At 73.2% G+C, this 57,671-nt stretch carries 48 protein-coding genes and 1 riboswitch (1 of these 49 cut by a window edge); of the genes, 26 read left to right on the top strand and 22 right to left on the bottom strand.

All coding sequences use genetic code 11. The features are described 5' to 3' along the window. The first annotated feature begins 104 nt into the window (after positions 1-104). Positions 105-1,394, top strand: a complete 1,290-nt coding sequence (locus LZ495_RS29075) for an HAD family hydrolase (RefSeq protein WP_235055909.1) — start codon at positions 105-107, stop codon at positions 1,392-1,394. 69 nt (positions 1,395-1,463) lie between these two features. Here the strand turns inward: LZ495_RS29075 and LZ495_RS29080 are convergent, their stop codons facing one another. Further along, complete coding sequence (locus LZ495_RS29080; protein WP_235055910.1) at positions 1,464-2,417, bottom strand: hypothetical protein; 954 nt, start codon at positions 2,415-2,417, stop codon at positions 1,464-1,466. 2 nt (positions 2,418-2,419) lie between these two features. Continuing rightward, positions 2,420-3,289, bottom strand: coding sequence for an alpha/beta hydrolase (locus LZ495_RS29085; RefSeq protein WP_235055911.1), 870 nt, complete (start codon positions 3,287-3,289; stop codon positions 2,420-2,422). 269 nt (positions 3,290-3,558) lie between these two features. On the opposite strand from LZ495_RS29085, the gene LZ495_RS29090 reads away from it, so the two are divergent. Together LZ495_RS29090 and macS are read left to right on the top strand one after the other, a co-directional pair. Then, positions 3,559-4,386, top strand: a complete 828-nt coding sequence (locus LZ495_RS29090) for a lysophospholipid acyltransferase family protein (RefSeq protein ID WP_235055912.1) — start codon at positions 3,559-3,561, stop codon at positions 4,384-4,386. A 68-nt stretch (positions 4,387-4,454) separates the two neighbouring features. Then, positions 4,455-5,609, top strand: coding sequence for a MacS family sensor histidine kinase (gene macS, locus LZ495_RS29095; RefSeq protein ID WP_235055913.1), 1,155 nt, complete (start codon positions 4,455-4,457; stop codon positions 5,607-5,609). 5 nt (positions 5,610-5,614) lie between these two features. Here macS and LZ495_RS29100 read toward each other — a convergent pair whose 3' ends face one another. Continuing rightward, positions 5,615-6,475 carry a hypothetical protein gene (locus LZ495_RS29100; protein WP_235055914.1) on the bottom strand — a complete coding sequence of 287 codons (861 nt, stop codon included), beginning with the start codon at positions 6,473-6,475 and terminating at the stop codon, positions 5,615-5,617. A 204-nt stretch (positions 6,476-6,679) separates the two neighbouring features. Between LZ495_RS29100 and LZ495_RS29105 the strand changes: the two genes are divergently transcribed. Beyond that, a complete protein-coding gene (locus LZ495_RS29105; RefSeq protein ID WP_235055915.1) occupies positions 6,680-7,360 on the top strand; it encodes a response regulator in 681 nt (226 codons plus the stop codon). A gap of 13 nt (positions 7,361-7,373) precedes the next feature. Here LZ495_RS29105 and glpK read toward each other — a convergent pair whose 3' ends face one another. Next, positions 7,374-8,846, bottom strand: coding sequence for a glycerol kinase GlpK (gene glpK / locus LZ495_RS29110; protein WP_235055916.1), 1,473 nt, complete (start codon positions 8,844-8,846; stop codon positions 7,374-7,376). Positions 8,847-9,097: 251 nt separating this feature from the next. Here glpK and LZ495_RS29115 point away from each other — a divergent pair, with 251 nt between their 5' ends. Then, a complete protein-coding gene (locus tag LZ495_RS29115) occupies positions 9,098-10,123 on the top strand; it encodes a 6-phosphofructokinase (RefSeq protein ID WP_235055917.1) in 1,026 nt (341 codons plus the stop codon). 87 nt (positions 10,124-10,210) lie between these two features. On the opposite strand, the gene LZ495_RS29120 is transcribed toward LZ495_RS29115, so the two are convergent. Then, a complete protein-coding gene (locus tag LZ495_RS29120) occupies positions 10,211-10,729 on the bottom strand; it encodes an SRPBCC family protein (RefSeq protein ID WP_235055918.1) in 519 nt (172 codons plus the stop codon). A 64-nt stretch (positions 10,730-10,793) separates the two neighbouring features. Here LZ495_RS29120 and LZ495_RS29125 point away from each other — a divergent pair, with 64 nt between their 5' ends. Beyond that, entirely contained in the window at positions 10,794-11,390 is a 597-nt protein-coding gene (locus LZ495_RS29125) for a TetR/AcrR family transcriptional regulator (RefSeq protein ID WP_235055919.1), read from the top strand. Between the two features lie 57 nt (positions 11,391-11,447). On the opposite strand, the gene LZ495_RS29130 is transcribed toward LZ495_RS29125, so the two are convergent. Continuing rightward, positions 11,448-13,448 (bottom strand): anthranilate synthase family protein, encoded by a 2,001-nt coding sequence (locus LZ495_RS29130; protein ID WP_372498659.1) that lies wholly within the window; start codon positions 13,446-13,448, stop codon positions 11,448-11,450. A gap of 546 nt (positions 13,449-13,994) precedes the next feature. Here LZ495_RS29130 and LZ495_RS29135 point away from each other — a divergent pair. From LZ495_RS29135 to LZ495_RS29145, 3 genes are all read left to right on the top strand, one after another. Beyond that, positions 13,995-15,329: a class II 3-deoxy-7-phosphoheptulonate synthase gene (locus tag LZ495_RS29135; protein WP_235055920.1), complete on the top strand. Its 1,335-nt coding sequence runs from the start codon at positions 13,995-13,997 to the stop codon at positions 15,327-15,329. An 86-nt stretch (positions 15,330-15,415) separates the two neighbouring features. Further along, positions 15,416-16,435, top strand: a complete 1,020-nt coding sequence (locus LZ495_RS29140) for a threonine aldolase family protein (RefSeq protein WP_235055921.1) — start codon at positions 15,416-15,418, stop codon at positions 16,433-16,435. Further along, positions 16,432-17,529 (top strand): polysaccharide deacetylase family protein, encoded by a 1,098-nt coding sequence (locus LZ495_RS29145; protein ID WP_235055922.1) that lies wholly within the window; start codon positions 16,432-16,434, stop codon positions 17,527-17,529. The genes LZ495_RS29140 and LZ495_RS29145 overlap by 4 nt, the downstream gene beginning before the upstream one ends. 50 nt (positions 17,530-17,579) lie before the next feature. On the opposite strand, the gene LZ495_RS29150 is transcribed toward LZ495_RS29145, so the two are convergent. Then, on the bottom strand, positions 17,580-17,873 hold the full coding sequence (locus LZ495_RS29150) for a (2Fe-2S)-binding protein (protein ID WP_235055923.1): 294 nt from the start codon (positions 17,871-17,873) through the stop codon (positions 17,580-17,582). A 254-nt stretch (positions 17,874-18,127) separates the two neighbouring features. Next, positions 18,128-18,607: a bacterioferritin gene (bfr, locus tag LZ495_RS29155; RefSeq protein ID WP_235055924.1), complete on the bottom strand. Its 480-nt coding sequence runs from the start codon at positions 18,605-18,607 to the stop codon at positions 18,128-18,130. 258 nt (positions 18,608-18,865) lie between these two features. On the opposite strand from bfr, the gene LZ495_RS29160 reads away from it, so the two are divergent. Beyond that, positions 18,866-19,540, top strand: coding sequence for a sulfite oxidase-like oxidoreductase (locus tag LZ495_RS29160; RefSeq protein ID WP_235055925.1), 675 nt, complete (start codon positions 18,866-18,868; stop codon positions 19,538-19,540). Between the two features lie 101 nt (positions 19,541-19,641). Here LZ495_RS29160 and pknB read toward each other — a convergent pair whose 3' ends face one another. The 4 genes from pknB to thiO all read right to left on the bottom strand — a co-directional run bounded on the left by pknB (position 19,642) and on the right by thiO (position 24,230). Beyond that, the gene (gene pknB, locus LZ495_RS29165; protein WP_443732553.1) at positions 19,642-21,666 is read right to left on the bottom strand and encodes a Stk1 family PASTA domain-containing Ser/Thr kinase; all 2,025 of its coding nucleotides are present in this window, start codon (positions 21,664-21,666) and stop codon (positions 19,642-19,644) included. A gap of 158 nt (positions 21,667-21,824) precedes the next feature. Next, positions 21,825-22,586 (bottom strand): thiazole synthase, encoded by a 762-nt coding sequence (locus LZ495_RS29170; RefSeq protein WP_235055977.1) that lies wholly within the window; start codon positions 22,584-22,586, stop codon positions 21,825-21,827. 100 nt (positions 22,587-22,686) lie between these two features. After that, the gene (gene thiS, locus LZ495_RS29175) at positions 22,687-22,941 is read right to left on the bottom strand and encodes a sulfur carrier protein ThiS (RefSeq protein ID WP_235055926.1); all 255 of its coding nucleotides are present in this window, start codon (positions 22,939-22,941) and stop codon (positions 22,687-22,689) included. After that, on the bottom strand, positions 22,938-24,230 hold the full coding sequence (gene thiO, locus LZ495_RS29180) for a glycine oxidase ThiO (protein ID WP_235055927.1): 1,293 nt from the start codon (positions 24,228-24,230) through the stop codon (positions 22,938-22,940). The genes thiS and thiO overlap by 4 nt, the downstream gene beginning before the upstream one ends. After that, positions 24,227-24,339, bottom strand: a riboswitch (TPP riboswitch). Its footprint overlaps the gene before it by 4 nt. Positions 24,340-24,466: 127 nt before the next feature. Between thiO and LZ495_RS29185 the strand changes: the two genes are divergently transcribed. The 6 genes from LZ495_RS29185 (at position 24,467) to LZ495_RS29210 (ending at position 28,287) form a co-directional block, all read left to right on the top strand. Next, on the top strand, positions 24,467-25,669 hold the full coding sequence (locus tag LZ495_RS29185) for an NAD(P)/FAD-dependent oxidoreductase (RefSeq protein WP_235055928.1): 1,203 nt from the start codon (positions 24,467-24,469) through the stop codon (positions 25,667-25,669). An 83-nt stretch (positions 25,670-25,752) separates the two neighbouring features. Beyond that, positions 25,753-26,130, top strand: coding sequence for an Rv2175c family DNA-binding protein (locus LZ495_RS29190; protein WP_235055929.1), 378 nt, complete (start codon positions 25,753-25,755; stop codon positions 26,128-26,130). After that, the gene (thiE, locus tag LZ495_RS29195) at positions 26,127-26,792 is read left to right on the top strand and encodes a thiamine phosphate synthase (RefSeq protein WP_235055930.1); all 666 of its coding nucleotides are present in this window, start codon (positions 26,127-26,129) and stop codon (positions 26,790-26,792) included. The genes LZ495_RS29190 and thiE overlap by 4 nt, the downstream gene beginning before the upstream one ends. A gap of 148 nt (positions 26,793-26,940) precedes the next feature. Continuing rightward, positions 26,941-27,459, top strand: a complete 519-nt coding sequence (locus LZ495_RS29200) for a guanyl-specific ribonuclease (RefSeq protein ID WP_372498660.1) — start codon at positions 26,941-26,943, stop codon at positions 27,457-27,459. Beyond that, a complete protein-coding gene (locus tag LZ495_RS29205; RefSeq protein ID WP_235055932.1) occupies positions 27,456-27,881 on the top strand; it encodes a barstar family protein in 426 nt (141 codons plus the stop codon). The genes LZ495_RS29200 and LZ495_RS29205 overlap by 4 nt, the downstream gene beginning before the upstream one ends. A gap of 160 nt (positions 27,882-28,041) precedes the next feature. Further along, positions 28,042-28,287 (top strand): hypothetical protein, encoded by a 246-nt coding sequence (locus tag LZ495_RS29210; RefSeq protein WP_235055933.1) that lies wholly within the window; start codon positions 28,042-28,044, stop codon positions 28,285-28,287. Positions 28,288-29,008: 721 nt separating this feature from the next. On the opposite strand, the gene LZ495_RS29215 is transcribed toward LZ495_RS29210, so the two are convergent. Further along, entirely contained in the window at positions 29,009-30,118 is a 1,110-nt protein-coding gene (locus LZ495_RS29215) for a polyprenyl synthetase family protein (protein WP_235055934.1), read from the bottom strand. Positions 30,119-30,383: 265 nt separating this feature from the next. Here LZ495_RS29215 and metF point away from each other — a divergent pair, with 265 nt between their 5' ends. After that, positions 30,384-31,304: a methylenetetrahydrofolate reductase [NAD(P)H] gene (metF, locus tag LZ495_RS29220; RefSeq protein WP_235055935.1), complete on the top strand. Its 921-nt coding sequence runs from the start codon at positions 30,384-30,386 to the stop codon at positions 31,302-31,304. A 949-nt stretch (positions 31,305-32,253) separates the two neighbouring features. Here metF and LZ495_RS45005 read toward each other — a convergent pair. Together LZ495_RS45005 and LZ495_RS29230 are read right to left on the bottom strand one after the other, a co-directional pair. Continuing rightward, on the bottom strand, positions 32,254-33,681 hold the full coding sequence (locus LZ495_RS45005) for a phytoene desaturase family protein (RefSeq protein ID WP_235055936.1): 1,428 nt from the start codon (positions 33,679-33,681) through the stop codon (positions 32,254-32,256). Positions 33,682-33,740: 59 nt separating this feature from the next. After that, the gene (locus LZ495_RS29230; protein WP_235055937.1) at positions 33,741-35,189 is read right to left on the bottom strand and encodes a M1 family metallopeptidase; all 1,449 of its coding nucleotides are present in this window, start codon (positions 35,187-35,189) and stop codon (positions 33,741-33,743) included. Positions 35,190-35,354: 165 nt separating this feature from the next. On the opposite strand from LZ495_RS29230, the gene LZ495_RS29235 reads away from it, so the two are divergent. Further along, positions 35,355-36,353, top strand: a complete 999-nt coding sequence (locus LZ495_RS29235; RefSeq protein WP_235055938.1) for a hypothetical protein — start codon at positions 35,355-35,357, stop codon at positions 36,351-36,353. Positions 36,354-36,398: 45 nt separating this feature from the next. Here LZ495_RS29235 and LZ495_RS29240 read toward each other — a convergent pair whose 3' ends face one another. Continuing rightward, complete coding sequence (locus LZ495_RS29240) at positions 36,399-37,571, bottom strand: cytochrome P450 (RefSeq protein WP_235055939.1); 1,173 nt, start codon at positions 37,569-37,571, stop codon at positions 36,399-36,401. Between the two features lie 84 nt (positions 37,572-37,655). Between LZ495_RS29240 and LZ495_RS29245 the strand changes: the two genes are divergently transcribed. After that, positions 37,656-38,273, top strand: a complete 618-nt coding sequence (locus LZ495_RS29245; protein WP_235055940.1) for a TetR/AcrR family transcriptional regulator — start codon at positions 37,656-37,658, stop codon at positions 38,271-38,273. A 3-nt stretch (positions 38,274-38,276) separates the two neighbouring features. Here the strand turns inward: LZ495_RS29245 and LZ495_RS29250 are convergent, their stop codons facing one another. Continuing rightward, positions 38,277-39,371, bottom strand: coding sequence for an NAD(P)H-binding protein (locus tag LZ495_RS29250; protein WP_235055941.1), 1,095 nt, complete (start codon positions 39,369-39,371; stop codon positions 38,277-38,279). 216 nt (positions 39,372-39,587) lie between these two features. On the opposite strand from LZ495_RS29250, the gene LZ495_RS29255 reads away from it, so the two are divergent. Further along, on the top strand, positions 39,588-41,222 hold the full coding sequence (locus LZ495_RS29255; protein WP_235055942.1) for a purine-cytosine permease family protein: 1,635 nt from the start codon (positions 39,588-39,590) through the stop codon (positions 41,220-41,222). 691 nt (positions 41,223-41,913) lie between these two features. Here LZ495_RS29255 and LZ495_RS29260 read toward each other — a convergent pair. Continuing rightward, a complete protein-coding gene (locus LZ495_RS29260; protein ID WP_235055943.1) occupies positions 41,914-42,528 on the bottom strand; it encodes a DUF4126 domain-containing protein in 615 nt (204 codons plus the stop codon). 545 nt (positions 42,529-43,073) lie between these two features. Continuing rightward, positions 43,074-43,427, bottom strand: a complete 354-nt coding sequence (locus LZ495_RS29265) for an arsenate reductase family protein (RefSeq protein ID WP_235055944.1) — start codon at positions 43,425-43,427, stop codon at positions 43,074-43,076. Positions 43,428-43,747: 320 nt separating this feature from the next. Here LZ495_RS29265 and LZ495_RS29270 point away from each other — a divergent pair, with 320 nt between their 5' ends. The 6 genes from LZ495_RS29270 to LZ495_RS29295 all read left to right on the top strand — a co-directional run bounded on the left by LZ495_RS29270 (position 43,748) and on the right by LZ495_RS29295 (position 51,534). Beyond that, positions 43,748-44,122 carry a DUF6504 family protein gene (locus LZ495_RS29270; RefSeq protein WP_235055945.1) on the top strand — a complete coding sequence of 125 codons (375 nt, stop codon included), beginning with the start codon at positions 43,748-43,750 and terminating at the stop codon, positions 44,120-44,122. A 17-nt stretch (positions 44,123-44,139) separates the two neighbouring features. Then, complete coding sequence (locus LZ495_RS29275) at positions 44,140-44,664, top strand: SAV_6107 family HEPN domain-containing protein (protein WP_372498664.1); 525 nt, start codon at positions 44,140-44,142, stop codon at positions 44,662-44,664. A gap of 229 nt (positions 44,665-44,893) precedes the next feature. Further along, entirely contained in the window at positions 44,894-48,646 is a 3,753-nt protein-coding gene (locus LZ495_RS29280; RefSeq protein WP_235055946.1) for a DNA polymerase III subunit alpha, read from the top strand. Positions 48,647-48,734: 88 nt separating this feature from the next. Continuing rightward, positions 48,735-49,463, top strand: a complete 729-nt coding sequence (locus LZ495_RS29285; RefSeq protein WP_235055947.1) for a methyltransferase domain-containing protein — start codon at positions 48,735-48,737, stop codon at positions 49,461-49,463. Between the two features lie 21 nt (positions 49,464-49,484). Further along, a complete protein-coding gene (gene dinB / locus LZ495_RS29290) occupies positions 49,485-50,708 on the top strand; it encodes a DNA polymerase IV (protein WP_235055948.1) in 1,224 nt (407 codons plus the stop codon). 430 nt (positions 50,709-51,138) lie between these two features. Then, positions 51,139-51,534: an SCO2097 family morphological protein gene (locus tag LZ495_RS29295; protein ID WP_235055949.1), complete on the top strand. Its 396-nt coding sequence runs from the start codon at positions 51,139-51,141 to the stop codon at positions 51,532-51,534. Between the two features lie 79 nt (positions 51,535-51,613). Here LZ495_RS29295 and LZ495_RS29300 read toward each other — a convergent pair whose 3' ends face one another. The 3 genes from LZ495_RS29300 to LZ495_RS29310 form a co-directional block, all read right to left on the bottom strand. Beyond that, on the bottom strand, positions 51,614-54,127 hold the full coding sequence (locus LZ495_RS29300; RefSeq protein ID WP_235055950.1) for a hypothetical protein: 2,514 nt from the start codon (positions 54,125-54,127) through the stop codon (positions 51,614-51,616). Positions 54,128-54,271: 144 nt separating this feature from the next. Next, on the bottom strand, positions 54,272-56,605 hold the full coding sequence (locus tag LZ495_RS29305; protein ID WP_235055951.1) for a transglutaminase TgpA family protein: 2,334 nt from the start codon (positions 56,603-56,605) through the stop codon (positions 54,272-54,274). Continuing rightward, positions 56,602-57,671, bottom strand: the 3' portion of a protein-coding gene (locus tag LZ495_RS29310; protein ID WP_235055952.1) for a DUF58 domain-containing protein. It continues 244 nt past the right edge of the window; the window shows 1,070 of its 1,314 coding nt (coding positions 245-1,314); its start codon lies beyond the right edge, outside the window; it ends in the stop codon at positions 56,602-56,604. Before LZ495_RS29310 ends, LZ495_RS29305 begins: the two co-directional genes overlap by 4 nt.

Consider the following 57,671-nt stretch of genomic DNA (forward strand, 5'->3'; position numbering starts at 1 on the left):
GACCATTGTAAAGATCGTATTACGTTGCCGCCGACGTCTTGTGGGGCACGTGGGGCGCGCCGTACAACTGCGCCACACATCACCACAGGCGAAGGGGGCGGCCGATGCGGGCTCGACGATGGGCGGGAGCGGTCACGGGTCTGGGGCTGGCGGCATCGGTGCTGCTGCCGGTGTCCGGCGCGGACGCGGCGGAGCGGCACGGCGGAGGCGGCGCGCGGCCTTGCCCGACGCTCGACGCGAGCCTTCCGTGGTACGGCGAAAACCGGGCGGCGCTCCAGGAGTTCATCGACGAGGCGGGCCGCTGCGGCCGGAACGCCGGACGCCACGGACCGCGCCCGCTGGCGCTGTTCGACTGGGACAACACCGTGGTGAAGAACGACGTCGGCGACGCCACGACGTTCTGGTCCCTGCGCAACGGCAAGATCCGGCAGCCGCCCGGCAAGGACTGGTCGCGGACCAGCCCGTACCTGACCCCGGCCGCCTCCGCGGCGCTGTCCGCGGCCTGCGGCACCGCCACCCCGGCCGGGCGTCCGCTGCCCACCGGGACCGACGCGGACTGCGCCGACGAGATCCTGTCGGTGTACAGCAGCGGCACCTCCACGGCAGGTGCGGCCGCCTTCGCCGGGTACGACCACCGCCGCATGGAGCCCGCGTACGCATGGGCGAACCAGCTGCTCGCCGGCTACACCGAGCGCGAGGTGGCCGGCTTCGCGGCCGCCGCCCGCGCCGAGAACCTCGCCGCCCCGGTCGGCACCCTCCAGCAGGTCGGCACCAAGCAGGTCACCGGCTGGGTCCGCTACTACGACCAGCAGCGGGACCTGATCGCGGTGCTGAAGCGCGCAGGCTTCGACGTGCGGATCATCACCGCGTCGCCGCAGACCGTCGTCCAGGTCTGGGGCCGCTCGCTCGGCATCGCGCCGGACGAGGTCGTGGGCATCGACAGCCGCACCCGGAACGGCAAGCGCACGTACGACATCCGCGGCTGCGGCGGCGCCGCGGACAACACCGTGATCACCTACCTGGACGGGAAGCGCTGCTTCGTCAACCAGGACATCCTGGGGGTCCGCGGGGCCAAGGCCTACGAGCTGCAGCCCGCCGAACGGCGGCAGAAGTTCGGCGCGGGGGACTCGGACACCGACGCCACCTTCGTGCGCGACGCGACCGGCCTGCGGCTGGCGGTCAACCGGCAGAAGACCGAACTGATGTGCCGCGCCTACGCGAACGCCGACGGGCGCTGGCTCGTGCAGCCGATGTTCATCGAGCCGCGCGGGCAGAAGGCGACGCCGTACCCCTGCTCGACGGCCGGCTACGTCAACCCGGACGGCAGCAAGGCGCCGCTGCTGGACGACGCGGGGAACGTGGTGCCGGACCAGGTCGACCGGGTCCACGGCTGACCGGCCGACGCACTGCGGGGCCGGCCCCGGGATTCTCCCGGGCCGGCCCCGCAGCGGCATCCGCAGGTGCTAGACGACCGCGCCGTCGTCCGGGTCGTCCTCGTCGTGGTCGTGCCGCAGGCGCGACACCAGCGCGATGAAGCCGCCGCCGCACACCGCGATCGCCATGAACGTCGTCCACTCGCCGATCGGCCGGCCCAGCAGGACCACGCCGAGCAGGAACAGCGGCCCGCCGAGCAGGGCGATCCAGGCCATCTTGGTGGCCAGATCGGTCTTGGGCAGCGGGGGCGGGGGCGGCGGTACGAAGTGGTCGTCGGGGTCCTCGTCCAGCTCGTCCGGCTCGCCGTCCTCGGGGCGTCCGTCGGCGGGCGACCAGTCGCGCGGGCCGGGCGTGGTGGGCACGCCCACCCGGAACGATCCGTCGCCGGACCGCGTGACGTTGCTCTTGCGGTCGCCCGATCCGGAGGCGTCGACGTCCTCGGCCACCGGCCAGCGCGGCACCGGGTCGGTCACCTCGGTGTCGAACCCGGCGACGATCTGCGCCCAGAGCTCGTCCTCGTCGGGCACCTGGGCGGCGTCCGCGGACTTCGTGCCCGGCTTGGCGTCGGGCTTGGCCTCCGCCTTGGCCTCGGCCTTCGCCTCCGCGGTGGCCTCGGACATCGGCTCGGACATTGCCTCGGAGACCGGCTCGGAGACCGGCTCGGACACAGGGTCCGCCGGTGCGGACTCGGCGCGTGCGCTCTCGGCCGACCCGGCATCGGCGCCGGCTTCGGTGCCCGCCTCCTCGGCGAGCTCCCACTCCTCCCACTCCTCGCGGCGCTCGCGCAGCAGCGCGCGGGCACGCGAGGTCGCCGCCGCGTCCACCCACAGCCGCAGGAGGTCGGGCTCCTGGTCGAGGGGCGTCACGTAGGCGGCCACGCCCTCGGTCCGGAGCGTATCGAGCATGTCGTCGGCGTACTCGGGATCGAGGTCGGTGAGGGGCTTGTACGCCTCCGCGTCGAGCCCGTTGCCGCGTCCTGGCACTCTCAGTCCTTCGCGTCGTCCTTGCCGTCGCCCTCGGCGCCGTCCCCGGCGTCGGCCTGGCTGCCGGCCGCTTCGCCCGCCGCGGCCGGGAGGGCCTCGTCGGGCTTGTCGGTGCTGTCCGTGTCGAACGCAGTCAGGCGGCGGACGAATTCCAGGGTGCCCGAGAAGATCCGCTCCGCGTCGTTGTCCAACGTGGCCACGTGGTAGCTGTCGGGCAGCAGTTCCGCGGTCACATCCGTCGACGATATCCGGGCCAGGACGGTCTCGGAGTTCGCCGGCGCCACCACGTGGTCCTGCGGCGAGCGGAACAGCAGCACCGGCTGCGTGACCTGCGGCAGGTCCGCCTGCACCAGCGGCCACGCCTTCGCCAGCGAGTGCAGGGGCTTGAGCGGCATGCGGGAGTACGCCAGCTCGGCGACCCCCTCCTTGCGGATGTCCGAGCCGATGCCGGGCAGCGAGCGCACCAGGTGCTTGAGCACCGGCAGCGCCTTCAGCCGCGCGTCGTCGGCGTGCACCGCGGGATTGACCAGCACCAGCCCGGCGACCTGGTCGCCGCGCAGCTCGGCCAGCCGCAGCGCCAGCGTGCCGCCCATCGACAGGCCGCCGACGAAGACGAAGTCGCAGCGCGAGCGCAGCGCGTCGAATGCGCGCTCCAGTTCGGCGTACCAGTCCTGCCAAGTGGTCATCTGCATGTCCTGCCACCGCGTACCGTGACCGGGAAGCAGGGGCAGCGAGACCGTCAGACCGCCCGCGGCGAGGTGCTCGGCCCACGGGCGCATCGACTGCGGGGAGCCGGTGAAGCCGTGGCTCAGCAGGAAGCCGACCCGGCCTCCGTCATGGTGGTACGGCTCGGCACCAGGCAGGATCGACACCGGGCGGCTCCTCTCACTTCCTCGCGGGCTGGCGGTCCGTGCGGGCCCTGCGGGTCCCGTCGACGGTGCACCGGGCACTCTGCGGAGGCTCGGCGGAGGTGCTCCGGGCCTGGCCCACGGGAATGCTCCCACGGGTCCGCACACCCCGTACAGCCGCGTACGCCCGCCCAGGCGACGCACCACCGCGGCCTGCCGGCCAACCGTCGGTCCTGACCGACCCGCACGTAGCCATGCCTTAAGGTTCGAGTCGGTTCACGAGGAGGTCAGGGTTGTTCTACCGGCTGATGAAGGCCATCATCGCCCCGCTTCTGCGGCTGTTCTTCCGCCCCGAGGTCGAGGGGCGCGAGAACATCCCGGAGCGCGGTCCGGCGATCCTGGCGAGCAACCACCTCTCCTTCTCCGACTCGTTCTTCCTGCCCGCGATGGTGCCGCGGCGCGTGACGTTCCTGGCGAAGAGCGACTACTTCACCGGACGCGGCATCAAGGGCCGGCTCACCGCGGCGTTCTTCCGCGGCGCGGGCCAGGTGCCGGTGGACCGCACCGGCGGCACCGCGAGCGAGGCCGCGCTCAACGCCGGCCTCAAGGTGCTCGGCCACCAGGCGCTGCTCGGCATCTACCCCGAGGGCACCCGCTCGCCGGACGGCCGCCTGTACCGCGGCAAGACCGGCATCGCGCGCATGGCCCTGGAGTCCGGCGCCCCGGTCATCCCGGTCGTCATGATCGACACCGAGAAGATCCAGCCGCCCGGCAAGGTCATCCCCAAGGTCATGCGGGTCGGCATCAAGATCGGCGAGCCGCTCGACTTCTCCCGGTACGAGGGCATGGAGGACGACCGCTTCATCCTCCGCTCGATCACCGACGAGATCATGTACGCGCTGATGGAGCTGTCCGGCCAGGAGTACGTCGACGTGTACGCGGCGGACGCCAAGAAGGCCATCACCGAGGCGCGCAAGCTGGCCGCCGCGGCCGACAAGGCCGCCAAGGCGGAGGCCGCCGCCAAGGCCAAGGTCGAGGCGGAATCCGCTGCCAAGCCCGCCGCCAAGCCCGCCGAGGACACCACCGGCGGGACCCCGGAGAGCGGCACCAAGTCCGGCTGATCCGCTGATCCGCGCCCGCTGATCCGCGCCCGCGCGGACCCGCACACCCGTACCGGGGGAGGAAACGGATGTCGGTCGAACAACCGCTGTGGCGCGCACTTGCGGTCTTCCGGCTGCTGGCGCTCGGCTACGCGCTCGGGCAATACGTCACGGTGGCCGACGAGTACCGCTACCCGCTCGGCGGCTGGGCCGTCATGGGCGTCCTCACCGTATGGACCGCGTACACCATGTACGCCTTCGAGAAGCCCGAGCTGCGCCGCTGGCCGGCGCTCGGCATCGACCTCGCGCTCGCGATGGGCAGCGTGCTGGCCACCCGCTGGCTGGACGACCCGGCCCGGGTCGCCGAAGGCTCCATGACCCTGCCCACGGTGTGGTCGTCCTCGCCCGTGCTGGCCTGGGCGATCATGGGCGGCTGGCAGACCGGCGCGGTCGCCGCGCTGCTCACCGGTGCGGCCAACGTCGCCGAGCGCGGCGAGGTCGCGCAGAGCAACGTGCACAACATAGTGCTGATGATGCTGGCCGCGACCGCCATCGGCTACGTCGTCGAACTCGCCCGGGCCAGCGAGCGCGCCCTCGCCCGGGCCATCCAGCTGGAGGCCGCGACCCGCGAACGCGAGCGCCTGGCCCGGGACATCCACGACAGCGTCCTGCAAGTCCTGGCCCTCGTGCAGCGCCGCGGCGCGGAGATCGGCGGCGACGCGGCCGAACTCGGCCGGCTGGCCGGCGAGCAGGAAGCCGCGCTGCGCCAACTCGTCTCGGACGCCCCGGCCGAACTGGAGGCCGACGACCTGCCCGGCTCCGGCGTCGGCACCGACCCGGCCCGCCAGGACGTCCGCACCCTGCTCGGCCGCCTCGCGGGCGCCCGGGTCAGCATCGCCTCGCCCGGCACGCCCGTCCTGCTGCCCACCCCCGTCGCCCGCGAACTCGTCGCCGCCACCTCGGCGGCCCTCGACAACGTCTGGCGGCACGCGGGCGACGGCGCCCGCGCGTGGATCCTCCTCGAGGACGAACCCGACGAGATCATCGTCAGCGTCCGCGACGACGGCCCCGGCATCCCGCCCGGCCGCCTCGAAGAAGCCCGCGCGGCCGGGCGCCTCGGCGTCTCGCAGTCCATCGAAGGCCGCCTGCGCGACGTCGGCGGCACCGCACTGCTCACCTCGATCCCCGGCCAGGGCACCGAGGTCGAACTCCGCCTGCCGCGCCCGTCCGTCGCGGAGAGCTGACGCGCTTAGCCCTTAGGGGGTGCGGGGGCCAGGACCTCCGCGGCTTTGCGCTGGCACGCGTCGATGTCCGCCCGCACCTTCGCGAGCAACTCGGCGTTCTCCCGGACGACCTTCTCTTGGTTCTCGTACGTGACCGAATGCCAGATGGTGGTCAGGTCGGTCTTCGTGCGGCAGGCGACGTCGGCACTGGCGACGGCGATCTCCTCCGCGCCCGCCGTGTCGCCCTGCTGCAACCGCTCGTCATTGTTCGCCGCCCAGGGATCGGCGTAGGAGTAGCCGGCCTTCTTCATGCAGGCCGACCATGCCTTGTTGGCGGCGATCACCCGCGGGTCCGTCGGCTCCTCGGTCGCGCTCGACAGGCCGGCCAAATCGTCCAACGGGCTGTCGAGGGAGAACGGCTGCACTTCGGCACGGCCTGTCAGGGCGGTGTTCGCCTCCGCGGAGCACCCGCCGGGCGGCACGGCCTGCCCCTGGTACGTCTGCACGCTGCCGGTGAACACCTGCTGGGCGCCCGGCAGCGTGAAGGAAGGGGCACGAACCGCGAGCGTGCTCAAGGGCGGCGCCGGAGGCCGGTAGCCGATCCTGGCGACTTGCGCCGCGTCGATGACGCCGTACAACCTGCCGTTCCGCGGTATCCCCGACGGCCTCGGACCGCGCGGCCAGCCGGATTCCGCCCGCGACGGCCACGGCACGCCATACCTGGTCATGCAGCGCTGGACGAGAACGGACAGCGCGTCGCCGGCGAACTCCAGCTCCGCGTCCGTCTGCCGGTACGCGTCCAGCGGCAGCACGATGCCGGCCGCCGAGGTGACCGGGCGCCGCACATAGTCCGGCTCGTTCGACGCTCCGCCTGTGCACCCTGCCACCAGCGCCATGGCAACTACCGGCAATGCCAGGCGCGTACGTGCAACCCCCACCATGTGACCCCCGTCGTAAATGTGCCGGGACCCTACCCCGGACCGGCGGGACCCGCGGCGGCGGCCCCCTCGACGAGCGGCCGCGGAAGGCCCGCGCACCGGAGCCGAACGTCTCCGGTAGGTTTTGACGATGGCTCAGACGAGGTGGCCCCGATGACCGAGACCGCTCCGGCGAGCGCCCCGATCCGGGTGCTCGTCGTCGACGACCACCCCATGTGGCGCGACGGTGTCGCCCGCGACCTCGCGGAGGCCGGCTACGACGTCGTCGCCACCGCCGGCGACGGCCCCGAGGCCATCCGCCGAGCCCGCGCCACCGCACCCCAGGTCGTCATCCTCGACCTCAACCTGCCCAAGCTGAGCGGCGACGAAGTCGCCCGCGAACTGGTCAAGAACGACCCGGGCGTGCGCATCCTCGTCCTCTCCGCGAGCGGCGAGCAGGAAGACGTCCTGGAGGCCGTCAAGGCCGGCGCCACCGGCTACCTGGTCAAGTCCGCCAGCCAGGCCGAACTCCTGGACGCCGTGGCCCGCACCGCCAAGGGCGACGCGGTCTTCACCCCCGGCCTCGCCGGCCTCGTCCTCGGCGAGTTCCGCCGCATCGCCACCAACCCGGCCCCCTCCGGCTCCCGCGAACCGGCCGCCCCGCGCCTGACCGACCGCGAGACCGAGGTCCTGCGCCTGGTCGCCAAGGGCCTGTCGTACAAGCAGATCGCCGAACGCCTCGTGCTCTCGCACCGCACGGTCCAGAACCACGTGCAGAACACCCTCAACAAGCTCCAGCTCCACAACCGCGTCGAACTCGTCCGCTACGCCATCGAACGCGGCCTGGACGACTGACCCGGCCTCGGCGTCAGAGCGCCCAGCCCTTGGATTTCTCGACGGCCAGGCGCCAGCGGTCGTAGGCGGCGTCGTCGCGGGGGCCGGGGGTGAAGCGGGCGTCGAGTTGCCAGGTGGCGGCGATCTCGGCGGTGTCGGACCAGATGCCGGTGCCCAGGCCGGCGAGGAAGGCCGCGCCGAGGGCGGTGGTCTCGCTGACCTTGGGGCGTTCGACCGCGACGCCGAGCTGGTCGGCCTGCATGCGGCACAGGAGGTTGTTCTCCGAGGCGCCGCCGTCGACCTTGAGGGTGAGCAGGTCGAGGCCCGCGTCCGAGGTCATGACGTCGACGACGTCCCGCACTTCGTACGCGATCGCCTCGAGCGTGGCGCGGACCAGGTGGGCGCGGGTGGTGCCGCGGGTGATGCCGAGGATCGTGCCGCGGGCGGTCGGGTCCCAGTCGGGTGCGCCGAGTCCGGTGAGCGCGGGGACGAACACCACGCCGCCGGAGTCCGCGACGGTCCGGGCGATGGGCTCGGTCTCCGCGGCCGCGCCGATGATGCCGAGGCCGTCGCGCAGCCACTGCACCGCGGCGCCGGTGACGAAGATGGAGCCTTCCAGGGCGTAGGCGAGCGATCCGTCCGGTGCGCCCCAGGCCACTGTGGTGAGCAGGCCGGCCGAGGACCGGACCGGCTCGGCACCGGTGTTGATGAGGACGAACGACCCCGTGCCATAGGTGCACTTCACGTCGCCGGGGGAGTGGCAGGCCTGCCCGAACAGCGCCGCCTGCTGGTCGCCGGCGATGCCGGCGATCGGCAGGTCGAGTCCGAGGAACGCCTCCGGATCGGTCCGGGCGACCGGCCCGTACGACGGAACCACCCGCGGCAGCGCGTCCATCGGGACCCCGAACAGCTCGCACAGTTCGGCCGACCACTGCCCGGCGGTGATGTCGAACAGCAGCGTGCGCGAAGCGTTCGAGGCGTCGGTGACATGGCTGCCGCCCGAGGTCAGCCGCGCGATCAGGTACGAGTCGACGGTGCCCAGCGCCACCCGCCCCGCCTCGACCTCGCGCCACACGCGCTTGTCGTGCTCGGCCAGCCAGGCCAGCTTGGTGGCGGTGAAGTAGGGGTCGAGGCGCAGCCCGGTCAGCTCCGCGACCCGCGGCTCGTGCCCGGCCTCGGCCAGCCGCGCGCAGATCGCCGCGGAACGCCGGTCCTGCCACACGATCGCGCGCCGCGGCGAGGCGAGCGTCCGCCGGTCCCACAGCACGGCGGTCTCACGCTGGTTGGTGATCCCCACCGCGGTCGGCCGCTCGGCAGCCCCGTCCAGCGCCTCGCGGCACGCCTGCAGGGCGGCCTGCCAGATCTCCTCCGGCTGGTGCTCCACGAGCCCGGGCTCCGGGAAGTGCTGCTGGAACTCCTGGTACCCGCGCGCCAGCACACTGCCGTCCACGGCCACCACCAGCGCGGTGACCCCCGTCGTCCCGGCATCGATCGCAAGCACACTCATGCGAGGCAGATTAAGGCTTGGGGTCGCCCGCCGGTCCCCCTGTGTGCCATACCGGCACGATTCGGCCGTTCGCCGCGTCCGGACCGGCCGCCGCCGCAGCGTGCGGAGTTCGCGGATCACTCGTTCGTGGTCCTCCGAACGGGTTGGGTGAGCAGGTCGGGCAATGGCCGGAAAGAGATAGCGTGGAGAGCGGGCGTACCGGACAAAGATCCCTACGTCCGAACCGTCTCGGCAGGCGAAGGGGAAGCTCGATGCGCGTCGGAGTCCTGACCGGTGGGGGCGACTGCCCCGGTCTCAACGCGGTGATCCGAGCCGTGGTCCGCAAGGGTGTCGCGGACTACGGGTACGACTTCGTCGGGTTCCGGGACGGGTGGAGAGGGCCGCTGGAGGCCGACACCCAGACCCTCGACATCCCGTCGGTGCGCGGGATCCTGCCGCGCGGCGGCACCATCCTCGGGTCGTCGCGCACCAACCCGATGAAGATCGACGGCGGCGTCGAGCGGATCCGCGAGAACCTCGCCAAGCTCGAAGTCGATGCGCTGGTCGCGATCGGCGGCGAGGACACCCTCGGCGTGGCCACCCGGCTGTACGAGCACGGCGTGCAGGTCGTGGGCGTCCCCAAGACCATCGACAACGACCTCAACGCCACCGACTACACCTTCGGCTTCGACACCGCGGTCAACATCGCCACCGAGGCGATCGACCGGCTGCACACCACCGCCGAGTCGCACCGCCGGGTGCTGATCGTCGAGGTCATGGGCCGGCACGCGGGCTGGATCGCGATCCACTCCGGCATGGCCGGCGGGGCCAACGTGATCCTCATCCCCGAGCAGCAGTTCGACATCGAAGAGGTCTGCGGCTGGGTGGAGAGCAGGTTCCGGACCAACTACGCGCCGATCATCGTGGTCGCCGAGGGCGCGATCCCGAAGGAAGGGCAGATGGTCACCAAGGACCAGACGCTCGACGCCTTCGGGCACGTGAAGCTGTCCGGGATCGGCGACTGGCTGTCCGCCGAAATCGAGCGCCGCACCGGCCACGAGGCGCGGACGACGGTGCTCGGCCACGTGCAGCGCGGCGGTACGCCGACCGCGTTCGACCGCTGGCTGGCCACCCGCTTCGGCTTCCACGCGATCGACGCGGTGCACGGCGGCGACTGGGGCAAGATGGTCGCGCTGCGCGGCACGGACGTGATCACCGTCCCGCTCGAGGACGCCACCCGCGAGCTCAAGACCGTCCCGCCGGCGCTGTACGACGAGGCGAAGACGCTCTTCGGCTGAGTCGCCGACCCGACCTGCGCACGGCGAGCCCGTCCCGGCAATTCCGGGGCGGGCTCGCCGCATTCGTGCCGGGGCCGGACGCCGCGCTCAGGCCGCCGCGGTGCGCGCCTCGGCAGCCGGGCGGCGGCGCAGGAGGGCGCGCAGGAACCGGACGTAGTGGCTCCAGGACGTGTACGGCACCGGCCGGCCGAGCACCGCGTGCGCCGCGCAGTCGAAGCCGTCCTCCACGCACGCGTCGTGCAGCGGGCGGAACACCAGCGGCCAGCTCAGCCGGGCCGGTCCGCGGGTGCGCATGGCCACCGTGTGGCGCAGCACGGTGGTTTCGTCGCTGATCGGGTGCACGGTGAACTCGTGGAAGCCCTCGAAGCCGCGCGGTCCGGTGAATGCGAAGCGGACCCACTGCCCGGGGACGTACGCGCTGACCAGGTAGCGGATCGGGCCGTGGCCGCCGGACGCGCCCACCTCGAGCGGGCCGTCGAGGACCATGCGCGGCCACGCGTCCCGCGGCCAGAGCCGGTCGTCCGGGCCGGACAGCGTGTCGAGGAGGGCGCCGACCTCGTCCGCTTTGCCCGGCAGGAGGCGTTCGTGGATGTTGAGCACGGCCATGGCGGAGCTCCGATCACGTTGTAGAGGCATCTCTCTAATTAATATGGAGAGTACTCTCCAGAACATGGCGCGACCACCCCTCTTCGACACGACCCAATTGCTCGACGCCGCGGTGCGCCTCGCCGCCGCGTCCGGACCGGGCGGCGTCACGATGTCCGCGGTCGCGAAGGAGGTCGGCGCGCCCAGCGGGTCGGTCTACCACCGCTTCCCGGGCCGCAACGCGCTGCTCGCCGAGGTGTGGCTGCGCACCGTCGAGAGCTTCCAGGAGGCCTACTTGGCCGCCCTGGGGTCGTCGCCGGACCCGGTCCGCCGGGCCGCGGCCGCGGTACGCGAAGTCGTCGTGTGGTCCCGGGCGAATCCGGGCGAAGCGGCGCTGCTCCTGCACGGCCCGGGCGCCTTCAACCAGGCGGAATGGCCGGCCCAGTACGGAATCCGGGCGGACCGGGGCGAACGCGTCGTCCGCCGCGCCCTCGGCGAACTGATGCAGGAACTGGACGTGCGCGGCCCCGATGCGGTCGACCGCATCACCCTGATCATGGTCGAACTGCCGCTGTCCGTCATGCGCCCGTACCTGAGGGCCGGCAAGCCCCTGCCTCCGCACACCGAGGCCCTCGCCGAACAAAGCGCAGTAGCGCTGCTCACGGCCGGCAAAGCCGGCTGACGGACCGCATCGAGAGCCCGGGGGCAGGTGGTGCCTCCTGCCCCCGGGCGCGGGTCTTCAGAGGGCGGTCAGGATCTCGCGTACGAGAGCCAGGCCGTTGGTGGTCAGCACCGACTCCGGGTGGAACTGGACGCCGGCCAGGCGCAATTGGGAGCTGCGCATGGCGTGGATCTGGCCCGTGCCGCGGTCCTCGCTGAACTCCAGCCCGAACGGCGCGCGTTCGGCGGCCAGGGCGGCGAAGGTGTTGTAGAAGCCGACCTTTTCCGCACGGCCGAACAAGTCGATGTCGAGCTGCTTGCCCTGGTACGGGACGTCCTTGCGGACCAGGCCGAGCCCCAGTTCGGCGGCGATCAGCTGGTGTCCCAGGCATACGCCCAGCATCGGACCGCCCGCATCCAGCCGCCGCCGCACCGCCGCACCCATGGTGCGGATCTTGCGGTCCAGCACCTGCCGCGGGTCGCCGGGCCCGGGGCCCATGAGGAGCAGTTCGGCCTCGGTGACCTGGCGCGCCGAGACCTCGTCGTACGGGGTCACCGCCACGCGCAGACCGAGCGTGCGCAGCAGGTGCGCGAGCATCGCGGTGAAGGTGTCCTCGCCGTCCACGACCAGGACCCGGCGTCCGGCCAACTCGGGGGAGCGCAGCGCATGCTCGTCGCGCGCGGTCATCCAGAACGGCGCGAGGTTCGCATTGCGCGAGGCGAGCAGCGCGGCGACCTCGGGGTCGTCGGCGAGCCGGACCGGGGCGGCGTCCCCGGTGCGGCGGGCCGCGGGGACGACGCCGAGAGCGGCCAGCACCCCCGCCGCCTTGGCGTGCGTCTCGGCGACCTCGCTCGCCGGGTCCGAGTGCCGGACGAGGGTGGCCCCGGCGGGCACCCGCAGCGTGCCGTCCGGCGAGATGTACGCGGTACGGATCAGGATCGGCGCGTCGAGGGTGCGGCGGCCCGCCTCGTCCCGGCCCATGAGCGCGACGACACCGGAGTAGTAGCCGCGGCCGGTCGGTTCGTGGCGGCTGATGACCCGGCACGCGTTCTCCAGCGGGGAACCGGTCACGGTCGGCGCGAACATCGTGCCGCGCAGAATCGCCCGCACATCGAGCGACGACTGCCCGTGCAGGAGGTACTCGGTGTGCGCGAGGTGCCCCATCTCCTTCAGGTACGGGCCCAGCACCCGCCCGCCCAGGTCGCACACCTCGCTCATCATCTTGAGCTCCTCGTCGACGACCATGAACAGCTCGTCGACCTCCTTGCCGTCCCGCAGGAAGTCCAGCAGCCCGGCCCGGTCGGGGCCGCCCGCCGGATAGCGGTACGTGCCGCTGATCGGGTTCATCGCCACCTCGCCGCCCACCGCGCTGACGTGCCGCTCGGGGCTCGCGCCCACGAGGGTCAGGTCGCCGGTGTGCACGAGGTACGTCCAGTACGCCCCCGACTCGCGGGTCAGCAGCCGCCGCAGCAGCGTCCCCGCGGTGGCGGGGGAGTAGCCCTCCAACCGGTCGCGGTAGTCGCGGCGGATCACGAAGTTCGCGCCCTCGCCGTGCCCGATCTCGTCCACGATCACGCGCTTCACGATCGCCGCGTACGACTCGTCGTCGACGTCGAACCCGCCCCCGGCGAGCGTGACGGGCGTGTCCGGCAGCGCGGCGAGCACGTCGGCGTACGCGAGTTCGTGCTGCTCGGCGACCTGCAGGCAGAGCAGCGGCGTGCCGTCGTCGTACGCCTCGAACCCGCGCTCGCGGATCTGCCGGTACGGGATGAGCGCGAGGACGTCGTGCCGCGGAGCGCCCGGCGCGGCATCGGCGAGCTCGGGCAGCGGGATCGCGTCCAGCGTCGCCGCCTCGGTGATCTCGCCGAAGAGCAGGTCGAGCGTGCCGCTGCCCTCCCGCCGGATCAGCGCGAAGGGCGGCGGATCGGCGGCGAAGAGCGGCGCGAGCAGCGCGGCGGTCGCGGCGGCGTCGGCGACCGGGGCACGGTCAGGGGCAGGGGCGGAGGCAAAGCCGGGTGCAGTCGCGGGGGCGGAGTCGGCGGGCGGCGTGGCTGCGGCGGTCACGGGGGTAATTCCCATCGTCGGGACGTCGCGCCCGCCGGGCCCCGCCGCGGTCCCCGGCCCCGGGAACACGAAACGGCCGCCCACCGGGCGGCCGTCGGATTCCAGGTCCTGGAGAGGTCTAGAGATCGCGAAGTAGCGGGGCCGCCGCGGAGCGGGGCCACCACCAGGAGTACGCAGTGCAGGAACGCGCGATCATGCGGGCCACTGTAGCCGCCCGCACGCCGCCGCCGAAAGCAGCGACGCCCGCGCAGCAGCCGCGCGGACCGCCGCAATGCCCCCTCCGCGGACGGCGAGGCGTCCGCACGACGCCGCCCCGGCGCCTCTCCGCCCTGCTCGAGCGGACGCCCCGGCCCGCTGACCGGATCAAGCATCCGCCCCCGCAAAGGACCAAAGTCCCGGACCGAGGGCCCGGCGCGTCGCGCCCCGAACGGGCCCGGTCCGCCGACCTCACGGAATGCCTCGCCCGCCCTCTGACCTGCCCCGACGCCCGTCGGACCGGAACGGTGTCTCGTTCTTCGGTCATCTCCCTAAATGCGTTGCCCGATTGTTTAACCTTGGGGGGTGACAGCGAACGACATCGACACCTGGCGATCCCTCCCGGCGGCGCAGCAGCCCGAGTGGCCGGACTCGGAGGCCCTGCGCAACGCGCTCGCGGACCTCGCGTCCTATCCTCCGCTCGTCTTCGCCGGCGAGTGCGACCAGCTCCGCGGCCGGCTGGCCTCGGTGGCCCGGGGCGAGGCGTTCCTGCTGCAGGGCGGCGACTGCGCGGAGACCTTCGTCGGCAACACCGCCGACGCCATCAAGAACAAGCTCAAGACCCTGCTCCAGATGGCCGTGGTCCTGACCTACGCGGCCTCCGTCCCGGTGGTCAAGGTCGGCCGCATGGCCGGGCAGTACTCGAAGCCGCGCTCGTCCGGCATCGAGACCCGCGACGGCGTGACGCTGCCGACGTACCGCGGCGACGCGGTCAACGACCTGGCGTTCACCCCCGAGGCCCGCACCCCGGACCCGGAGCGCCTCAAGCGGATGTACCACTCGTCCTCCGCGACGCTGAACCTGGTGCGCGCCTTCACCACCGGCGGCTACGCCGACCTGCGCCAGGTGCACGCCTGGAACCAGGACTTCGTGGCGCTGTCGCCGTCCGGCGAGCGGTACGAGCGCCTCGCCGCCGAGATCGACGGCGCGCTGCGCTTCATGCACGCGTGCGGCGTCGACCCCGAGGAGTTCCGCACCGTCGAGTTCTTCGCCTCGCACGAGGCCCTGATCCTCGACTACGAAGCGGCCCTCACCCGGGTCGACTCGCGCACCGGCGACCTGTACGACGTCTCCGGCCACATGGTGTGGATCGGCGAGCGCACCCGCCAACTGGACGGCGCGCACGTCGAGTTCGCCTCGCGCATCCGCAACCCGATCGGCGTCAAGCTGGGCCCGACCACGACGCCCGAGGACGCCCTCGCGCTGATCGAGAAGCTCGACCCGAACCGCGAGGCGGGCCGGCTGACGTTCATCATCCGCATGGGCGCGGGCAAGGTGCGCGACGCACTGCCCACCCTGGTGGAGAAGGTCACCGCGTCCGGCGCGCAGGTCGCGTGGGTCTGCGACCCGATGCACGGCAACACGTTCGAGGCGTCCAGCGGGCACAAGACCCGCCGCTTCGACGACGTGCTCGACGAGGTCAAGGGCTTCTTCGAGGTGCACCGCGCACTGGGCACCCACCCGGGCGGCATCCACGTGGAGCTGACCGGCGACGACGTCACCGAGTGCGTCGGCGGCGGCGACGAGATCTTCGTCGACGACCTGCACCAGCGCTACGAGACGGCGTGCGACCCGCGGCTCAACCGCAGCCAGTCGCTCGACCTCGCCTTCCTCGTCGCGGAGATGTACCGGGGCCACTGAGCCCAGGGGAGTCCCCAGGAGCACCGAAGGGGCGCGTGCCGCAGGGCGCGCGCCCCTTCGCCGTTCCCGGATGGCAGGCTGGCCCCGTGATTGATCTCCGCAGCGACACCGTCACCCGTCCCACCCCCGCGATGCGCGCCGCGATGGCCGATGCCGAGGTCGGCGACGACGTCTACGCCGAGGACCCCACGGTCCGCGCCCTCGAAGAGCGCGTGGCGGGCATGTTCGGCGGCCGGCACACCGGCCTGTTCACCCCCACCGGCGTGATGGCCAACCAGATCGCGGTCCGGCTCTCGGTGCCGCCCGGCGAGGAACTCGTCCTGGACGCCGACGCGCACATCGTCGCGCACGAGGACGGCGCGGCCGCCTGGCACGGCGGCATCCAGACCCGCACCACACTCAGCCCGCGCGGCCTGCTCCGGCCCGAGGACGTCGCGAGCCTGCTGCGCGTGGGCGACACGTACACCGTCGGCACCCGCGCGGTGGCCGTCGAGCAGACCCACAACCGCGGCGGCGGCGCCGTCTACCCGCTGGCGCAGCTCCAGGCGATCCGCGACCTGACCACCGCGGCCGGGGTCGCGCTGCACTGCGACGGCGCCCGCATCTGGCACGCGCACGTCGCCACCGGCACCGCCTTCGCCGAGTACGGTGCGCTCTTCGACACCCTCTCGGTCTGCCTCTCCAAGGGCCTTGGCGCGCCCGCCGGTTCGGTGGTCCTGCTGCCCGAGGACCGGATGCCCGAGGCGCGCCGCATGCGGCACCGCATGGGCGGCGCGATGCGCCAGGCCGGCATCCTCGCGGCGGGCGGCCTGTACGCACTCGACCACCACGTCGAGCGCCTCGCCGAGGACCACGGGCACGCCCGGATGATCGCCGACCGGCTCGGCGAGGAGGGGCTCGACGTCGTCGCCCCGGAGACCAACCTGGTCCTGGTCCGGCTGCCCGAACCGCGGCCCGACGCCGCGACCGTCGTGGCCCGCTGCCGCGAGGCGGGCGTCCTGGTGTCGGGATTCGGCCCGCGCCTGGTCCGCATGGTCACGCATCTGGACGCGGACGCTTCGTCGTGCGCGAAGGCGGCCGAGGTCGTCGCGGGGGCCTGCGCGTGACCCAGGCACGGGGGACGGGCCTGGCGGGGGAGACGGCGGACAGGAAGAACGGCGGCAACAAGGCCGACAGCAACGGCAAGCGGTCCGGCGAGCAGGACGGCGAGCAGGACGGCAAGCCGGGCGCGGACCGGCCGGCTCGCCGCCGTGCCGCGCCCGCGGCTGCCGCGGGCGCGGCCTTGGCCCTGCTGCTCGGTGCCTGCGCGGACGGCGGCCGGACGACCCCGGACGCCGCCCCCGGCACCTCCGGCGCCTCGGCCGCCTCGGCTCCTGCCGCGAGCGCTGCCCCTCGGACGACCGAGGCGACCGGATCGACCGGGCCGACCGGGACGACCGGTCCGACCGCCGGATCGATCGCCACGCTCCCGGCCCGCCCGATCCCGGCCCGCACCCTGCCCGCCGGCCCGGACGGCCTGCCGCAGGTCTTCACGAACGGTCCGCGCGACCGGCCCCGGGTCGCGCTCACCTTCGACGGCGACATGACGGTCGGCATGCGCGGCCGACTGGCCGACGGGCGGACCGCGTCGTACGACAACGCCGAGTTGCTCGCCAAGCTGCGGCGGTTGCATGCGCCCGCGACGTTCTTCCTGACTGGGCTCTGGATCGACACCTATCCGCAGCAGGCCCGCGGTATCGCCACCGATCCGCTGTTCGAGGTGGCCAGCCATTCGCTGACGCACCGCGGCTTCGCGGGGCAGTGCTATGGGCTGGGCAAGGTGCCGGACGCCGAGATGGCCGGGGAGGCGCAGGCGCCCTTCGACCGGCTCCGCGACGTGGCGGGGGCGCGGACCGTGCCGTACTTCCGCTTCCCGGGCGGCTGCCTGGACGCCGCGGCGCTGCGCGGCATCGCCCCGGCCGGCCTGACGCCGGTGCAGTGGGACGTGGTGAGCGGCGACGCCGACGGCGCGAGCGGCGCGGCGATCGCGCAGCGGGTGCTGGCCCAGGTCCGCAACGGGTCGGTGGTGGTCATGCACAACTCGCTCGGCCCCGCGGCGCACACCGCGGACGCCATCGAGGCGATCGTCGAGGGGCTGCGGGCCAAGGGGTACGAACTGGTCCGGGTCTCGGACCTGGTCGCCGCATCGCTCCCGGGCTGACCGGGGCGGCAGGCGGAACGGCAGGAACGGCAGGAAACGGCAGGAAGCAGTCAGGCGGCGGGCGCGGTGGTCTCCGCGTCCGCCTGGACCACGGACAGGGTCACGGCGATGACGGGGGCGCTCGGGGCGGCGGCGGGCTCGGCCGGGGCCACCCGGTCGGCGCGGCATATACGGCCGCAGCGCTTGGTGCATCCGTCGCAGGCGCGCGTGTCGTCGCGGGGGATCATCGCGGTGATCGTCTTGACGCAGCGGCCGCAGTCGGTTCCGGCACGGCAGGAAGCGGCGATTTCGCGCATGCTGCGCGCGCCGTTCTCTATCTGGGCACTGACCTGGGTGTCGGTCACGCCGAAGCACATGCACACGTACACGGAACGTCCCCCAAGGGTGAAGTCACTAAGGTAAGGGTAACCTCACCCTTGGCGGGAAGTGAAGAGAGGCCTGCGTCACGCGGGCCGGAAATCGCCCCCGGCCGGGCCCTGCCTCCGGAGTACCGGGAGTATGCGGCGCAGATCCGCATAAAGGAAGGGCCCGCGAGGGGCGGAATCCGGCCGCCGCGGGCCGGTCTCGTCCGGCTGTCGCCGGCAATGTGCGGGCTTCGTCAGCTCTCCGGCTGCTCGATCAGCTGCGCGACGTAGAGCGGCTCGCCGAGCTTCTTGAGCAGGTCGAGCTGCGTCTCCAGGTAGTCCACGTGGGACTCCTCGTCGGCCAGGATGTCCTCGAAGATGTTCGCGGACGTCGCGTCGCCCTTCTCGCGCATGACCAGGATGCCGCCGCGGAGGCGCTCGATGGCCTCCATCTCGACGGCCAGGTCGGCCCGGAACATCTCCTCGAGCGTCTGGCCGATGCGCAGCGCGTTCAGGCGCTGGTAGTTGGGCAGGCCCTCCAGGAAGAGGATGCGGTCGGTGAGCGTCTCGGCGTGCTTCATCTCGTCGATGGACTCGTGCCGGGTCCAGGACGCGAGCTTCGCGTAGCCCCAGTGCTCCTGCAGCTTGGCGTGCAGGAAGTACTGGTTGATGGCGGTCAGCTCGGCGGTGAGCTGCTCGTTCAGGAGCTCGAGGATCTGGGGGTCGCCGTGCATCGGGATGCACCTTCCGAAAAGGGGTGGGCAGCAGGATCCGTGAGGTACTTGTGGCGTACGTGATCACGGTTATGTGAATGCTGTCACCTCATGTGCCGTAAGTTCCACGAAGGGAAGGCTTGCCTTTCATGAGAAACAACAGATCATTTGTCCCGAATGTCAATGGATTTCGGGAGTCCGGCGCGGGGACTTCCGTCCCGCAGGCCGGGGGCAGGGGCCGGTCGTGACCTGCCCCGGGGGTCTGGGACCATAGAGAACATGGGTCATACCGGAACGGGGCAAGGGGGAAGCGATTCGGCGGGCGGCACGGCCGTCACCGCCGCGACCGCCGCCGGCGCCGACCCCCGACTTCCCCCGGGCCAGCGCCTGCAGCGCGGCTGGCCGGTCCTGCATTACGGCCCGGTGCCGCGCTTCAAGCCGGACACCTGGGACTTCCGCGTGTTCGGCGCGACCGCGTTGGGCGACAAGCATGCGTGGAACCACGAGGAGTTCTCCGCGCTGCCGCGCACCACGGTGGTCGCCGACTTCCACTGCGTCACCAAGTTCAGCATGCTGAACAACGAGTGGGGCGGCGTGTCGGCCGAGACCATCCTGGAACTGGCGCCGCCCGCACCCGAGGTCACGCACGTGATGGTGTGGGCCGAGTACGGCTTCAGCTCCAACCTGCGGATCATGGACTTCGCCACCGAGCGGACCATCTTCGCCACCCACCACGACGGCGAGCCGCTCACCGCCGAACACGGCTTCCCGGTACGGCTGATCGTGCCGCAGCTGTATGCGTGGAAGGGCCCCAAGTGGGTCCGCGGCATCGAGTACATGGTCGCCGACAAGCGCGGGTTCTGGGAGGAGCGCGGCTACCACAACATCGGCGACCCGTGGCAGGAGCAGCGCTACTCGTACCAGGAGCGCGAGGGCGAAGGCCCGGACCTGTAAGGCGCCGCGACACGAACACGGCCAAGCGATACGCGAACTGCCCCCGGCTGAGGCCGGGGGCAGTTCGCGTATCGGTGCATATGCGGTCGTGCAGCTCGCGCTCAGAAGACCTTGATGGTCACCTTCGACCCGCGCGGCGCCAGGTTGTTGCCGCCCGGGCTCATGCTGGTCACGTTCTTCGGGCCGAGCGGGAACACGGTGTCCACGCTCACCTGGAAGCCCGCGGCGGTGAGGACGCGCTTGGCCTCCTCCTCGCTCATGCCGTCCACCTTGGGCACCAGCACCAGGTCGGGTCCCTTCGACATCGAGACCGTGACCTTGCCGCCCGGGTAGAGCGTGCCGAACGCCGGGTTCTGGGTGGCGACCCGGCCCGCCGGGGCGACGTCGGAGAAGACCTGTTCCGTCGCCACGTCGAGCAGCAGCTTGCGCTCCGCCAGCGCGGCGCGCGCCTCTTCCTCGGTGAGCCCGGTCAGGCTCGGCACCGGAGTCGGCATGCCGCGGCTGATCACCAGGTTGACCGGCGTGTTGCGGGGCTGCTGCGTGCCGGTCGCCGGAGTGCTCCGGACCACCTTGCCGGGGTCCTGGCTGTTGTCCTGCTGCTCGACCTTGCCGACGGCGAGCCCCGCGGACTGCAGCAGCTGCTTGGCCTCGTCGAGCGTCTTGCCGTCCAGGGCGGGTACCGCGAGGAGTTCGGGGCCCAGCGACATGGTGAGCGTGACGGTCTTGCCCTTGTCGATGCTGCGGCCCGGGACCGGGTCGGAGGCGACCACCGCGTCGCGCGGGACCGTCAGGTCGAACACGTCGACGAAGCGCACCTTCAGGCCCGCGTCCTTGAGCTGCTCGACGGCCTCGGCGCGCGGCTTGGACAGCACCGGCGGCACCTTGGTCGTCTCGCCCGCGCCCATCCGCCAGGCGACCAGGCCGATTCCGGCCGCGACCACCAGGACCACCAGGAACGCGATCATCCCGCGCGACGGGCCGCGCCGCGGCCGCCCCTTGCCGGGCGGCAGGCCGTCCGGTCCGGCGGGCCCGTCCGGGCCGTCGAAGCCGTTTGCGGCGTACGGCTGCTCGTCGAGCACCGACTCGGTGGTCAGCCCCAGCGGGCCGATCTCCAACGGGATCTCGACCTCGCGCGTGAGGTTCGCCCCGTCGTACGGACCGGGGTAGGGCGGAGGCGGGTAGGCCGCGGCGCCCGCGTACTCAGGCTGCTCGTCGTACGCCGGAGCCGGCGGCGGCAGCACGCGCTCGGCGGCGCCGAAGTCCAGTTCGGTGTCCGACAGCAGGTGCTGGCGCGTGTGCCGCACCACGGCGAGGAGCTGCTCGGCATCCGAAGGGCGCCGGTCCGCGTCGCGCGCGGTGGCCTGCGAGACCAGCGCGTCGAGCGCCGGGGACAGGCCGGGCACCGCGGCCGACGGCGGCGGCACGTCCTCGTGCACGTGCTTGTAGATGATCTCGACGGCCGAGCGTCCCTGGTAGGGCTGACGGCCGGTCAGCATTTCGTAGAGCAGTATTCCGGCGGCATATACGTCCGATACCGGGGAGGCCGCACCGCGCTCGATCTGTTCCGGCGACAGGTAGGCCACCGTCCCCACCAGGACCTTGCCGGTGGCCGCAGAAGCAGCGGCGGCGGTCGCCCGGGCCAGCCCGAAGTCCGCGACCTTGATGCCGCCGTCGTCCGAGATCAGGACGTTCTCCGGCTTCACGTCGCGGTGCACAAACCCCGCGCGGTGCGCGGCGCCCAATGCGGCGAGCGTCGGCTCCAGCACACCGAACGCCTCACGGGGCGTCAGCGTGCCGAGGTCCTGCAGCAGTTCGCGCAGCGTGCGGCCCTCGACGTACTCCATCGCCAGGAACACGACGTCGCCGTCGTGGCCCTGGTCGAACACCCCCACCACATTCGGGTGGGAAAGCCGCGCCGCGGCCTTGGCCTCCCGGATGAAGCGGTCGGTGAACGAAGCGTCGGCAGCCATCGCCGGGTGCATCACCTTCACCGCGACCGTGCGGTCCAACCGGGTGTCGAGGGCCCGGTAGACGGTGGCCATGCCGCCCGCCGCGATCCGGGACTCGACCCGGTACCGGCCGTCGAGCAGCCGCCCGACGAGGGGGTCGTCCATTGTCATGTCCACGCCTGGGATTTTACGGTCACCCTGTCATGGACGGGTCACGCGACCGGTCGGTTCCGGTCACTGATGAGCCGTCAGACGGTCCTTTTCCCGCTGGTGGGGCGTGGTACGCGCGGGCGCGCGAGATATGCCGTGCCGCTCCGCGCGCCCGCGTGCACCGGTCAGAACGCCGGGATCTCGGCCAGCCCGTCGACCGGCGACGAGGCGTGCGCGTAGTGCCGCTGCGGGATGCGGCCCGCCCGGTACGCCAGGCGCCCGCCGTCCACCGCATGGCGCATCGCGGCGGCCATCAGCGCCGGATCCTGGGCCCGGGTGACCGCACTGGCGAGCATGACCGCGGCGCAGCCCAGCTCCATCGCGAGCGCGGCGTCCGAGGCGGTGCCGATGCCGGCGTCCAGGATCACCGGGACGGTCGCCTGCTCGGTGATCAGCCGGATGTTGTGCGGGTTGCGGATGCCCAGGCCCGAGCCGATCGGCGAGCCGAGCGGCATGACCGCGGCGCAGCCGACCTGTTCGAGCCGGCGCGCCACGATCGGGTCGTCGTTGGTGTACGCCAGCACCGTGAAGCCGTCGTCGACCAGGCGCTCGGCCGCGTCGAGGAGTTCCACGGTGTCCGGGAGCAGGGTGCGCTCGTCGGCGACCACCTCGACCTTGACCCAGTTCGTCTCCAGCGCCTCGCGGGCCAGCCGCGCGGTGAGCACCGCCTCGCCGGACGTGTAGCAGCCCGCGGTGTTCGGCAGCGGCCGGATGCCCAGCTTGCGCAGCAGGTCGAGCACCGAGCCGGTGGTCGACGGGTTGAGCCGGCGCATCGCCACGGTGGTCATCTCGGTGCCGGACGCGATGAGCGCGGCCTCCAGGATGTCCAGGCTCGGGGCGCCGCCGGTCCCGGTGATCAGGCGCGAGGAGAAGACCTCGCCGCCCAGCTCGAACGGGTCGGCTGACCCTGCGCCGGTACCTGCGGCGGGGCCGCCCGGGACGGAGACGCCGGACGTGTCGGGTGCGGACTGCTGAGTGGTCACCGGGTCATCCTCCCTGCACGGCGGTGAGCACCTCGACCCGGTCGCCCGCGCCGAGCACGGTGTCCGGCCACAGGCTGCGCGGCACCACGTCCTCGTTGACCGCGACCGCGACGCCCTTGCTGGCGCTGGTCATGGTCGCCACGAGCGCGGCGACGGTGGTTCCGGGGGCGAGCGGGCGCGGCTCGCCGTTCACCGAGATCGTCTCGGTCGGCCCGTTCGGTTCGTTCGGTTCGGTCGGTTCGGTGGGCAGCGCGGTCATGCGTACGAGGCCTCCTTGGACCGGGGCTTGGACCGGGGCGAACCGGCGGCCTGGCCGGCCGCGGCAGGGATGTCGGCGGCGTGCGGGCCGGCCGCGAAGCGCTGCGGGCCCCACGGGCGGACCACCTCGGGCACGGTGCCCGCGGCGAGGAGTTCGGCGACCGCGTCGGCGGTGACCGGGGTGAGCAGGATGCCGTGCCGGTAGTGGCCGGTGGCGGCGATCAGGCCGTCCAGTGCGGTGGCGCCGATCACCGGGGCGTTGTCGGGACTCCCCGGGCGCAGCCCGGCGAACGCCTCGACCAGCGGGAGTTCGGTGATGCCGGGGACCAGCTCGCGGGCGTCGCGCAGCAGTTCGTACACACCGCCGGCCGTCACCTCGGTGTCGGACAGCTCGTGCTCGGTGGCGCCGACCACCAACTCGCCGTCCGCGCGCGGCACCAGGTACATGCTGCCGCCCTTGACCACGCCGCGGACGTTGCGGGAGAGGAACGGAGCGTACGGTTCCGGTACGCGCAGCCGCAGGATTTCGCCCTTCACCGGCCGGATCGCGGGCAGCACCCCGGGCGGCAGCCCTTCGAGGCCGTTCACTTGGTGCCCGGCGGCGAGCACGACCTGCCCGGCCGAGACCGCCGTGCCGTCGTCCAGGCGTACGCCGGTGGCCCGGTCGCCGGTCGTCACCAGTGCGGCCACCCGGCGGCGGGCCAGCGTGACGCCGGCCCGGGCGCAGGCCGCGAGCAGCCCGGCGACCAGGCGGCGGTTGTCGATCTGGTGGTCGTCCTCGACGTGCAGGCCGCCGGCCACCGCGGGCGACAGCATCGGTTCGAGGCGGCGGCACTCGCGGCTGGTCAGCCACGCCGAGGCCAGCCCGAGGCGCTCCTGGAAGGCGTGCAGATCTTTGAGCACCGCGCGGTCGTCGGCGTCCAGCGCCACCGCGAGGGTGCCGCAGGTGCGGTAGCCCGACGGCAGCCCGGAAGCCTCCTCCAGTTCGGCGGCGAAGGACGCGTAGCGCTCCGCGGAGGCCATGTTGAGCCGCAGCAGCGACTCCTCGCCGTACTGGAGTTCGGAGACCGGGGTCAGCATGCCGGCCGCGGCATGCGAGGCGCCCTGCCCCGGTTCGGGGTCGAAGACGGTGACGGACAGTCCGCGCAGCGCGGCGCGCCAGGCGACGGACAGGCCGATCACGCCGCCGCCGACGACCACGGCGTCGGCGGAAGCGGCAGTGGAAGAAGCAGAGGATGAAGAGGCGGCCGCGACGGCCGCAGAAGCCGTGCCGGCTCCGGATGAGGACATGGGTGTCGAACGCTCCCTTGCGCCGGTATGACCCGGATCAGGTTCGGACGGTCGAGGGCTGACAGCCCTCCTCTCAGCCCGGTCACACCGGGCTCCCGTGAGGCCTCCAACCCTACCTCTGCGCTTCCGGGGCACCAGGGGACCATCGTCCCGGCCGGCCCGCTCCGCGTGATCCTTGCCTCAATCAAACTCTTTGATGCGGGAGTCGCACGTGTCGACCCCTAGTGTTCGGGCCTATGGACAACGTGCTTGTCGTGGGTGCCGGCATGGCCGGCCTGCAGACCGTCGTGGGGCTGCGCGACCAGGGGTACATCGGACGGATCACCCTGCTCGGCGCCGAGCCGCACAAGCCGTACGACCGCCCGCCGCTGTCGAAGGAGGTGCTCGGCGGCAAGACCGACGACACCTCGTTCGAGGCGGACTGGGACGCCCTCGGCGTCGAGCTCCTGCTCGGCCGCACCGCCACCGCCCTGCGGCTGCGCGACGGTGCGGAAGGCGGCGAGGTCGACACCGACGCCGGGACGCTGGCGTTCGACCGGCTGGTCGTGGCCACCGGGTCGCGCGTGGTGAACCTTCCCGGCGCCGCCGAGGTGCCCGGGGTCCACGTGCTGCGCACCATCGACGACGCCCGCACGCTGCGCGCCGCGCTGGTGCCCGGTGCGCACGTCGTCGTGGTGGGGGCCGGCTGGATCGGCGCCGAGGTGGCCACCGCGGCCGCCGCCGCGGGCTGCCGCACCACCGTGGTCGAGGCGCTGCCCGCGCCGCTGGCCGGCGCGTTCCCCGAGGACATCGGCTCGCGCTTCGTGCCCTGGTACGCCGAGGCGGGCGTCGAACTCCTGCTCGGCGCCCGGGTGGACCGCCTGGAGCCGGGCGCCGTGCACCTCGCCGACGGGACCCGGCTGCCCGCCGACGCCGTGGTGGTCGGCATCGGCGTCCGCCCCGACACCGCATGGCTGCAGGGCTCCGGCATCGAGCTCGACGAGCGCGGCGCCATCGTGGTCGACGACCGCCTGCGCACCTCCGCGCCCGGCGTCTACGCGGTCGGCGACTGCACGGTCTTCACCTCCGCGCGCTACGGCGCCCGGCTGCACGTCGAGCACTGGGACAACGCCCTGCAGGCCCCGCGCACCGCGGCGGCCAACGTGGCCGGCGGCGACGCCGTGTACGACCCGGTCCCGTACTTCTGGTCCGACCAGTTCGGCCGCATGATCCAGTACGTCGGCCACCACCCGGCCGGCGACGAGCTGGTGGTCCGCGGCCCGGGCGAGGACGGCAAGTGGACGGCCGGCTGGTTCAAGGGCGACGCGCTGGTGGCGCTGCTGACCGTGGCGCGCCCGCGCGACCTCGCGCAGGGCCGCAAGCTGGTGCAGGCCGGCAGCCCGGTGGACAAGGCCAAGTTCGCCGACATCGGCACGCCCCTCAAGGACGCCGCTCTCTGAGCCGGCGCGCGGTCGGCGGGCAGCCGACGCGCAGGAGCACGGGCCGACCCTGAGGCGTCGGCCCGTTCTCCTATCCTGGTCGGGTGAGCGAGAGCCAGAGCACCCCTGAAAGCACCATCGAAAAGCTCGTCGACGAGTGGCTGACCCTGCCGGAGATCGCCGAGATGTTCGGCGTCGAGGTGACCCGGGTCCGGCAGCTCCTCAAGGAGCGCCAGTTCCTCGCGGTCCGCCGGGGCGAGAACCGCAGCCTCCAGGTGCCCGCCGCGTTCATCCAGGACAACGCCACCGTCAAGGGCCTGGCCGGCACCATCACCGTGCTGAGCGACTCCGGGTTCTCGGACACCGAGATGCTCGAGTGGCTCTTCACCGACGACGAGTCGCTGCCCGGCACGCCCATCGCGGCGCTGCGCGGCAACCGCAAGACCGAGGTCCGGCGCCGCGCGCAGGCGATGGCCGTATGACCGCCGCGGACGCTGCGGGGGCGGCCTCGCGCCGCGAGCGGCTGGCCGCCGCGCGCCTGTACCTGTGCACCGACGCCCGCGAGAAGCAGGGCGACCTCCCCGAGTTCCTGGACGCCGTGCTGGCCGCGGGCGTGCACATCGTGCAGCTGCGCCAGAAGGGCCTGGAGGCCCGCCAGGAGCTGGAGTACCTGGAGGTCTTCGCCGACGCGGCCCGCCGGCACGGCCGGCTGCTCGCCGTCAACGACCGCGCGGACGTCGCGCACGCAGCCGGCTCCGACGTCCTGCACCTGGGCCAGGACGACCTGCCGGTGCCGCACGCCCGCCGGATCATCGGCGGCGACGTGCTGATCGGGCGGTCCACGCACGCCGAGTCCGAGGTGGACGCGGCGATCGCCGAGCCCGGCGTCGACTACTTCTGCACCGGACCGGTGTGGCCGACCCCGACCAAGCCGGGCCGCCACGCACCGGGCCTGGACCTGGTCCGCTACACCGCGGAGCGCCGCCCCGAGCGGCCCTGGTTCGCCATCGGCGGCATCGACCTCGGCAACCTCGACCAGGTGGTCGAGGCCGGCGCCACCCGGGTGGTCGTGGTGCGCGCGGTCACCGAGGCGGACGACCCGGCCGCCGCGGCCGCGGAGTTCGTCCGCCGCCTGGGCGGCTAGCACTCCGGACCGTCCTACGGAGAGAGTTCTCCGGACGGGGACCGCGGCGCAGCAGCGCCGCGGCCCCGTTTTCGTCCCGTCCCGCTCCGGGGCGGACCACCCCGGTCAATCCCGGCTCCGCGCGGCCCGGCGTGCCACCATCCGGAATATGTCGGAAATGTCGCAGCGCACGCGCCTGATGGTCGTCCTCGGACTGATCGCGGCGGTCGCCGTCGCGGCCCTGGCCTTCGGCCTCTCCCGGGACGGCGGCGACCCCGCCCCCGGCCAGGCGGCCACCCGCAGCGCGACCGCGGCGGCCTCGGGCGGCAGCGCCCCGCTCGCCTCGACGCCGACGGCCACCCGGCCCGCGCAGGGCGTACCGTCCGCCCCGGACGTCACCGTGCCGTCCGGCATGGCGACCGTGCGGGTCGACCAACTGCCGCCCGAGGCCCGGCGGACGCTGCTGCTGATCGACACCGGCGGGCCGTTCCCGTACGCCAAGGACGGCACCGTCTTCAGCAACCGCGAAGGGCGGCTGCCGAAGCAGAAGAACGGGTACTACCGCGAATACACCGTCGACACCCCGGGGTCCGACGATCGGGGCGCCCGGCGCATCATCACCGGCGTACCGGGGGAGCGCTACTACACCTCCGACCACTACGCGACGTTTCGGGTGATCGTCCCGTGAAACGCTGGCACGAAGTACGCAACGCGACGCCGTGGACGTCGGGCCTGCTGCCCGGCGACCTCGCCGACGTGCCGCACGCGGCCCCGGCCGCCCGGATGGCCGAGTCCGCCGCCGTGCACGGCTGGTGGTCGGCGCGCCTCGACCTCGCCGGCGCGGCCGACAAGGCCGGGTTCCTCGCCGCCTGCGGCCGCGACCTGGCCCTGCCCGACTACTACGGGGCCAACTGGGACGCCCTGTGGGACTGCCTGACCGACGAGACGCTGCTGCCGCCGCAGCGCCGCCGGCTCATCGTCGTGGACCGCTGGCGCCGCTTCGCGGAACGCGACCCGGGCGACTGGAGTGCGGGCCGCAACCTGCTGCGCGAGGCCGCCGGCCACTGGAGCGGCACCACCGCGGCGCTGGTCGTCCTGATCCGGATCTGACGGGGTTCGACCGCTCTCCGCGACTCGCGCTTCAGGACGGGCTGCCGGATGACCGGGAACGTCGGAAAATGTCCGCCATCCGAGTGGTCGCCAGTGTGATTGGTTCGCGCCACGCGCCGAGCGGCCGGTCCGCCGCGGGCAACTGGCCAGACTGCCGGACATGGACAGCTCCGTCGAGCGCCGCCCGGCCGGCGCCGTTTACGACAACGTGCTCCTGGGCGCGCCCCTGGACCACGACGACCTCGTCGTCCCGGGGCAGCGGCCCCAGACGGCGACCGCCGACCCCGACGCCGAGGCGTCCGGTCCGGCGGACCCGGCACCGGGCGTACCGCGCCCGGTCGATCCCCCGGCCTGGACCTCGGTGGAGTACCGGCCCTGGGGCCCGGCGTCCCTGGGCGCAGGCTGACCGCAGCGTGCCGACCGGGGAGCACCGGCAGCAGAGGCGGCAGGCGCAGCAGGCGCGGCAGACGCAACAGGCGCAGCGGACACGACGGCAGGCAGCGATGCGGACGGAAGGCGGCGGGCGCGATGCGGCCGCCGCCGACCCGTTCGACCGGGTGCGGGTGGGGGTCTTCGAGTTGGTACGTCCGACAGCAGCGGATACGGCCGGTGCCGCAGGCGCGGCCGGGGGAGAGGTACGCGTGCCCGCGCAGGTCGGCCGCGAGCCGGCCCCGAGCCCGGCCGCGCCCGCGCCGTATGCCGCATCCGCGGGCGCGGGACCCGCGCCCGACAACGGCGCGGGAACCGGCAAAAGCGAGGAGACCGGGGGCCTCTACGGCCCGCTGGTGGTGCTCGGCCTGTTCCTCACCGCGCTGCTGCTCATCGGCCGCTACCCGCCGGACATCATGCGCCCCCTGCCCGAGGGAGCGCCGCAGGCCCCCGGACCGGGCGACCGGGAACGCGAGCGCGGCATGCCGGGGGCGATCGAACTCGCGGTCGGGCCGCGGCGTCCCGTCCTGCCCGGCGTCCCGGGCGGCGCCGCCGGACCGGCCGGTCCGCGCTCCGCGCCGCAGCCGCCCCAGGCGCCCGTCGCCGTCCGGGACGAGCCAGGGTCCGGCGGCGGGCCCGACCGCGCGGCGGACCGCCCGTACGGCGCCGCGCTGCCCGGCGGTCCGCGGGGCGCCGGTTCAGACCTTGCGGACCGTCGCGGCCTCGACCAGGTTCCGCAGCACGCTGCGCGCGTCGTCGGCGACCGGCGCGGCGTCCAGCGCGGCGAGGGCCTGCCCGGTCAGCGTGTCGATCATGGACTCGACCTCGGCCAGGGCACCGGTGCCCTCGATGACCGCGCGCAGCTCCTTGACGCCCGCGTCGTCGAGCCCGGGGTCGCCGACCAGCTCGTCGAGGATCCGGGTCTGCGCGGCGGAGCACCGCTCGGCGGCCAGCGCGAGCAGGACCGTCCGCTTGCCCTCGCGCAGGTCGTCCCCGGCCGGTTTGCCGGTCTCGGCGGGGTCGCCGAAGACGCCGAGCACGTCGTCCCGCAGCTGGAACGCCTCGCCGAGCGGCAGCCCGTACGCCGAGTAGGCGGCCAGCAGGTCCTCGCCCGCCCCGGCGAGCGCGGCACCGACGTGCAGGGGGCGTTCGATCGTGTACTTGGCGGACTTGAAGCGGATCACGCGCCGTGAGCGGGCCACCGAGCCGCCGCCCATCGCCTGCTCCAGCACGTCGAGGTATTGGCCGGCCATGACCTCGGTGCGCATGACGTCGAACAGCGGCTTGGCCGCGGCCAGCGCGGCCGGCTCCACGCCGCTGCCCGAGAACATCTCGTCGGACCAGGTCAGGCACAGGTCGCCGAGCAGCAGCGCGGCGGCCGAGCCGAACGACTCGCCGCTGCCCCGCCAGCCCGACTCGGCATGCAGGCCCTCGAAGCGCTTGTGCACCGCGGGCTTGCCGCGGCGGGTGTCGCTGCGGTCCATCAGGTCGTCGTGGATCAGCGCGCTGGCCTGCAGCAGCTCCAGCGACGTCGCAGCGCGCACCGCGGCGTCCCCGGCCGCGCCCTCGTCCACGCCGCCCGCGCCGCGCCAGCCCCAGTAGCAGAAACCGGGGCGCAGCCGCTTGCCGCCGTCCAGCATGAAGTCGCGCAGCGCGGCGGTGACGGGGACCATGCCCTCGCCGACGTCGCCGAGCACGTCGCCCTGGTGGTCCATGAACGCGGTGAGCGCCGCGTTGACCCGGTCGCGCAGGCCGTCCCGGTCGAGCGGGTGCACGGCGCGCCGGGCGGGAGTCTGCGAGGAGGTCACGGGTCGTCTTCCGTCGAGAACAGGCCTTGCGGCCGGAACCGGACAGGGTGCCCCGGCGGCCTCCAGCAGGGTAACCGGGCGAAGCGGCTGCCACTGACTCCGGGCCGGGCGGGCACCGGGTGAGCACTGGGCGGGCACCGGGCGAGCGCAGGCGGGAGGGCCGGGCAGGCACCCGGCGAGGCCCGGGCGGGAACCGGTCCGCACACCGTCTCGGTGGTCGGACAGGCCCTCCTCAGCGCCGGACGATCCGGATAATCTGCACTGCATGTCTGTCGGAGTCGCCCAGCCTCATAGCGGTCGCGCGGTTGCCATTCGCGATCTGCTCGCGAGCGGCCGCAAGACCTTTTCGTTCGAGTTCTTTCCGCCGAAGACCGATGTCGGCGAGCGCCACCTGTGGGACGCGCTGCGCCGCGTCGAGGCACTCGGCCCGTCCTTCGTGTCGGTGACCTACGGCGCGGGCGGCTCCAGCCGCGACCGCACCGTGAACATCACCGAGCGGATCGCCACCGAGACCACCCTGACCCCGGTGGGCCACTTCACCGCGGTCGGCCACTCGGTCGCCGAGCTGCGCAACATCGTCGGCCAGTACGCGGACGCGGGCGTGCGCAACGTCCTCGCGCTGCGCGGCGACCCGCCCGGCAACCCGCAGGGCGAGTGGGTACCGCACCCGCAGGGCTTCACGTACGCCGAGGAACTGGTCCGGCTGCTGAAGGAGTCCGGCGACTTCTGCGTCGGCGTCGCGGCCTTCCCCGAGATGCACCCGCGGTCGCTGGACTGGGACGACGACATCAAGCACTTCGTCCGCAAGTGCCGGGCCGGTGCCGACTACGCGATCACCCAGATGTTCTTCCACGTCGAGGACTGGCTGCGGCTGCGCGACCGGGTCGCCGCGGCGGGCTGCGACGTGCCGATCATCCCGGAGATCATGCCGGTCACCAACGTCGGCCAGATCGAGCGCTTCGCGCAGCTGAGCAACGCCGACTTCCCGGCCGAGCTGGCCGACCGGGTCCGCGCGGTCGGCGACGACCCGGAGGCGGTGCAGGAGATCGGCATCGAGTACGGCACCCGCATGAGCGAGCGCCTGCTCGCCGAGGGCGCCCCCGGCCTGCACTTCATCACCTTGAACCGGTCGCTGGCCACGCTGCGCATCTACGACAACCTCGGACTGCGCGACAGCGACCGCTGAATCGGGACACTATTCGGACACTGCAGAACGGCCCCCCACCCGGTTAGGGTGAGGGGCCGTCATCCGTTCGAATGAAGGGCGCGCCGGTGCAGTTGGGCCTGATCGTGCTGTACGTGCTGTTCGTCCCGGTCGGTGTGTGGCTCCTCACCGAGGCGATGTGGCAGCACGGCGCCCCGTTCCGCTACCGGGTGCTGGCGGTCTTCGGGTTCGCCGGAGTGGTCGCGGGTGCCGCACTGGGCAACCCGATCGTCACCGGCGCGGGGGCATTCTGCTTCCTGGTCGGGCAGTTCCTCGTCACCCGCTACGTGCGCAGCGGCTACTACCACGGCTGGACGGTGCGCTTCGGGCGCAAGCGGGCCCGGCGGTCGCGCCACGCGCGCCCGGTCGAGCCGGCCGCAGCAGGGGCCGGGGCGGGGGTCGATGCCGGCTACGAGAATGCCCAGGCCTACGACGACTTCGGTGGTTCCGAGCATGCCGGGGCCTACGGGAACACGGCCGCGCACCCGGAGTTCGCGCCCGCCCAGCAGGCACCCGGCGCCCCTGACGCCTTCGCCTACCCGGAACACGGCTATCAGCAGGGCGAGTTCGCCCCGGCCGCCTACGAGATGTCCGATTCTGACCGGTACCTCTACGGGGACACGTCGTCCTTCACGGCCGGGCAGTTCGCGTCGGCCGACGCGCAGTCCGGCGTCTCGGTCTCGGGGGAGTACGCCGTCCCGGGCGCCTACGCCACCGGCAACTTCCCGGTGCAGGGAGACTCTGCCGTGTCCGGCTCGGGCGAGTACGCCCTGCCTGGCACCGGCGAGTTCGCCGCACCGGGTGGTCCGGGGGAGTACGCCGCACCTGGCTCGGGGGAGTTCGCCGCGTACGGCTCGGGGGAGTTCGCCGCCCCTGGCTCGGGGGAGTACGTCGCGCACGGCTCGGGGGAGTTCGCCGTGCCGCCGCGTCCTCAGGGCTTGCCGATGAGCTCGGCCACCGAAGCCGCGCCCATCCCCACGCCGATGAGCCCGCCGCCCGGATGGGCCGAGGCGCCCACCGCGTACAACCCGGGCACCGGCGAGCGGTTGGGCTGACCGCCCGCGACCGGGGACGCCGCGACCGCACCGCCGGGCGCGCCGACGGCCTGTTCGAGGTCGGCAGGGGTGCGCAGTTCGTGGCGGACCAGCCGGTCGGCGACCGGCAGGCCGCGCCGGGCCATCAGGTCGAGCACGGTCTGCACGGCCGATTCACGCAGGTCCGGCCGCGTCCAGTCCAAGCGCCGGCCGGGCGCACCTGCCGTGCCGTGGGCGGGGACGCGTACCTGCACGGTCCACGCCTCGTGGCCCTCGGGTGCGCGGTCCGGCGGGGCCAGCACGCACAGCGTCGGGTCGGCAGGCAGCCCGTCCGCGTCGGTGCCGAACAGCGCCGCGGCCTCCGCCGCCGGGTCGTCCGGGAAGAGATAGGTGCGGTACGGCTGCCCCGCGGTGCGGCCGCGCAGCGCCAGGTGCAGCTCCAGGTAGCCGGGGACCGCGGCCGGGTCGGCCGCCGAGCGCTCCCAGACCACGGCGTCCGCATCGAGGCGGCCGCCGTCCGCGAGCACGACGCCGTCCACGCGGCCGCCCGCCTCGGACACCTCCGCGACCTCGGTGCCCATCCGGAACTTGACCCCCAGGTCGAGGCAACGCGCATGCAGCGCCTCGGCCATCGTGTGCAGGCCGCCGCGTACCGTCCACAGGCCGAAGGTCTGCTCCAGGTACGGCAGCACCGCCACGGTCGCGGGCGCCCGGCGCGGATCGAGTCCGGCGTCCAGCGCGAACCGCTCGGCGTGCGCACGCTGCCGCGGGTCGCGCAGCGTGCCGCGGACGAACGGGCGCAGCTTGCGCCACGGCATCGTGGTCCGGAAGTCCTTGAGGCCGCCGGCCGGGCTGCGCGGCTTGTCCGGCTCGGCGGGCACCTCGAAGAAGCCGGTGCGCATGACGCCCCACATCGCCGCACCGCGGTCCATCAGGCGGTTCCAGTCGGCTCCCGCACCCGCGCCGAAGGCCGCCTCGAAGGCGGCCGCGGCACCGGCCCGCGTGGCGTTCGGGATGTCCACGACGGTCGCGCCCCGGTCGAACGAGCAGCGCGTGGTCGGGTCGACGCCGACCAGGTCCACGCAGTCCTCCAGCGCCGCGCCCGTCTTGAGGAACAGGTCGCGGAAGACCGCGGGGAGGGTGAGCACGGCAGGCCCGGAGGTGAAGGAGAACCCGTCGGCCGCGTCCGTACCGGCGACCGCCCGGAGCATCCCGCCCGCGGCGTCCGACCGCTCGCACAGTGTCACGTCGTGACGCTTGACCGCGAGGCGGGCCGCGACCGCGAGACCACCCATACCTGCACCGACGACAACGATTCGAGCCACGTCGTAGGAGGGTACGCCACCGGCCGGGGTGCCCTGTCCGGTCCGTCCGGCCCGGCAGGTCAGGCCTTCGGGGGCTTGCCGTCCTCGAAGAGCCACGGGCCGAAGACCGCGGACAGGTCCTTGCCGCCCAGCCGCTCGCACAGTGCCACGAAGTCGGCCGTCGCCGCGGTGCCGTGCCGGTGGTCGCGCAGCCAGGTGCGCAGGATCTCGGCGAACACCGCATCGCCGACCGCCTCGCGGACCTTGTGCAGCACCATCGCTCCGCGGCCGTACACCGGTGCCCCAGAGACGTCCGCCGCGGTTCTCGGCGATGCGGGCGGGAAGGCCCAGATGCCCTCCCCGGCCGGGCCGGACGTGTCGTACATCTCGGTGAAGCTCTCCTGCGCGGACGGCCCGCCGTGGTCCTCGCGCCACAGCCATTCGGCGTAGGTCGCGAAGCCCTCGTTGAGCCACATGTCCTGCCAGGTGCGCGGCCCGACCGAGTTGCCGAACCACTGGTGCGCGAGCTCGTGGACCACGGTCTCCTCGGGCGGCGCGGCCTCGAAGAACGGGCGCGTCTGGGTCTCCAGCGCGTAGCCGAGGCTCGGCAGGTCGCCCACGATCGCCCCCGCCGCATCGAACGGGTACGGCTCGAACTTCGCGCCCGCCCAGGACAGCACCCGGTCCACCAGCTCCGGCAGGGCACGCGTCGCCTCCGACTCCTGGCCCGGCGCGAACGCGTAATACGCCGGCAGCCCGCCCGCCGCGGTGGACTCCTCGACCCGGAACCGGCCGATCGCGGCGACCGCCAGATAGGTCGCCATCGGGGCGTTGCCCTGCCAGCGGAACGTGTCCCGGCCGTCGGTCGAAGTGCGGGACATGAAGCGCCCGTTGGACACCGCGGTCAGCCCTTGCGGCACGGTCAGCGTGATCGAGAACAGCGCCTTGTCGGCCGGCGTGTGGTTGCCGGGGAACCAGCCCTGGCTGCCCGCGGGTTCGCCGAGCGCGACGGCGCCGTCGCCGCCCATGGGCATCCAGCCCTCGCTCGAGCCGTCCGGGTCGACGATGGTCTGCGGGGTGCCCCGGTAGGTGATCGCCACCGCGAACTGCTGCCCGGCGGCGAGCGGTTGCGCGGGGGTGAGGGTCAACTCGTCGCCTTTGCGCTCGATACGCGCGGCGGGCACTCCGTCGACCGTCGCGACGCGCACCTCGAGGCCGTGGAAGTCCAGGTTGAACGCGGTCAGTTGCTGCGTCGCGGTGGCGATGATCTCCGCGGTGCCGGCGAGCCTGTTGCCGGCCGGGTCCCAGGCCAGGGACAAGTCGTACGAGCCGACGTCGTAACCGCCGTTGCCGAGCAGCGGGAAGAGCGGGTCCCCGGCACCGGCGGCTCCGGCACCCGGCGCGGTCGACGCGGGGTCGCCGCCGCCCGTGGCCTTGCCACCCCCGCTGCCGTCGCCGGAGGACGTGCATGCGGACAGTGCCAACGCCGCGGCCAGCGCCGCCCCGAGCCATCTCGGACGAGGGTTCATGCCCGGATGATCTCGCGTCGCCCGGCGCTCGGTGCGGGCGGCTCGCAGATGCTGTCGGCGCGTCCCGGGGTCGGCGTTGATCCGCAGCATCTGAGTACCTGAACGCTGTTGCGGCAGGGTGTGGCTGAACTAGCGTCAGGCGACTGTTCGAGGGTGGGAGAGGCCATGTCCGGGGACGCACGGGAACGCGTGGAGGGGGCGGCGGGCACAGGGGATGCCGCCGGCGGGTCGGGAGGGGTGCCGCCGGAGCCGTCCGGACGGTCCGATGCGCCGGGGCTGTCCGGGCCGCCGCAGCCTCCGCCCGGGCCCGGGGTGGTCCACGACCCCACGGCGTACACCGAGTACGACGCCGGGCTCTACCCGCGCGTGCCGCCCCAGGGCGCCGTCCGGGCGGGAGCCGGGAGCGGCCGCACCGGCGGCGGCAGCCGCGGAACCGCGCCGCGCAAGGGGCCGGTGGCGACCGGCGGGCGCTGGCTGGCCCAGGGCATCGCGGTGGTGTTCCTGGTGCCGTTCCGGCTGCTGTGGGAGCTGCTCAAGCTGATCGGCCGCGTCATGGTCGCGGTCCTGGTGTTCTTCTTCACCAGGATGCTGCGCCCGCTCGCGACGGCCGTGCACCGCTGGATCCTGGTGCCGGCCTGGCGGCTGCTGCGCGATTTCCTGTGGGGCTGGGTGCTGCGGTACGTGCTGTGGGGGCTTGTCCTCACGCCGGTGCTCGCGTTCCTGCTCGACTGGGTGCTGAAGCCGATCCAGCGGGCGATCGAACGCTGGCTGTGGAACAAGCTCCTCAAGCCGCTCTGCCGCCTGACGCTGCGCTACGTGCTGAGGCCGGTCTGGGCCGGACTGTGCTGGGCGGGCTTCCACTTCATGAAGTGGTGCGTCGTGGCGCCGCTGCTGGCCTTGTGGCGCTGGGTGCTGCGGCCGCTGTGGCGGGCCCTGCGTGCGGTGCTGGTCTTCGGCTGGAAGTGGGCGACGATCATCGTCGGGGTGCTCGTGGTCGTCCCGTGCCGGGCGCTTTGGCGCTGGGTGCTGCATCCGGTCTGGCGGGCAGTCGCGGCGGCCTGGCGGGCGGTCGTGGTGCCGCCGGCGCGGTGGACGTACCAGCGGGTGCTGCGGCCGATGAACCGTGCGGTGGCGGACGTCGTCGGGGCGGTCTTCGGGCGGTGATGCGGCCCGGCCGCGCGGATGCGCCGCGCGGCCGGGCCGGCTGCGTCACCAGGAGACCGGGAGGGCCACCACTCCGCCGGTCAACTGGTCTTCGTGGTAGCGGACTTGGTCGACGGGTACGGCCAGTTCCAGATTCGGGAAGCGTGCCACCAGCGCGGCCAGCGCGGCCTGGATCTCGATCCGGGCGAGCGGCGCGCCGATGCAGTAGTGCCCGCCGTAGGCAAAGGTCAGGTGCGGTGCGCCGGTGCGGTCCGGGGCGAACTGCTCCGGGTCCGCGAAGACCGAGGGGTCGGCGTTCGCCGCGAAGGTGTCGAGCATGACCAGCTCGCCGGCCTTGACCGGAGTGCCCGCGATCTCCAGGTCGGTGCGCGCCCAGCGCGGGATGCCGCCGTTGCCGCCCACCCGCGCGCGCATCGTCTCCTCGACGGTGGCGGGGATGCGGGACGGGTCGGCCACCAGGGCCGCCCACTGGCCCGGCATGGCCAGCAGCATCAGGACCGAGAGGCTGATCTGCACGACCGTGGTCTCGTGCCCGGCGAACAGCAGCAGCATCGACAACACGGCGATGTCTTCGTCGCGCAGGCCCGAGGTGGCGCACAGCCCCGAGATCACCGCGTCGTCCGGTTCCAGGCGCTTTCTGGCCACCAACTCGGCCCCGTAGGCGTAGAGTTCCGCGAGTCCGCGGGCGGACCGGTCGCCGTCGACGACATCGGCCGCGGCGACCGACCAGGCCCGGAATTGCGCACGGTCTTCGTACGGCACCCCGAGGAGTTCGCAGATCACCAGGATGGGCAGCGGCATCGAGAGCGCTTCCACCAGGTCCCCCGGGCCGCCGTCGAGCTTGCCGAAGTCGTCCAGCAGGTCGGCGGTCAGCCCCTCGACGCGGGCCCGCAGCGCGCGCATACGGCGCGGCGAGAAGTACGGCTGCAAGAGCTCGCGCATGCGCGCGTGGTCGGCCTTCTCGGTGGCGAAGTCGCCGATGGGCGTGCCGAACAGGACGGATTCGCCGGCCCGTGGGGCCTTGTCGGGCTCGGGATGGGAGCGTCCGAGGCGCTCGTCGTCGAACAGGGCCCGGACCTCGGCGTACCCGGTGACCAGCCATGCGTCGTCGCCGGTCCGGGTGCGGATGCGATGGACGGCGCCGCGGCCGCGGAGCTCGCGCTGCAGCGGGGGCGCGAGCAGCGGCCCCTCCATGGCGAACGGCAGTTGCACGGTCATGATTTCTCCCCCGTCGGAGATGTATACAGTGACGTAAACAACCGTACTTGTACACTCTGAAGTCAACAAGAGGGAGTCGGTGCCATGACGGCAGGACCGGCGGTACGCCTGCCCCGGGCGGCCCGGCGCGCGCAGATCCTGGACGCTGCGACCCGGGCCTTCGCGCGCTCCGGCTACAGCGCGACCAGCCTGGACGATGTCGCCGCCGAGGCCGGGATCACGCGCGTCCTGCTCTACCGGCACTTCGAGTCCAAGGCCGACATGTACCGCTCGGTGCTCGAACGCGCCGGGCAGCGCATCACCGCGATGGTCGGGATCGGCGAAGACCTGCGGCCCGAGGCGGTCGCCGCGCTGCTGCAGGCCGCGGCCGCCGACCCCGACGCGTTCCGGCTGCTGTTCCGCCATGCCGCGCGGGAGCCGGAGTTCCGCGAGTACATCGACACCCTGACCGCCGAGTCCACCGAGATCGCGCAGAGCAACCTGGCCCGGCTGATCCCGCCCGGGCCGTGGCTCGACTGGGCGGCGAAGGTGGTGCCGGCACTCACCACCGAGGCCGTCATCGCGTGGCTGGACGCGGGGCGGCCGGCCCCGGAGCAGGCGGCGCTCCGCATCGGACTGGCCATCGACGGGGTCGTCACGGCGGCGCGTACGGCACTGCCACCGGGGGCTGTGTGCCCCGCCGTACCGCCCGTCCCGGACTGACGCTCAAGCCCGGGCAGCGGGGTCTGCCGCCCTCTCCCTTTCCGGTCCCGCAGGCGGATCCGACACCGGCCCCGCGAGCGGGTCCAGTTCCAACGCGAAGCCATGCGAAGCCAGTTCGCCGAGGAAGTCCGCGGGGTCGACGAGCTCCTCGATATGCCGTACCCCTGCCGGGAGTCCGGGCAGCCTGCGGATCATGAGCGCGGCCGCGAGCCCGGTCGCCCGGCCCTGCCGGCGGCCGCTGAACCGTACGCTCACCGTGCCTTCCGCCCCGCCTGGCCCGTCCGCGTCGACCTGCACCACGAACCGGTCCGAGCCGACGTGCACCTTCCCGAGCAGCGACTCGACCGGGCGGCTGCGCATGATGCGCGCCGGCCACGGGCGCCGGGCGGCGGCCAGTAGAGCCGTCAACAGCCGGGAATCCAGGGCGAATCCGGTCCGGACCCGGGGCACGCCGAGGGTGTGCGGCAAGGTGAACTGGTCGGAGAACGGGAAGCGGTGCACGGTACGGCGCCCACTTCGGCGCCCACTGCGGCGCCCGCCGGGGAACTGCACATGCCACGAACCGTCCAAGGCACCAAGGCCGTCCAGCGTCCAGCGCACCGCCGCCGGACCATGCGCCTCGCCCGAGCCGAGCAGGACGCCGATGCGTACCTCGTCGGCCCTGCCGCCCAGGCGCCGGACCGCATGGGCGGCCAGCAAGTTCGTCACACCGGGCGCCAGGCCCAGGCTCAGCACGCCGACGGCACCGTTCCGCTCCGCGGCCGCCCCCGCTTCGGCGACCGCCGCGAGGATGTCCTGAGACGCCGTCACATCCAGGTAGTGGACGCCGCGTTCGAAGCACGCCCGGGCCAGGGACGCATTGCCGGCTTCGGCGCACATGAGGACGGCGTACGCGCCCTCCAGCACCGCGGCGACCCGGCCCTCGTCGGCGAGGTCGGCGCGCACCAGGCGGGTCCCGGGTACTTCCCGCGCCTTCTGCGGATTGCGGCCGGCCAGCACGATCTCGCGTCCGTCGGAAGCGAGTTCGCGGGCGGCTTCGCGGCCCACCGCGCCATACCCGCCAAAGATGACGATCTTGCCCGCATCGCCCCCGGCCATCGCACGCCCCTTCGCAGCGCCCCGAAATCTCACTAGAGCATCACTCTAGTGAAACCCTCTGTCAAGGCGCCCGCATCCCGCACTCTCGCCTCTCCTAAATGAAATTATTCATTCAAAACCTTGATGTCTGTTCATCTGCATGTCAGATTCGGCGGACGACAGACAAGGGTCCACGGCGATCGGTCGCCGCTTCGCCTCGCGGGGAGAGTCACTTTCATGGCCGTAGAGCAAGATTCCGGCGGGCGGATCGCAATGGAGCGCCGCACCATCGAGGTCATCCCCGACGCCGAGCGGCACGGCACGCCGCGCAGCCAGTTCACCCTCTGGTTCGGCGCCAACATGCAGATCACCGCAATCGTGGACGGCGCCCTCGCGGTCGTCTTCGGCGCCGACGCGCTGTGGGCGATACCCGCCCTCCTCATCGGCAACATCCTCGGCGGCATCGTCATGGCCCTGCACTCCGCGCAGGGCCCGCGCCTCGGCGTCCCGCAGATGATCTCCAGCCGCGCGCAGTTCGGCGTCTACGGCGCGGTCCTGCCACTGCTCCTGGTGATCCTCATGTACCTGGGCTTCGCCGCCACCGGCAGCGTGCTGGCCGGCCAGGCCGTCGCCGAGATGCTGCACATCGACAACACCAACGTCGGCATCCTCATCTTCGGCGCGCTCACCGCGATCGTCGCGGTCACCGGCTACCGGCTCATCCACATCGCCGGGCGCATAGCCACCGTGGTCGGCATCCTCGGCCTCGGCTACCTCTTCATCCGCCTCTTCACCCAGTACGACGTCGGCGCACACGTCGGCAACAAGGGCTTCGAGGCCGCGACCTTCCTCCTCGCCGTCGGCCTCGGGGCCGGCTGGCAGTTGACCTTCGGCCCGTACGTCGCCGACTACTCGCGCTACCTGCCGCGCGAGACCAGCGACCGCGCCACCTTCTGGTCCACCTTCGGCGGCTCCGTCATCGGCTCGCAGATCGCCATGACCCTCGGCGCGCTCACCGCCGCGGTGGCCGGCAAGGCGTTCCTGCCCGACCAGGTCGGCTTCCTCGGCGACCTGGCCGGCCCGGCGTTCCTCGCGTTCCTGATCTACCTGGTCATCGTGGTCGGCAAGCTCACCGTCAACTGCCTGAACGCGTACGGCGGTTTCATGTCCGTCCTGACCATCGTGACCGCCTTCGACGGCCGCTCCCGGATCTCCTCCGCCGCCCGCGCCGCGTACATCGTCGGCTTCACCGCGGTCTCGGTCGTCATCGCCATGGCAGCCAGCGACGACTTCCTGAACAACTTCAAGAACTTCGTCCTGATGCTCCTGATGGTCTTCACCCCGTGGAGCGCCATCAACCTGGTCGACTACTACCTGATCTCGCGCGAACGCGTCGACATCCCGGCCCTGTACGACCCGCGCGGCCGCTACGGCCGCTGGAACGTCACCGCGCTGACCTGCTACGTCGTCGGCGTCGCCGTCCAGATCCCGTTCCTGGCCACCAAGATGTACACCGGCGCACTCACCAAGAAGCTCGACGGCGCCGACATCTCCTGGCTGGTCGGCCTCGCGGTCACCGCGGTCATCTACTACGCCTGGGCCCGCCGCACCGCGAACCCGCCCGCCGAGACCATCCGCCCCACCGACCCCACCACCCCGGCCCCCGCTCCGCCGCCCTCACCGGCTGACGGCCGCCCCCCAATCACTCGCCAAGCACCACAGCACGGTCCCCGCCCCGCCCCCACGGCCGGCCGGGGACCGCGCCATACCCCCACCGCCGACCCAGGGACCGCGCCGTACCCCCACGGCTGGCCGGGGCGGCGCCATACCCCCACCCCACCCCCACACCCCACCCCGCACCCCACCGCCTAAGGGCAAGCAAGCCCCCATCTCCTCCGCCTTAGACGCCTTAGGCGCCTCTCCCCAGGTGCCTTAGATGCCTTAGCCCCGCACCCCACCCACTCCCCGTCCCCAACATCAGGCATCCGTCCGATGCCCGACCCCCACCTGGGACGCGAATCTTGAATCACACCGAGCGGAACAGTCCGCAAGGAACTTCAAGGAGTGGTTTCAAGTGATCGAGTACCAGCTCTTCCAGACCCGCCAGCAGGAGCTCCACCGCGACGCCGCCCACGAGCGCGCCGTAGTGTCCGCCCTCCGCACCCGCCGCGCCACCCGCCGCGCAGCCCGCGCCGCCCCCGCCGGGGCGGCCCCCCCCCCCCCCCCCCACCCCCCCAACCCGGCCCGCCCCCCCCCCGGGGGCGGGGCCCTTCCCATTCCCCACCAACCCCGCCCACCGCCCCGCCCAACACCTGCCCAACCAACATCCGGCAAGGAGGCGACAATCCCCAGCAAGCAGGGCTCCAGGGCAAGACCGCCCGGATACACCCAAGAACGCGCCCAGCCCGGCAAAGAAGCAGATGAGACGACGCTTCGCCCGCGCCCATCCCCAGAAAAAAGGATGGGGCCCGAGAGCGCCCCCCGCTCTCGGGCCCCGCCTTCCCGTGCCCGCTCCCCACGGCTGCACGGGCCCACCCCCCAGTGGGTCGTCGCAGTGTTTGACTCATGGACCCCCTGGAGGGTTGTGCGGTTCGGGATTTTTTCTGGAATTTCTGCGGCGGCGGAGGAAGCGGCGGATCCGGGAGGCGAGGAAGAGCACTAGAGCCGCGCCCAGGATCAGGAGGAACAGGGCGATTCCGGCGGCCAGCCAGGGGTGGTCGACGGCCAGGGCCAGGATCACGACGACGGCGCCGTCCTCGGCGAGGGACGTGATGGTGTTGGAGGCCGGCTCGGGGGAGGTGTTGACGGCCATGCGGAAGCCGGCCTTGACGCTGTGGCTGCCGAAGGCCATGCCGCCGCCGCCGAGTGCGGCGGCGAGTTGCTGGGCGGTTTCGGCGTCGCCGACGCCGGCGTAGAGGGCGCCGATCCACATGCCGACGAGCGGGCGGACGATGGTGTGCACGGCGTCCCAGGCCGAGTCGAGGTACGGGATCTTGTCGACCACGAACTCGACGAGGAAGAGGATGCCCGCGACGATCAGGACGTCGGTGCGTTCGAGAGGCGCCGGGACGCTGCTGTCGATGCCGAGGCGGCCCATGCCGCCCAGGACGAGGATCGTCGCGTACGCGTTGGTGCCGCTGGCCCACCCGCTGGTGAGCACCATGGGCGCAACGTCCATGCACGCCCCTCTCGCCGAGCCGGAGGAAACCGGCATTTGCCGCGGTCTTGACGTTAACCCGCAGGTCGAGAGGTCGCATACTCAGCGCGCGGAGCAGCGGAGGGCCCGGGTACTCGGGTCGTTTTCTGAGTAGCAGTACGGATACTGCGGCGGCTCCGGGTCGGCAGAGTTGTCTGCAACGGGGCCGCGGCTCGGGTGCCAGGGGGGAGAACCGGCAGCCGGGATGCGGAAACGGGGGAACGGGGGGCAACGGGGAACGGGGGCCGCATCTTCTTATGGGGGAGAGGGCGCGGTGCAGTACGGGGGGAGCGGGGGGCAACGGGGACCAGGTGTCCTGGCCGGCGTTCACGGGGGAGCGGCGGCCGGGGCACCTAGCAGGAAGCGCTCGGGTACGCGGGGCGCGGGGACTGCATCGGCACCGCCGACACGGGGCGGCGGTTCAGGTGCCGTCGGATGCCGCCGTTACGGGGGCGGTGGTGACGACGAAGCGGGCTGTGCTCCACGGGGGAGCACAGCCCGCTTGTCGTCGTGCGGGACGGCGGAGGTCAGAGGAGGGACTGCAGCGCCTCGTCGCTGCGGGCGACGACTGCGGGGCCCTCGTCGGGCACCACGATCGGGCGCTGGAGCAGGGACGGCTGCTCGGCGAGGGCGGTGATCCACTGCTCGCGGTCGGCGGCGGTCCGGCCCCAGGCGGCCAGCCCCAGTTCCTTGGCGGCCGGCTCGGCGGTGCGGGTGATGTCCCACGGCTCCAGGCCCAGGCGTTCGAGTACGGCGCGGATCTCGTCGGCGCTCGGCGGGTTCTCGAGGTAGCGGCGTTCGGTGTACGCGATGCCCGCCTCGTCGAGGAAGGCCTCGGCCGCGCGGCTCTTCGAACAGCGGGGGTTATGCCAGATCTCCATGGGGGCAGCTTAGGGAGTCCGGCCGGCCGCAAAGCCGTGCCGGGCCGCGTGTCAGTGGCCCCTGCGACGGTGGTTCCAGGCACACTCGCTCATTCGAACAGAGATCGAATACGGCGGGAACGCGGCTTGAGTGGCGACTCGCTCCTTATGACGTTGACGCCACCGATGCCGCGGGGTTTACTGACATCATCGTTCGAACTTGAGTTCGATCAACGAGGGGATCACCAAGAGCTCGGGTTCGACCGGCGGAAACCGACCCCGGCCGGGGGTGCGAGGGGAAGCGCATCTCCGGCCGGGGCACCGCACCGAAGGAGAAGGCCATGGCACGTCGTCACATCGACCCGGTGGAGGTAGTGCGCAGCGGAGGGGAACCCGCGCGGTTCCTGTGGCACAACAAGCTGTACGTGGTCCGGGACGTCCTCGGCCACTGGGTGGAGAACGAAGAGTGGTGGCAGGCCGGCGCCGCGGGTGCTGGTGCGGGACGTGGCGAGAGCGCCGTGGGCGCTGGGCGTACGGCCACCGCGACCGCCTCTGTGACCGCCACGGCGGCCGCCCCCGCAGGGACCGCTCTGCTCGCCGCCGAGCGCGAGGTCTGGCGGGTCGAGGCCGCCGCCGGCCGCAGTTTCCCGCTCGGGGTGTTCGACCTGCGCCTCGATGCCCAAGGTGCCTGGACACTCGCCCGGACGCTGGACTGAGGGCGGCGATGACGACCATGGCCGCCGAGTCCGCAGCCCGGGACGGCCGCGACGTCCCCCGGGAGCCGATACCCCGACCACCGATACCCCGACCCCCTATACCGCGCGCCCCGGTGCGCTGGACCTCCGCGCCGCCCGGCGCTCTCGACCTCCTCGCCCACGCCCGCCGCGCCCTTGCGGAGGCAGCCGAGGCAACCGCGCCCAACGAGCGCTACGCCGCCGCGCACCTTGCGGCGCTGCGTACGACCGCCGCAGTACTGGCCGCGCGGGCCCGCCCCGAGGAGGAGAAGCCGGGACGCCGCCGCCCGCCCCGCAGCGCATGGCAGCTGCTGCCCCAGGTGGCTCCCGAACTGACCGAATGGGCCGGCTACTTCGCCGGCGGAGCACGCAAGCGCGCGGCCGCCGAGGCCGGGCTGCCCAACGCCGTCACCGGCCGCGAGGCCGACGACCTGGTGCGCGATGTGGAGGTCTTCATCCGCCTGGTGGTCCGGCTGCTCGGACTGCCGCCACTGACCGTCGTCCCGCCGCAGCAGGCGGGCTGACCGACCGGCCCGACCGTTCGATCGAACAGATCGAACAGATCGACCAGATCGACCAGATCGAACAGATCGAACAGATCAAGCACATCGAATCGATCGGACCGGCCGACCGACGACCACGGGTTCGGGGCCCGGGGAAACGAACCAGACCCGGAACGGCGACCGCGTTCCGGCGAACCGGCTGACGGAGCAGCCGCCGTACGTCCCACTCACGACCCCACCGAGCGCCCCCATGACCCCTCCGTTCACCCACCTGCACGTCGCCTCGGGGTATTCGATGAGGTACGGCGTGTCCCACCCGCACACCCTCGTCGCGCGCGCCGCCGACGAGGGCATGGACGCGCTCGCCCTCACCGACCGGGACGGCGTCTACGGCGCCGTCGCCTTCGTGAAGGCCTGCACCAAGGCCGGCATCCGCCCGATCCTCGGCGCGGACCTGGCCGTGGCGGACCCGGACCCGCACCGGACCCCGGTCCCGACCTCGACCGGGACGGGCCCCGCCCGATCCGCGACGCGCGCTGCCAGGCCCGGGCTCGGGGCCGGGCCTGGCAGCGCCGCCGCCCCCGGTAGCACCCCCGCACGCGCCCGCGCCGCACCAGCCGCGAAATCCCGCAAGACCCCCGCCCGCGGCGGCGCGTACGTGGACCCCCGGCACCCCCGCGCGACCGTGCTGGCCCGCGGCCGCACCGGCTGGGCCGCACTGTGCCGCCTGGTCAGCGACGCGCACCGGCGCGGCCGGGCCGTGCAGGAGCAGACCGCGGGCCCGCGCCCGGTACCCGCCTGCACGCGCGACGCACTTGCCGAACACGCGTCCCGCGGCGACCTGGTGGTCCTCCTCGGCCCCGACTCGGAGGTCGGCCGCGCACTGGCCGCCCGCCGCCCGGAGCTCGCCGCCCGGCTGCTCGCGGCTTACCGGGACGCCCTGCCGCCCGGTGCGCTGTACGTCGAACTGGTGAGCCACCGCGGCCCGTCCGAGGACCTCTCCCATACGCCGGGAGCCTCGCTGTCCACCTCCCTCGCCGCCCGCATGCTGGTGCTCGCCGACGACCACGGCGTGCCCGCCGTGCTGACCAACGCGGTCCGGTACGCCGACCGCGCCGACGCCCCCGTCGCCGACGTCCTGGACGCCGCCCGCCGCCTGGTCCCGCTCGGCCACCGGCACCTGGACCGGGTAGGCAACGAGGGCTACCTCAAGTCGCACCTCGAAATGGTGCAGCTGGCCGCCGAGATCGTCCTGGCCGCGGACCGCGGCACCGCCCGCGGACTGCTCGCCCGCACCCGCGACCTGGCCGAGTCGCTGGTCCTCGACCCGCGCGAAGACCTCGGCATCGGAAAGGTGTTCTACCCCGAGCCGGAGGTGATCGGCGTCCCGTCCTCCGCGGCCGCCGCCGAACTGCGCCGCCGCTGCGAGGCCGGGCTCGGGCTGCGCGGCATCGCCCCGACCGGCAGGGCCCGCAAGCGCCTCGACGACGAACTCGCCCTGATCGGCCGCCTCGGGCTGCCCTCGTACTTCCTGACCGTGGCCGGCGTGGTCGACCTGATTCGCGAGATGGGCATCCGCTGCGCGGCCCGCGGTTCGGGTGCGGGCAGCCTGGTCAACCACCTGCTCGGGATCTCCGGGGTCGACCCGCTGCGGTACGGGCTGATCATGGAGCGCTTCGTCTCGGACCGCCGCTCGGCGCTGCCGGACATCGACGTCGACGTCGAATCGGCCCGCCGCACCGACGTCTACGAGCGGATCATGGAGAAGTTCGGCGCCGAGCGCTGCGCGATGGTCTCGATGACCGAGACGTACCGCGCCCGGCATGCGATACGCGACGTCGGCGCCGCGCTCGGCCTGCCGCCCGGCGAGATCGACGCGGTGGCCAAGGCGTTCCCGCACATCCGGGCCCGCGACGTCCGCGCCGCACTGCGCGACCTGCCCGAACTCCGGGCGTCCGGGATCACCGAGGCCGGCTTCGGCACCCTCCTCACCCTCGCCGAACGCCTGGACGGGCTGCCCCGCCACCTGGCCCTGCACCCGTGCGGGGTACTGCTGTCGGACACCACGCTGCTGGACCGCACCCCGGTGGAGACCAGCGCGCAGGAGTTCCCGATGAGCCAGTTCGGCAAGGACGACGTGGAGGACCTGGGGCTGCTCAAACTCGACGTGCTGGGCGTCCGCATGCAGTCCGCGATGGCCCACGCGCTCGACGAGGTGGCGCGCACCGGCGGCGGCCGGATCGACCTGGACGCGGTGCCGTTCGACGACCCCGCCACCTTCGAACTGATCCGCTCCACCCGCACGCTCGGCTGCTTCCAGATCGAGTCGCCCGGACAGCGGGAACTGGTCGGCAAGTTCGCCCCCGAGACGTTCGAGGACCTGATCGTGGACATCTCGCTCTTCCGGCCCGGGCCGGTCAAGAGCGACATGGTCACGCCGTTCCTCAACGCCCGCCAGGGCTGGGCGGAACCCGACGTCATCCACCGCGACCTGTGGCCCGCGCTGGCCGAGACCGAGGGCGTGGTGGTCTTCCACGAGCAGGTCATCCGCATGATCGCGACCATGACCGGCTGCGACTTCGCGCGCGCCGACGTGGCCCGGCGGGCACTCGGCACGGTCGACGGGCAGACCGCGATCCGGGACTGGTTCGTCGCCGAGGCGGACCGGCGCGGGTACGCCCGCCCCGTCGTCGAACGCGTGTGGGAGGTGCTCAAGGCCTTCGCGTCCTTCGGGTTCTGCAAGGCGCACGCCGCGGCCTTCGCGGTGCCGACGTACCAGTCCGCGTGGCTCAAGGCGCACCACACCGCGGCGTTCGCGGCCGGGGTGCTGACCCACGACCCGGGCATGTACCCCAAGCGGCTGATCCTGGACGACGCACGCCAGTTCGGGATCCCGGTGCTCGGCGTGGACGTCAACGTCTCCGACCCGGTCTACCGCGTCGAACGCACCGCCGACGGGCGCGACGGCATCCGCATCGCGCTCGCCGAGGTCAAGGGCATCAGCGAGACCGAGGTCGAACGCATCGTCGAAGCCCGCCCGTACACCTCGCTGGCCGACTTCTGGCACCGCGCCGGGGTCTCCCGGCCGGTGGTCGAACGCCTGATCCTCGTCGGCGCGTTCGACACCGTCCACGCCATCCCGCCGCTCCCGGACGCCCCGCGTCCCGACACCCTGCCCCAGGACGCCCCACCCGAGGACGCCGGCCTCACCCGCCGCGACCTCCTCCTCCAGCTCACCGACCTGGACCGCTACGGCCGCGAAGCCGCCCCCGCCAAGGGCCGCCGCGCCGCCGGGCTGTCCACCCAGCTCGCCTTCGGCCTCGCCGGCAGCGAGATCCCCGAGCCGGCCGGCCTGCCGGAGATGACCGCCGCCGAACGCGTGCGCGCCGAACTGGAGATCCTCGGCATGGACGCCGACCGGCACGTCGTCGGCTTCTACGAGGACTTCCTCGCCGCGGTCGGCGTCACCCGGTCGCGCGACCTGCTCACCCGCCGGGCCCGCAGCGAACTCCTCGTCGCGGGCGTCAAGGTCGCCACCCAGACCCCGCCGGTACGCTCCGGCCGCCGCGTCGTCTTCCTCACCCTGGACGACGCCACCGGCCCGATCGACGCCACCTTCTTCGAGGACGCGCAAGGCCCGTACGCCGCCACCCTGTTCCACTCGTGGCTCCTGGTCGTCCGCGGCGTGCTGCGCCGGACCGGCCCGCGCGGCGTCTCGCTGCGCGCCACCGGCTGCTGGGAGATGGGCACCCTGTACGAGGCCTGGCGCGAAGGCGGCACCGACGCGGTGCACGCCCTCATGGCGGGCGCCGCCCCCGGGCACACCGAACAAGCGGTCGAAGGCGCCGCGGCCAGCCGTTCGACCCGGCCGGTCATGCACCGCGTCCTCGTCCACCCGAGCGGATTCCGCGTATCGCCGTACGCCGACCTGCGCCCGCCCGGCACACCCGCCAAGGACGCGCCGCGCAAGCTGTGGCACACGAGCCCCGGGAGCGCAGGATGAGACCGCCGCCGAGTGCCCCGATATGCGGGCAGCGCGTCCCGCAAAACGTTCTAGGGTGGAGCTCCGGGTACACGACAGGAGGCTCCCCTTGTCCGACCAGATGCGCCGCCGCAGCTCGATGCGTACCGCCGTGGTGTGGCAGGTGCTGCGCGCCGCGCTGGACCGCCGTGCGGCGGCTGCCGGGCGGGACGTCCTGGACGTGCTGGACACCGGCGGCGGCACCGGCAACTTCGCCGTCCCGCTGGCCCGGCTCGGGCACCGCGTCACGGTCGTCGACCCCAGCCCGGACGCGCTCGCCGCACTCGTGCGCCGGGCCGACGAGGCCGGCGTCACCGACCTGGTCAAGGCGTACCAGGGCGACACCCAGAACCTGTTCGACGTGGTGGACCGCGAATCCGCGGACATCGTGGTGTGCCACGGCGTCCTGGAGGTCGTGGACGCCCCCGGCGAGGCCCTGGACACCGTCGCCGCCGCCCTGCGCGGCGGCGGCACCCTCAGCCTGCTCGCCGCCAACCGCACCGGCGCGGTCCTCGCGCGGGCGCTGGCCGGGCACTTCGCCCAGGCGGCCGCGGCCCTGTCCGACCCGGCCGCACTGCCGCGCCGCTTCAGCGTCGACGAACTCACCGCACTGCTCGTCAAGGTCGGCCTGCAGCCCGGACCGGTCCACGCTGTCCGGGTCTTCTCCGACCTGGTGCCCGGCGTGCTGGTGGACGACCCGGCGTCGTTCGACGCGCTGCTCGACCTGGAGAAGGCGGCCGCGGAACTCCCCGAGTACCGCTCCCTCGCGACCCAGATCCACCTCCTCGCCGAGAAGTGACGCCCGAGGGGCGGTGCGCGCATGAACGCCCACGCGCCCGCCCCCGGTTCCGCCGTCCCCACCGTCATGCACGTCGACATGGACGCCTTCTACGCGTCCGTGGAGATCCGCCGCCGCCCCGAGCTCCGCGGCCGCCCCGTCGTGGTCGGCGCGCTCGGGGCGCGCGGTGTCGTGCTCTCCGCGACCTACGACGTCCGCGCGCACGGCGTGCACGCCGGGCAGCCGGTCGGCCGGGCCCGCCGCCTCTGCCCGCAGGCCGTCTTCCTGCCGCCCGACCACGCCGAGTACGCCCGCGTCTCGGCCGGCGTCATGGAGATCCTGCGCTCGACCACTCCCGTGGTCGAACCCCTCGCGCTCGACGAGGCCTTCCTCGACCTCGGCGGCTCGCTGCGCCGCCTCGGCGGCGACCCCGAGCAGGTCGCCGCGGCGATCCGCGCCCGGGTGGCCGACGAGCAGGGCATCACCTGTTCGGTCGGCATCGCGGGCACCAAATTCGTCGCCAAACTGGCCGGTGCCACCGTCAAGCCGGACGGCCAGCGCCTGGTCCGCGACGAGGACGCGGTCGCCTTCCTGCACCCCCTCCCCGTCGACCGCCTGTGGGGCGTCGGGGAGCGCACCGAGGCCGTTCTCACCCGCCTCGGCCTGCACACCGTGGGTGACATCGCCCACACCCCGCCCGCCACACTGTGCCGCGCGCTCGGCCAAGCCGCCGGCCGCAACCTGCACGCGTTGGCCTGGGGTCGCGACGAGCGCCCGGTCGTCCCGTCCGAACCCGAACGCAGCATGGGCGCCGAGGAGACCTTCCCCGCCGACGTCGACGACCCCGAGGCGGTACGCCGCACCCTGCTGCGCCTCGCGACCCGCACCGGCAGCCGGCTGCGCGCCGCCGGACTGGCCGGCCGGACCGTCTCGATCAAGGTCCGCTTCTCCGACTTCACCACGCTGACCAGGTCGAAGACCCTCCGCGAAGCCACCGACGTGGGCCAGGAGATCTACGCCACGGCCTGCGCGCTGCACGCCGGCCTGGGCCTGGAACGCGCCCGCCTGCGCCTGGTCGGGGTCCGGATGGAACAACTCGTCGACGGCGACCGCCCCCGCCAACTGGTCCTCGGCGAACGGGCCCGCGGCTGGGCGGACGTGGAACGCGCCGCGGACGCCGTACGCCACCGCTTCGGCGGCCACGCGCTGGCCCCGGCCAGCCTGCTCGGCGGCACCCCGCCGCCGGCCCCCCGCCCCCGCCGCTGACACCCGCTCCGGCCACCCGCCCCGGCCACCGGCCGGCGCGCACCGCCCGACGGGTCTTGCCCGCATCGGGAACCCGCCGCCGATCCCAAGCGTCAGCCCATGTGGGAATGGGCGGAGACGCATATCATCCTGGGAGCGGCCGGCGTCCGTACGCCGGTCGCGGCAGTCCTGTCTTTCGCGGTCGTGAACCGGTCGTGGCGGGGCCTGTTTCAGGCCCGTCGCCCGACCTGACATGACCGCGCACCGGACAGGGAATGCATGGGGAAGGTGGGGAAGCCGTCGCCGACGGAATCGTCACCCGCGCAGGTGAAGTCGACATGGCGGCGCAGAAGGCCTTGTCGTCTTTCGCGGGTGGCTTTCACGATGGCGGTTCCCTGCCTATCCTGAAAGGGCCGCACCGGTCGCCTCGCGGCCGACGAAGGAGGACGCCGTGCCGCTCTCAGAGCACGAGCAGCGTTTGCTCGAGCAGATGGAGCGAGCGCTGTACGCCGAAGATCCCAAGTTCGCGACAGCGCTCGAGGGTGCCGGCATGCGCACGCATACCCGGCGTCGGACGGGCTGGGCGATCGCCGGTTTCGTCGCCGGCCTCGTCCTGCTCATGACCGGCGTCATGGTGCCGGGAGCCATCTGGGTCAGTGTCGTCGGCTTCCTGCTGATGCTCACGGGTGCATTGCTGGCCGTCACCGGCTGGCGCCGCTCCCCGGGGCAGGCGCAGGCGGACGCCGGCAGCTCGCAGGCCGGCCGGGCACCGCGCCCGCGCCGCGCCAAGATGATGAACCGCATCGAGGACCGCTGGCGCCGCCGCCGCGAAGAAGAACAAGGCTGACGGCCCTACCGCATACGCCATGAGGCCTGGCTTCCGCTGATGCGGGAGCCAGGCCTTGCCGTGCCTGCGGACCCGACGGTCAGTTGGTGCGGGTGTTGTCGAGATGGTGGCCCAGGTAGCCGACGTGGATGCGGCCGGTGGCGCCCGCGGCGTCGTCGTGGAAGTGCATGCGCGGCGCCGGGTTGCCGATCCCGCGCAGCTTGACGTGCGCTTCCATGAACACGACCTGCTCGGGAGCGACCTCGGGCGGCACCGGGAACGTCCGCGCCTTGCGGAACTTCGCCCGCCCCGCGACCGCGTCCGACTCCTTCATGGCGAATTTCTTCGGGGACAGGGCGTAGGCCCCATGCGGCGGATTGCGGCACCAGTCGCGGAACCCGCCCCGGAAGGTGTTGGCGGACCGGGCCTGCGCGTACGCGTTGAGGGCCCGCAGCGCGTCCCAGGCGGCGGCCGCCCAGACCCGGGTCAGCCCCGGTTCGGCCTTGTCCAGCGTGGCCGCCCCGCTGTCGAGGCTGTCCGGCAGGCTCACGTGCGGGAGTTCGGTGCGGGCCCGGCGCAGTACGTCGGCCAGGCACTCGGGTATCCAGACGTCGTACGCGGGCACCGCGTCGGCGCCCGCGGACAGCTCGGCGAGCAGCCCGTCCAGCCGCCGGATGCGGTCCTCGGAGCGCCGGGACTCCTCGGCGAGCTCCTCGTACTGCAGGACCAGCAGGTCGTAGTCGTCGCGCAGCCGGGCGAGCTGGGCGGCGAGGTGCTCGGCCTCGGACTCCTCGCCGGCGCTGCGCGACTCGCGGTCCAGTTTGTCGACCAGCCCGCGCAGCTGCCCGACCAGATCACCGGCTTCGCGCGGGACCGCGACGAGGCGCCCCGGTCCCGCGCCCTGTAACGCGGCGACGACCATCGCGGCGATCTCCCCGGACAGTTCGGCAGGCGTGGCGGGTTGCGGCGGGGCCGCCGGCGCCCCGGCGGCGCGCCCCGGCGGCCGGGGCGGCACGGACAGCGGCGACGGAAGCCCGCCGCGGCCGGCACCGGGGGCCGCGGACGGGGATCCGCCGGGCGTCCCGGGGGCGTTGCCCTGCGGCGAGCCTTGCGGCGATGCCGGCGAGGGGACCGAGGAGTGCCCCGCGGATCCGGCCGCCACCTTCGGGTCCGCGCCTGTGCCCGATCCCGATCCCGCACCCGATCCCGTGCCCGGGTCTGCGCCCGTGCCCGGGTTCGCGCTCGGAGCCGGTCCCGGGGCGGGGCTGCTGCCCGAGGCCGATGGCGAGGCGGGGGCCGCATCGGAGCGCGGGACCTGGGGCGGGTCCGCTGCGCTGTCCGTCTCCTCATGCCTTGTGCCTGCGGTGGCCGGGCTCTGTTCGGTGCGCACCCCGGCCGCCGGGCCTGCGGCGCACCCGGTGCCCGGTTCGGCCCCGGGTGTCGCCGCCCGGCTGCCCGGCACGTCGGCCGTGGCGGGAGCGCCGGGGGATTGTTCGCGGCGGGGGGCCGGCAGGGGGTTGCGTACTCCGGTGGCGGACGCGGTTCCGGAGTCGGTGCTCTCGCCCGGTCGCGGGCCGGTCCCGCCTGCCGGAGGCGACGCAGCCGCGGCCGGCGTCGGCATCTGGATCGGGTGTCCGGCCGGGCGGCCCCCGCTTCGCCCGGTCGTCCCGCTGCTGCTCCGCGCCGTTCCCGCGCCCGCTCCCGGTGCGCAGGGCCGCGGTGCCGCGCCCACCGGGAGCACCGCGGCCTGCTCCCAGGGGATCCCGCGTTCCAGGACCTGCGGGACGAGCCGCAGTCCGCGCCGCACGTCCAGCGGGAGCGCCCGCCGCACGCCGTCCCCGGTCACCCCCGCCACGACCACGTCCAGCGCCCGGCGGCCCAGGTCGCGCAGCGCCGCACCGCTGCGCACCGGGTGGCGCAGCGGGTAGTCCTCGGTGGCCGGGTCGAACTCCGCGAGGTAGGTGCGCAAGGCGCCGCCGTAGACCTTGAAGCCTTCCCCCAGCGCCCCGTTCAGGCGTTCCTCGGCCTCCGGGTCGCCCAGCACGGCGACGACCGCGGTGCCCGCGGTGCGGCGGGCGAGGTGGGCGGCGTGCCGGGCGGGCAGTTCGGGGCGGCGGTCGTCGACGCTCAGCACCACGACCGGGACGCGGCGGCGCGGGTCGAGCAGGCGCCGCAGCAGTTCGCCCACGTGGTCGGCGTCGTCCACCGCGAAAGGGCCGGTCTCCAGGGGGATCGTTCCGTCGAACGCCCGCTCGGCCTCCAGGAACCCGGAGACGATCTCGGCCGCGAAGGCCGCATGCGGGGCGTCCGGAGTGGGGGCGTCGACGGCGATCAGGGCCCACGCCGACTCGCTGATCGAGGCCGGGCCCCATATGGCGGTGACGCGGACCCGGCCGGAGTCGCATATGTAGCGGCCGCACGTGTCGGCGTCGCGCAGCACGATGTGGCGTTCTGCGGAGGTGTGTTCGAGTTCCGCGGTGCCGTCGTCCGGTAACTGGTACGCCGCGGCGAAGCTGCGCCGCAGTGCGCGGCCCAGGTGCTCGGCGGACCCGTGGAGTACGGCCTGATAGACGCGGGCCACGACGATCCCCCTGGTGTGAGGCTGATGTTCCACCTTTTGGTCACCGTACGGGGATGAGGCGCCTGCGGTCCGTTACTTCGGCAATCGGGAACGCCCCGTCCGGTTCGGACGGGGCGTTCGCGAACATGCCTTATCGGGGGCAAGCGGGGCTTTTCGCCTGAGGCGTAGCAGTGCGCCCTATGCGCTGCCCGGCTCCGGCTCGGGTTCCCGGCCGCTGCGCAGCCGTTCCAGGGGACCGCCCTGCGGCCGGCGGAACGCCGACGCGGGCAGGAACTCCGCCCGCAGCCGGGTGCCCCGGGTGGCCGCGGCCAGCAGTGCCCCGCGGACCGCCCGGACGTCCTCGGCCAGGCCGATCGTCCGCTGCGGCGCCTCCGGTGCGTACATGACCTGCTCGGCGGCCAGCGCGATGCGCGGCAGCGCCTCGCGCGCGGCCTCGGCGTCCTCCGGGAGTTCGGCGAGCAGCCGCACGGTCAGCTGCCGCGGCGTCTCCGAATTCCCGGTCCTGATGCCCAGGTCGCGTGCCGTGTCGAGGACTTCCTGCCAAGCGCCCAGGACGGCCTCGCCGGGGTCGGCCCGGCCGGCGTCCACCACCGGGTCCCGGCTCAGCGCGGTGAGCCTTCGCCTTCGTACTCTGCGGCGCAGCAGCATGGGCAGGGCCAGGAGGAGGACCACCAGGACCGCGGCGCCCACCCCGATCAGGAGGTTGCGCAGGTTGCCGCCGTCCCCGCCGCCGCCGGCCGCGACCGCAGCCGCGGTGGGCGTGTCCTCGGGGCAATCGTCCATCCGGCACTGCCGCGACTGCTCGGGCAGCGGGGTGGGGTTGGTCTCGGTCGGCGTGGCGGTGAGGCTGCTGCTCGGCTCGGGCAGCGGCCGGTTGTCGTCGAACTGCGGTGCGGTGCCGCGCGACGGGGTCGGCTCGAAGCGCACCCACCCGACGTTGGCGAAGTACAGCTCGGGCCAGGCGTGCGCGTCGTGGCTGCCGATCTTGTACGTGCCGTCGCCGGTCGGGCTGCCCGGCACGAAGCCGACCGCGACCCGGGACGGGATGCCCAGGATGCGCGCCATCACGGCCATCGTGGAGGCGAACTGCTCGCAGTAGCCGATCTTCTGTTCCATGAAGTTGTCGATGGCGTTCTTGCCGTTCCCCTTGTTGGGGACTTTCGTGTCGTACTTGAAGTCGCCCGACTCGGCGAACCACTTCTCCAGGCGCAGCGCCTTGTCGAAGGACGAACCGCTGCCCGCGACCCGGTTGGTCACATCGGTGAGCGAGCGGACCAGGTTGAGCGGGACCGGGCGGTAGCGGCTCATCGAGCTCGGCACCGCGCCCGCGGCGCGCAGCTGGTCGGCGGTCGGCCGGACGTCCAGGCTGACGACCGTGTAGCGCTGGTTGGAGATGGTCTGGCCCTTGTCGCCGAGCAGCAGGCGGCCTTCGTTCTCGTAGCGCCAGTCGCCCTTGACCTTGACCTCGGACGCCGGGTACGGCATCGGCACCGAGCCCTGCTTGTAGCCCTTCACCACCTTGATCTCGGTGGTCACCTTGGTGGCCTTGACGCTCGGGTCGAGGCCCTGCGGCGGCGGCATCACCTTGGGCGGGTCGACCAGGCCCTGCTCGGACGGCTGCCACGAGTTGCCGTCGAACAGGTCGAGCGCGGCGATGCGCAGGTACATCGAACGCGGGTCCGCGGTGGTCGTGTACGTGAGCAGGTCGGTGTTCTCCGGCCGGTTCAGCTCGTCCTTGAGGTCGACCACCGGGTTGATCGTGGTGATCTGGTCCGAGCCGGTGCCGCTGCGGTCCGCCAGCCGGTTCGCGGTCATCGGGATGACGGCCGGGACGGCGACCGCGACGGCGAGCGTGGCCAGGCCTATCCGGCCGCCGCCGCGCGCCCAGGGGCGGGCCGAGGTGCCGGAGCTGCGGGCGCCGGGCGGGACGAGCGGACGGCCCCAGCGCAGCAGGCGCTCCCGGCCTTCGGCGAGCAGCAGCACCACGTACGCCAGCCCGGACAGCAGGAACACGCCCCAGCCCAGGCCGGATTCGGCGAGCGCCGCGGGCACGCTGTACAGCGCGAGCAGCGGCAGGCCGGCCGGCGCCGCCTGGCCGTAGGTGACCGCGATGGTGTCCACCATGACCGCGACCACCGCGACCACGGTGACCAGGATCGCCCCGATGCCGTCGGCCGCCGGGACCGGCGGCGAGTAGTTCTTGATGTCGGTGCCGCCGGCGCTCATCAGGTCGCCGTACGCCCGGACCGCGTCCGGCGTCGGGATCGGCCCGGACACCTCCGGCACCAGCACGAGCATCAGGTACGGGATCAGCACCACGAGCTGCACGACGCCGATCAGCGGGCGCGGCACCGACATGCGCCGCACCGCCTCGCCGACCGCCGCGACCAGCAGCACCGCGCCGAGCGCCTGCCAGATCCAGGCCCCGGAGCGCACCAGCGGCAGCAGCGAGGAGGCGGTGAGCGTGGTCGCCACGGCGGCGGCGACGGCCATCCGCAGGCGTCCGGTCATGCGCGGTACTCCGATCCGGACAGTGCGCCGCCGAACGAGGCGGAGCGCGACGGGGAGTCGGCCGACCGGCCGGCACCGCGCCACAGGTCGGGCAGGCGGGTCGCGGCCGAGGCGGACAGCACGCGCCAGCCGGCCTGGCGCAGCAGCCCCACCGCCACGTCGTGCGGCAGCGCACCGGGCAGGGGAGTGCTCTCCCAGGCGGAGGTGTCCAGCACGATCGCCAGGCCGCGGGCCGCGGTGGTGCGCGCCCGGGCCAGCCGCCGGGTGTCGTCCTCGGTCAGGTTGGCCAGCACCGCGACGGCCATGCCCTCGCCGCCCGGTTGGCGCAGCGCCATTTCGGCGCCCTCGAGATTGTCCGCGGACCCCGCGGCGACCACGGCCAGCGCGTCCAGCAGGAAGGATTCGGTCTCGGCGGGTGCGGTGCGCACGCCTTCGGGGGTGCCGGCGAGCTGCGTGCCCTCGGCCGAGACGAGGTGCGTGGTGTAGCCGCGGCGGCACAGGTGCACGCCGATCGACGCGGCCGTGGACACCGCCCATTCGAAGGACGAGGACGGTCCTTCGCCGCGATGCGACTGCAAGCGCGTGTCGAGGAGCAGTGTGGCCTGGTTCTGCCAGGACTGCTCCTCGCGGCGCACCATCAGCTCGCCGCGCCGGGCGGTGGACCGCCAGTGCACGCGGCGCACGTCGTCGCCGTGCCGGTACTCGCGCGGCACGACGTCCTCCTCGCCGGCCGACGAGATGCTGCGCGCATTGCCGTCGCCGTACCCGGTCCACTCGCCGCCCAGGTCGACCGCGGGCAGCTGCTGCACCACGGGGGTGACCACCAGCGCGTCGCGGGCCGCGAACGAGCGGGTCAGCTCGCACATCCCGAACGGGTCGGCGAGGCGCAGCCGCAGCGGCCCGACGGTGAACTTGCCGCGCAGGTCGGAGCGCACCCGGTAGGCGACCTGCCGGTAGCCGTGCGGCTCGATGCGGTCCAGCACGAAGCGCGGGCGCGAGCCCAGCACGTACGGCACGTGGTCCTCGAGCATGAGCAGGCCGGTCGGGATGCGCGAGACGTTGTCCA

The sequence above is a fragment of the Yinghuangia soli genome (assembly GCF_021502675.1).
Taxonomy (GTDB): domain Bacteria; phylum Actinomycetota; class Actinomycetes; order Streptomycetales; family Streptomycetaceae; genus Yinghuangia; species Yinghuangia soli.

Coding starts and splice junctions, on each gene's coding strand:
- LZ495_RS29075 (WP_235055909.1), top strand. CDS start 105: ATGCGGGCTCGACGATGGGCGGGAGCGGTCACGGGTCTGGGGCTGGCG.
- macS (WP_235055913.1), top strand. CDS start 4,455: ATGTCGGTCGAACAACCGCTGTGGCGCGCACTTGCGGTCTTCCGGCTG.
- LZ495_RS29105 (WP_235055915.1), top strand. CDS start 6,680: ATGACCGAGACCGCTCCGGCGAGCGCCCCGATCCGGGTGCTCGTCGTC.
- glpK (WP_235055916.1), bottom strand. CDS start 8,846: ATGAGTGTGCTTGCGATCGATGCCGGGACGACGGGGGTCACCGCGCTG.
- LZ495_RS29115 (WP_235055917.1), top strand. CDS start 9,098: ATGCGCGTCGGAGTCCTGACCGGTGGGGGCGACTGCCCCGGTCTCAAC.
- LZ495_RS29120 (WP_235055918.1), bottom strand. CDS start 10,729: ATGGCCGTGCTCAACATCCACGAACGCCTCCTGCCGGGCAAAGCGGAC.
- LZ495_RS29125 (WP_235055919.1), top strand. CDS start 10,794: ATGGCGCGACCACCCCTCTTCGACACGACCCAATTGCTCGACGCCGCG.
- LZ495_RS29130 (WP_372498659.1), bottom strand. CDS start 13,448: ATGGGAATTACCCCCGTGACCGCCGCAGCCACGCCGCCCGCCGACTCC.
- bfr (WP_235055924.1), bottom strand. CDS start 18,607: ATGCACGGCGACCCCCAGATCCTCGAGCTCCTGAACGAGCAGCTCACC.
- LZ495_RS29160 (WP_235055925.1), top strand. CDS start 18,866: ATGGGTCATACCGGAACGGGGCAAGGGGGAAGCGATTCGGCGGGCGGC.
- thiS (WP_235055926.1), bottom strand. CDS start 22,941: ATGACCGCGCTGCCCACCGAACCGACCGAACCGAACGAACCGAACGGG.
- thiO (WP_235055927.1), bottom strand. CDS start 24,230: ATGTCCTCATCCGGAGCCGGCACGGCTTCTGCGGCCGTCGCGGCCGCC.
- LZ495_RS29185 (WP_235055928.1), top strand. CDS start 24,467: ATGGACAACGTGCTTGTCGTGGGTGCCGGCATGGCCGGCCTGCAGACC.
- thiE (WP_235055930.1), top strand. CDS start 26,127: ATGACCGCCGCGGACGCTGCGGGGGCGGCCTCGCGCCGCGAGCGGCTG.
- LZ495_RS29200 (WP_372498660.1), top strand. CDS start 26,941: ATGTCGGAAATGTCGCAGCGCACGCGCCTGATGGTCGTCCTCGGACTG.
- LZ495_RS29210 (WP_235055933.1), top strand. CDS start 28,042: ATGGACAGCTCCGTCGAGCGCCGCCCGGCCGGCGCCGTTTACGACAAC.
- metF (WP_235055935.1), top strand. CDS start 30,384: ATGTCTGTCGGAGTCGCCCAGCCTCATAGCGGTCGCGCGGTTGCCATT.
- LZ495_RS29230 (WP_235055937.1), bottom strand. CDS start 35,189: ATGAACCCTCGTCCGAGATGGCTCGGGGCGGCGCTGGCCGCGGCGTTG.
- LZ495_RS29235 (WP_235055938.1), top strand. CDS start 35,355: ATGTCCGGGGACGCACGGGAACGCGTGGAGGGGGCGGCGGGCACAGGG.
- LZ495_RS29240 (WP_235055939.1), bottom strand. CDS start 37,571: ATGACCGTGCAACTGCCGTTCGCCATGGAGGGGCCGCTGCTCGCGCCC.
- LZ495_RS29245 (WP_235055940.1), top strand. CDS start 37,656: ATGACGGCAGGACCGGCGGTACGCCTGCCCCGGGCGGCCCGGCGCGCG.
- LZ495_RS29250 (WP_235055941.1), bottom strand. CDS start 39,371: ATGGCCGGGGGCGATGCGGGCAAGATCGTCATCTTTGGCGGGTATGGC.
- LZ495_RS29255 (WP_235055942.1), top strand. CDS start 39,588: ATGGCCGTAGAGCAAGATTCCGGCGGGCGGATCGCAATGGAGCGCCGC.
- LZ495_RS29260 (WP_235055943.1), bottom strand. CDS start 42,528: ATGGACGTTGCGCCCATGGTGCTCACCAGCGGGTGGGCCAGCGGCACC.
- LZ495_RS29265 (WP_235055944.1), bottom strand. CDS start 43,427: ATGGAGATCTGGCATAACCCCCGCTGTTCGAAGAGCCGCGCGGCCGAG.
- LZ495_RS29270 (WP_235055945.1), top strand. CDS start 43,748: ATGGCACGTCGTCACATCGACCCGGTGGAGGTAGTGCGCAGCGGAGGG.
- LZ495_RS29275 (WP_372498664.1), top strand. CDS start 44,140: ATGGCCGCCGAGTCCGCAGCCCGGGACGGCCGCGACGTCCCCCGGGAG.
- LZ495_RS29280 (WP_235055946.1), top strand. CDS start 44,894: ATGACCCCTCCGTTCACCCACCTGCACGTCGCCTCGGGGTATTCGATG.
- dinB (WP_235055948.1), top strand. CDS start 49,485: ATGAACGCCCACGCGCCCGCCCCCGGTTCCGCCGTCCCCACCGTCATG.
- LZ495_RS29305 (WP_235055951.1), bottom strand. CDS start 56,605: ATGACCGGACGCCTGCGGATGGCCGTCGCCGCCGCCGTGGCGACCACG.